Source organism: Pectobacterium jejuense, from assembly GCF_026800125.1.
Lineage (GTDB): Bacteria > Pseudomonadota > Gammaproteobacteria > Enterobacterales > Enterobacteriaceae > Pectobacterium > Pectobacterium jejuense.
The window spans coordinates 1-57,671 of the sequence record NZ_JAPQKX010000011.1; the positions used below are offsets into that span (position 1 = coordinate 1).

53 protein-coding genes and 1 tRNA gene (1 of these 54 running past the window's edge) are annotated in these 57,671 nt (G+C 52.8%); 34 read left to right on the forward strand and 20 right to left on the reverse strand.

Annotated features, from left to right (window positions below):
• Nucleotides 1–143: 143 nt before the first annotated feature.
• A tRNA-Met gene (locus NXT09_RS18360) sits at nucleotides 144–220 on the reverse strand.
• 271 nt (nucleotides 221–491) lie between these two features.
• On the opposite strand from NXT09_RS18360, the gene mltA reads away from it, so the two are divergent.
• Entirely contained in the window at nucleotides 492–1,622 is a 1,131-nt protein-coding gene (gene mltA, locus NXT09_RS18365) for a murein transglycosylase A (protein WP_205552962.1), read from the forward strand.
• 88 nt (nucleotides 1,623–1,710) lie between these two features.
• Here the strand turns inward: mltA and NXT09_RS18370 are convergent, their stop codons facing one another.
• From NXT09_RS18370 to NXT09_RS18400, 7 genes are all read right to left on the reverse strand, one after another.
• On the reverse strand, nucleotides 1,711–2,628 hold the full coding sequence (locus tag NXT09_RS18370; RefSeq protein ID WP_268580803.1) for a 4-hydroxy-tetrahydrodipicolinate synthase family protein: 918 nt from the start codon (nucleotides 2,626–2,628) through the stop codon (nucleotides 1,711–1,713).
• 43 nt (nucleotides 2,629–2,671) lie between these two features.
• Nucleotides 2,672–3,373: a TetR/AcrR family transcriptional regulator gene (locus tag NXT09_RS18375; protein ID WP_205552960.1), complete on the reverse strand. Its 702-nt coding sequence runs from the start codon at nucleotides 3,371–3,373 to the stop codon at nucleotides 2,672–2,674.
• A 91-nt stretch (nucleotides 3,374–3,464) separates the two neighbouring features.
• Nucleotides 3,465–4,751, reverse strand: a complete 1,287-nt coding sequence (locus NXT09_RS18380; RefSeq protein WP_268580804.1) for a M20 aminoacylase family protein — start codon at nucleotides 4,749–4,751, stop codon at nucleotides 3,465–3,467.
• Entirely contained in the window at nucleotides 4,744–6,465 is a 1,722-nt protein-coding gene (locus NXT09_RS18385) for an ABC transporter ATP-binding protein (protein WP_268580805.1), read from the reverse strand. The genes NXT09_RS18380 and NXT09_RS18385 overlap by 8 nt, the downstream gene beginning before the upstream one ends.
• Complete coding sequence (locus tag NXT09_RS18390) at nucleotides 6,462–7,397, reverse strand: ABC transporter permease (RefSeq protein ID WP_268580806.1); 936 nt, start codon at nucleotides 7,395–7,397, stop codon at nucleotides 6,462–6,464. The genes NXT09_RS18385 and NXT09_RS18390 overlap by 4 nt, the downstream gene beginning before the upstream one ends.
• 1 nt (nucleotide 7,398) lies before the next feature.
• Nucleotides 7,399–8,385, reverse strand: coding sequence for an ABC transporter permease (locus tag NXT09_RS18395; protein WP_268580807.1), 987 nt, complete (start codon nucleotides 8,383–8,385; stop codon nucleotides 7,399–7,401).
• 52 nt (nucleotides 8,386–8,437) lie between these two features.
• On the reverse strand, nucleotides 8,438–10,024 hold the full coding sequence (locus NXT09_RS18400; RefSeq protein ID WP_240584690.1) for an ABC transporter substrate-binding protein: 1,587 nt from the start codon (nucleotides 10,022–10,024) through the stop codon (nucleotides 8,438–8,440).
• A 414-nt stretch (nucleotides 10,025–10,438) separates the two neighbouring features.
• Here NXT09_RS18400 and NXT09_RS18405 point away from each other — a divergent pair, with 414 nt between their 5' ends.
• Together NXT09_RS18405 and tcdA are read left to right on the forward strand one after the other, a co-directional pair.
• On the forward strand, nucleotides 10,439–12,697 hold the full coding sequence (locus NXT09_RS18405; protein ID WP_268580808.1) for a molybdopterin-dependent oxidoreductase: 2,259 nt from the start codon (nucleotides 10,439–10,441) through the stop codon (nucleotides 12,695–12,697).
• Between the two features lie 68 nt (nucleotides 12,698–12,765).
• Nucleotides 12,766–13,584, forward strand: coding sequence for a tRNA cyclic N6-threonylcarbamoyladenosine(37) synthase TcdA (gene tcdA, locus NXT09_RS18410; protein WP_268580809.1), 819 nt, complete (start codon nucleotides 12,766–12,768; stop codon nucleotides 13,582–13,584).
• Between the two features lie 11 nt (nucleotides 13,585–13,595).
• Here the strand turns inward: tcdA and csdE are convergent, their stop codons facing one another.
• Nucleotides 13,596–14,051: a cysteine desulfurase sulfur acceptor subunit CsdE gene (gene csdE / locus NXT09_RS18415; RefSeq protein ID WP_268580810.1), complete on the reverse strand. Its 456-nt coding sequence runs from the start codon at nucleotides 14,049–14,051 to the stop codon at nucleotides 13,596–13,598.
• A gap of 3 nt (nucleotides 14,052–14,054) precedes the next feature.
• Nucleotides 14,055–15,260 (reverse strand): cysteine desulfurase CsdA, encoded by a 1,206-nt coding sequence (gene csdA, locus NXT09_RS18420; RefSeq protein ID WP_268580811.1) that lies wholly within the window; start codon nucleotides 15,258–15,260, stop codon nucleotides 14,055–14,057.
• Nucleotides 15,261–15,443: 183 nt separating this feature from the next.
• Between csdA and NXT09_RS18425 the strand changes: the two genes are divergently transcribed.
• The 4 genes from NXT09_RS18425 to rlmM all read left to right on the forward strand — a co-directional run bounded on the left by NXT09_RS18425 (nucleotide 15,444) and on the right by rlmM (nucleotide 18,687).
• Entirely contained in the window at nucleotides 15,444–15,665 is a 222-nt protein-coding gene (locus NXT09_RS18425) for a YgdI/YgdR family lipoprotein (protein ID WP_005975888.1), read from the forward strand.
• A gap of 507 nt (nucleotides 15,666–16,172) precedes the next feature.
• Nucleotides 16,173–17,096 carry a transcriptional regulator GcvA gene (locus NXT09_RS18430; protein WP_010296350.1) on the forward strand — a complete coding sequence of 308 codons (924 nt, stop codon included), beginning with the start codon at nucleotides 16,173–16,175 and terminating at the stop codon, nucleotides 17,094–17,096.
• A gap of 102 nt (nucleotides 17,097–17,198) precedes the next feature.
• Nucleotides 17,199–17,594: a DUF423 domain-containing protein gene (locus NXT09_RS18435; RefSeq protein ID WP_010296354.1), complete on the forward strand. Its 396-nt coding sequence runs from the start codon at nucleotides 17,199–17,201 to the stop codon at nucleotides 17,592–17,594.
• Nucleotides 17,587–18,687: a 23S rRNA (cytidine(2498)-2'-O)-methyltransferase RlmM gene (rlmM, locus tag NXT09_RS18440; protein WP_268580812.1), complete on the forward strand. Its 1,101-nt coding sequence runs from the start codon at nucleotides 17,587–17,589 to the stop codon at nucleotides 18,685–18,687. The genes NXT09_RS18435 and rlmM overlap by 8 nt, the downstream gene beginning before the upstream one ends.
• A gap of 53 nt (nucleotides 18,688–18,740) precedes the next feature.
• Here rlmM and xni read toward each other — a convergent pair whose 3' ends face one another.
• From xni to queF, 3 genes are all read right to left on the reverse strand, one after another.
• Nucleotides 18,741–19,523, reverse strand: coding sequence for a flap endonuclease Xni (xni, locus tag NXT09_RS18445; protein WP_268580813.1), 783 nt, complete (start codon nucleotides 19,521–19,523; stop codon nucleotides 18,741–18,743).
• A gap of 73 nt (nucleotides 19,524–19,596) precedes the next feature.
• Nucleotides 19,597–20,961, reverse strand: coding sequence for a nucleotide 5'-monophosphate nucleosidase PpnN (ppnN, locus tag NXT09_RS18450; protein ID WP_262273827.1), 1,365 nt, complete (start codon nucleotides 20,959–20,961; stop codon nucleotides 19,597–19,599).
• Between the two features lie 318 nt (nucleotides 20,962–21,279).
• Nucleotides 21,280–22,128 (reverse strand): NADPH-dependent 7-cyano-7-deazaguanine reductase QueF, encoded by an 849-nt coding sequence (queF, locus tag NXT09_RS18455; RefSeq protein WP_268580814.1) that lies wholly within the window; start codon nucleotides 22,126–22,128, stop codon nucleotides 21,280–21,282.
• Nucleotides 22,129–22,198: 70 nt separating this feature from the next.
• Here queF and syd point away from each other — a divergent pair, with 70 nt between their 5' ends.
• The 6 genes from syd (at nucleotide 22,199) to NXT09_RS18485 (ending at nucleotide 27,785) form a co-directional block, all read left to right on the forward strand.
• A complete protein-coding gene (syd, locus tag NXT09_RS18460) occupies nucleotides 22,199–22,747 on the forward strand; it encodes a SecY-interacting protein (protein WP_268580815.1) in 549 nt (182 codons plus the stop codon).
• Between the two features lie 905 nt (nucleotides 22,748–23,652).
• Entirely contained in the window at nucleotides 23,653–25,329 is a 1,677-nt protein-coding gene (locus NXT09_RS18465; RefSeq protein ID WP_268580889.1) for an amidohydrolase, read from the forward strand.
• A 278-nt stretch (nucleotides 25,330–25,607) separates the two neighbouring features.
• Nucleotides 25,608–26,054 carry a MarR family winged helix-turn-helix transcriptional regulator gene (locus NXT09_RS18470; protein ID WP_268580816.1) on the forward strand — a complete coding sequence of 149 codons (447 nt, stop codon included), beginning with the start codon at nucleotides 25,608–25,610 and terminating at the stop codon, nucleotides 26,052–26,054.
• A 91-nt stretch (nucleotides 26,055–26,145) separates the two neighbouring features.
• On the forward strand, nucleotides 26,146–26,496 hold the full coding sequence (locus NXT09_RS18475) for a YqcC family protein (RefSeq protein WP_268580817.1): 351 nt from the start codon (nucleotides 26,146–26,148) through the stop codon (nucleotides 26,494–26,496).
• Nucleotides 26,489–27,274, forward strand: coding sequence for a tRNA pseudouridine(65) synthase TruC (gene truC, locus NXT09_RS18480; RefSeq protein ID WP_095702031.1), 786 nt, complete (start codon nucleotides 26,489–26,491; stop codon nucleotides 27,272–27,274). Before NXT09_RS18475 ends, truC begins: the two co-directional genes overlap by 8 nt.
• A 55-nt stretch (nucleotides 27,275–27,329) precedes the next feature.
• On the forward strand, nucleotides 27,330–27,785 hold the full coding sequence (locus tag NXT09_RS18485; RefSeq protein WP_205552931.1) for a flavodoxin: 456 nt from the start codon (nucleotides 27,330–27,332) through the stop codon (nucleotides 27,783–27,785).
• A gap of 73 nt (nucleotides 27,786–27,858) precedes the next feature.
• On the opposite strand, the gene NXT09_RS18490 is transcribed toward NXT09_RS18485, so the two are convergent.
• The 4 genes from NXT09_RS18490 to map all read right to left on the reverse strand — a co-directional run bounded on the left by NXT09_RS18490 (nucleotide 27,859) and on the right by map (nucleotide 32,881).
• Entirely contained in the window at nucleotides 27,859–28,248 is a 390-nt protein-coding gene (locus NXT09_RS18490) for a DUF3461 family protein (protein ID WP_010284811.1), read from the reverse strand.
• Nucleotides 28,249–28,403: 155 nt separating this feature from the next.
• Nucleotides 28,404–29,231 (reverse strand): 2,3,4,5-tetrahydropyridine-2,6-dicarboxylate N-succinyltransferase, encoded by an 828-nt coding sequence (gene dapD / locus NXT09_RS18495; protein WP_010284812.1) that lies wholly within the window; start codon nucleotides 29,229–29,231, stop codon nucleotides 28,404–28,406.
• Nucleotides 29,232–29,259: 28 nt separating this feature from the next.
• Nucleotides 29,260–31,974, reverse strand: a complete 2,715-nt coding sequence (glnD, locus tag NXT09_RS18500) for a bifunctional uridylyltransferase/uridylyl-removing protein GlnD (RefSeq protein WP_370690967.1) — start codon at nucleotides 31,972–31,974, stop codon at nucleotides 29,260–29,262.
• Between the two features lie 112 nt (nucleotides 31,975–32,086).
• Nucleotides 32,087–32,881 carry a type I methionyl aminopeptidase gene (gene map / locus NXT09_RS18505; RefSeq protein ID WP_268580818.1) on the reverse strand — a complete coding sequence of 265 codons (795 nt, stop codon included), beginning with the start codon at nucleotides 32,879–32,881 and terminating at the stop codon, nucleotides 32,087–32,089.
• 344 nt (nucleotides 32,882–33,225) lie between these two features.
• Between map and rpsB the strand changes: the two genes are divergently transcribed.
• The 19 genes from rpsB (at nucleotide 33,226) to tilS (ending at nucleotide 54,957) form a co-directional block, all read left to right on the forward strand.
• The gene (gene rpsB / locus NXT09_RS18510) at nucleotides 33,226–33,951 is read left to right on the forward strand and encodes a 30S ribosomal protein S2 (protein WP_010284816.1); all 726 of its coding nucleotides are present in this window, start codon (nucleotides 33,226–33,228) and stop codon (nucleotides 33,949–33,951) included.
• 134 nt (nucleotides 33,952–34,085) lie between these two features.
• Nucleotides 34,086–34,937: a translation elongation factor Ts gene (tsf, locus tag NXT09_RS18515; RefSeq protein ID WP_010296401.1), complete on the forward strand. Its 852-nt coding sequence runs from the start codon at nucleotides 34,086–34,088 to the stop codon at nucleotides 34,935–34,937.
• A gap of 155 nt (nucleotides 34,938–35,092) precedes the next feature.
• The gene (pyrH, locus tag NXT09_RS18520; RefSeq protein WP_010284821.1) at nucleotides 35,093–35,818 is read left to right on the forward strand and encodes a UMP kinase; all 726 of its coding nucleotides are present in this window, start codon (nucleotides 35,093–35,095) and stop codon (nucleotides 35,816–35,818) included.
• Between the two features lie 261 nt (nucleotides 35,819–36,079).
• A complete protein-coding gene (frr, locus tag NXT09_RS18525) occupies nucleotides 36,080–36,637 on the forward strand; it encodes a ribosome recycling factor (protein WP_010296407.1) in 558 nt (185 codons plus the stop codon).
• Between the two features lie 244 nt (nucleotides 36,638–36,881).
• The gene (gene ispC, locus NXT09_RS18530) at nucleotides 36,882–38,078 is read left to right on the forward strand and encodes a 1-deoxy-D-xylulose-5-phosphate reductoisomerase (protein ID WP_268580819.1); all 1,197 of its coding nucleotides are present in this window, start codon (nucleotides 36,882–36,884) and stop codon (nucleotides 38,076–38,078) included.
• Between the two features lie 220 nt (nucleotides 38,079–38,298).
• Nucleotides 38,299–39,060: a (2E,6E)-farnesyl-diphosphate-specific ditrans,polycis-undecaprenyl-diphosphate synthase gene (ispU, locus tag NXT09_RS18535; RefSeq protein ID WP_014914449.1), complete on the forward strand. Its 762-nt coding sequence runs from the start codon at nucleotides 38,299–38,301 to the stop codon at nucleotides 39,058–39,060.
• A gap of 9 nt (nucleotides 39,061–39,069) precedes the next feature.
• Entirely contained in the window at nucleotides 39,070–39,927 is an 858-nt protein-coding gene (cdsA, locus tag NXT09_RS18540) for a phosphatidate cytidylyltransferase (RefSeq protein WP_180742182.1), read from the forward strand.
• A gap of 21 nt (nucleotides 39,928–39,948) precedes the next feature.
• A complete protein-coding gene (gene rseP, locus NXT09_RS18545; RefSeq protein ID WP_268580820.1) occupies nucleotides 39,949–41,304 on the forward strand; it encodes a sigma E protease regulator RseP in 1,356 nt (451 codons plus the stop codon).
• 35 nt (nucleotides 41,305–41,339) lie between these two features.
• Nucleotides 41,340–43,769 carry an outer membrane protein assembly factor BamA gene (gene bamA / locus NXT09_RS18550; protein WP_014914451.1) on the forward strand — a complete coding sequence of 810 codons (2,430 nt, stop codon included), beginning with the start codon at nucleotides 41,340–41,342 and terminating at the stop codon, nucleotides 43,767–43,769.
• 143 nt (nucleotides 43,770–43,912) lie between these two features.
• Complete coding sequence (gene skp, locus NXT09_RS18555) at nucleotides 43,913–44,410, forward strand: molecular chaperone Skp (protein WP_205552924.1); 498 nt, start codon at nucleotides 43,913–43,915, stop codon at nucleotides 44,408–44,410.
• A gap of 3 nt (nucleotides 44,411–44,413) precedes the next feature.
• Nucleotides 44,414–45,436, forward strand: coding sequence for a UDP-3-O-(3-hydroxymyristoyl)glucosamine N-acyltransferase (gene lpxD, locus NXT09_RS18560; RefSeq protein WP_268580821.1), 1,023 nt, complete (start codon nucleotides 44,414–44,416; stop codon nucleotides 45,434–45,436).
• Between the two features lie 83 nt (nucleotides 45,437–45,519).
• On the forward strand, nucleotides 45,520–45,993 hold the full coding sequence (fabZ, locus tag NXT09_RS18565; protein ID WP_172644777.1) for a 3-hydroxyacyl-ACP dehydratase FabZ: 474 nt from the start codon (nucleotides 45,520–45,522) through the stop codon (nucleotides 45,991–45,993).
• A 4-nt stretch (nucleotides 45,994–45,997) separates the two neighbouring features.
• Nucleotides 45,998–46,786: an acyl-ACP--UDP-N-acetylglucosamine O-acyltransferase gene (lpxA, locus tag NXT09_RS18570; RefSeq protein WP_010284845.1), complete on the forward strand. Its 789-nt coding sequence runs from the start codon at nucleotides 45,998–46,000 to the stop codon at nucleotides 46,784–46,786.
• A 3-nt stretch (nucleotides 46,787–46,789) separates the two neighbouring features.
• Nucleotides 46,790–47,941: a lipid-A-disaccharide synthase gene (gene lpxB / locus NXT09_RS18575; protein ID WP_268580822.1), complete on the forward strand. Its 1,152-nt coding sequence runs from the start codon at nucleotides 46,790–46,792 to the stop codon at nucleotides 47,939–47,941.
• 21 nt (nucleotides 47,942–47,962) lie between these two features.
• Nucleotides 47,963–48,559, forward strand: coding sequence for a ribonuclease HII (gene rnhB, locus NXT09_RS18580; RefSeq protein ID WP_268580823.1), 597 nt, complete (start codon nucleotides 47,963–47,965; stop codon nucleotides 48,557–48,559).
• A 103-nt stretch (nucleotides 48,560–48,662) separates the two neighbouring features.
• Nucleotides 48,663–52,145, forward strand: coding sequence for a DNA polymerase III subunit alpha (gene dnaE / locus NXT09_RS18585; RefSeq protein ID WP_205552917.1), 3,483 nt, complete (start codon nucleotides 48,663–48,665; stop codon nucleotides 52,143–52,145).
• Between the two features lie 12 nt (nucleotides 52,146–52,157).
• Nucleotides 52,158–53,117 carry an acetyl-CoA carboxylase carboxyl transferase subunit alpha gene (gene accA, locus NXT09_RS18590; RefSeq protein ID WP_010296434.1) on the forward strand — a complete coding sequence of 320 codons (960 nt, stop codon included), beginning with the start codon at nucleotides 52,158–52,160 and terminating at the stop codon, nucleotides 53,115–53,117.
• A gap of 126 nt (nucleotides 53,118–53,243) precedes the next feature.
• Nucleotides 53,244–53,633 carry a VOC family protein gene (locus tag NXT09_RS18595; protein WP_268580824.1) on the forward strand — a complete coding sequence of 130 codons (390 nt, stop codon included), beginning with the start codon at nucleotides 53,244–53,246 and terminating at the stop codon, nucleotides 53,631–53,633.
• Nucleotides 53,623–54,957 (forward strand): tRNA lysidine(34) synthetase TilS, encoded by a 1,335-nt coding sequence (tilS, locus tag NXT09_RS18600; protein WP_268580825.1) that lies wholly within the window; start codon nucleotides 53,623–53,625, stop codon nucleotides 54,955–54,957. Before NXT09_RS18595 ends, tilS begins: the two co-directional genes overlap by 11 nt.
• A 123-nt stretch (nucleotides 54,958–55,080) precedes the next feature.
• Here the strand turns inward: tilS and rof are convergent, their stop codons facing one another.
• On the reverse strand, nucleotides 55,081–55,341 hold the full coding sequence (rof, locus tag NXT09_RS18605; RefSeq protein ID WP_029367608.1) for a Rho-binding antiterminator: 261 nt from the start codon (nucleotides 55,339–55,341) through the stop codon (nucleotides 55,081–55,083).
• Nucleotides 55,328–55,528 carry a YaeP family protein gene (locus NXT09_RS18610; RefSeq protein ID WP_010285748.1) on the reverse strand — a complete coding sequence of 67 codons (201 nt, stop codon included), beginning with the start codon at nucleotides 55,526–55,528 and terminating at the stop codon, nucleotides 55,328–55,330. The genes rof and NXT09_RS18610 overlap by 14 nt, the downstream gene beginning before the upstream one ends.
• A gap of 240 nt (nucleotides 55,529–55,768) precedes the next feature.
• Between NXT09_RS18610 and NXT09_RS18615 the strand changes: the two genes are divergently transcribed.
• Both NXT09_RS18615 and nlpE read left to right on the forward strand, forming a co-directional pair.
• A complete protein-coding gene (locus NXT09_RS18615; protein WP_205552913.1) occupies nucleotides 55,769–56,323 on the forward strand; it encodes a YaeQ family protein in 555 nt (184 codons plus the stop codon).
• A gap of 73 nt (nucleotides 56,324–56,396) precedes the next feature.
• Nucleotides 56,397–57,092: an envelope stress response activation lipoprotein NlpE gene (nlpE, locus tag NXT09_RS18620; protein WP_080718567.1), complete on the forward strand. Its 696-nt coding sequence runs from the start codon at nucleotides 56,397–56,399 to the stop codon at nucleotides 57,090–57,092.
• 71 nt (nucleotides 57,093–57,163) lie between these two features.
• Here nlpE and mutS read toward each other — a convergent pair whose 3' ends face one another.
• A protein-coding gene (mutS, locus tag NXT09_RS18625) for a DNA mismatch repair protein MutS (protein ID WP_268580826.1) crosses the window boundary here: on the reverse strand, nucleotides 57,164–57,671 show its final stretch. It continues 2,057 nt past the right edge of the window; 508 of the gene's 2,565 nt are visible here — the last part of the coding sequence; its start codon lies off the right edge, out of view; it ends in the stop codon at nucleotides 57,164–57,166.

Here is a 57,671-nt window from a genome sequence, read left to right on the forward strand (position 1 = left end):
GCGGGGGCCGGATTCGAACCGACGACCTTCGGGTTATGAGCCCGACGAGCTACCAGGCTGCTCCACCCCGCGTCCGTACTAACTTATTTACTACTGACTATCTTTACTGCTTTCACTTTTCTTGATGGACGACTCACATCAATTGGTTGCGGGGGCCGGATTCGAACCGACGACCTTCGGGTTATGAGCCCGACGAGCTACCAGGCTGCTCCACCCCGCGTCCGTGGATGCGCACTATACTCTCCATGAGCATTGATGCAACCTATTTCTATAAAAAGCGCGGTATTGAGTGGTCAGGTGATTGATTTACCACCTGATAGGTTGTTTTGTGACCGCGAGGTGATGATAAGCAGAACTCCTGGATTTTGTTACGCCGCGTGCCGAACGGCATACGCGCGATCCGTGGATTTATATGCTGTCCCATTCCTTTCTCGATAGCCGTTTGTTATCGTTCGACGGTAAATTTTTTGATGTAAAAAGCGAGCGCAAAGATGAAGGGACGGTGGGGAAAATACGTGCTGACCGCAGTGGTCATTGCCATTCTGGCGGGGTGCCAATCCAGGCCAACCGATCGCGGGCAGCAATATAAAGATGGTCACCTCAACCAGCCTCTGGAATTGGTGAATGAACCTAATGCCAAAGGAAAACCGGTTAACGCACGGGATTTCATGACTCAGGTTTCCGAAATCCGGTCAGCGTCACCTAATCTGTATTCGCGCAATAATACGACCTTTCAGGCGATTGAAAGCTGGATGATGTCCGGTGCGGATACCCGCGAGCTGAGCAAGTTTGGTCTGAACGCCTGGCAGATGGAAGGTGTTGATAACTTTGGTAACGTGCAGTTTACCGGTTACTACACGCCGGTGTTGCAGGCGCGCCATACCCGTCAGGGCGAATTCCGCCATCCTTTATATGCCATGCCGTCAAAGGGCAAAAAGAACCGCCGACTGCCAGATCGTGCCGGTATTTATTCAGGCGCGCTGGATGAGCGGCTGGTTCTCGCCTGGACCAATTCGCTGGTCGATAACTTCATGATGGAAGTGCAGGGCAGCGCCTATATTGATTTTGGCGATGGGCGCCCGCTGACGTTCTTCGGCTATGCGGGCAAAAACGGCCATGCCTACCGCAGTATCGGTAAGGTGCTGATCGATCGTGGTGAAGTTGCGCGTGAAGACATGTCGATGCAGGCCATCCGCAAGTGGGCGGAGCAGCACACCGAATATGAAGTGCGTGAACTGTTTGAACAGAATCCTTCCTTTGTGTTCTTTAAGCCAATGATGTCTGCGCCCGTCAAAGGGGCAAGCGCCGTGCCGTTGGTGGCAAAAGCCTCCGTCGCTTCTGACCGTTCGCTGATCCCGGCAGGCACGGCTCTGTTAATGGAAGTGCCGCTGCTGGATAACGTTGGCAAATTCACTGGCAAGTATGAAATGCGCCTGATGATTGCGCTGGATGTCGGTGGGGCGATTAAAGGCCAGCACTTCGATATGTATCAGGGAATTGGGCCGGATGCGGGCCACTCGGCGGGTTTCTATAACCACTATGGCCGGGTCTGGGTTTTGAAGAACGCGCAAAGCAGCCCGACGAACGGCTCAGGATCGCTGTTAGTCAACAATCCACAGTAGTCATTCTTTCGTCTGAAATCTCAGAAGTGGTGTCTAGATGAGCCACTTCTGAGATGAAACATCTTGCTCTCCACGCACCAGAACAGAATCAGCGGTTAAAGCCGTATTTGCTGCTCAATCCTAATTCGTTCACGATACGAACGCCTGAATCCAACGCTTCGCCCTGCAAACCCCGCAGCGGACGGCGCAGGCTGCCTGCCGGTAATCCGACTGCCTTCATCAACGATTTCACCGCCACGGGATTGATGGCCGAGTAGGTGTAGTGCAGCAGCGGCAGCAAATGCTGATACGCCTTACGGAAATGCTCTGCATCTTCGCCGTTTTTCCACGGACGAGAAATTTCGGCCAGTTCTGCCGGTGCAATATTGCCCGTCATGTTGGCTGTTCCATGTCCTCCCAACGACATCGTTGGTACCACCAGACCCAGATTAGGTGAATCGCAGCACATCACCGACACATCGGGATTGCCTGCCAGCACTTGTGCGACCTGACCCACGCGGGTGGTGGATTCTTTATGAATGACGTAGTTCGGGTGTTGGAAAATACGCAGCAGCGATGTCCAGTGCAGATCCGTTTTTACGCGCGGCGGGTTGTTATAAATCCCTAACGGCAAATCGGTCGTGTCTGCAATTTCCAGAAAGTAGCTTTCGATGTCGCTCTCGCTGGCACAGATATAGGCGGGGGCGGCGATAATGGCACCGTCTGCGCCGTTGTCATGTGCATAGCGAACATAGTCGATGGTGGTATCGGTATTGTTACCGGTACAGCCGTAGAACAGCTTCATTTTGCTGGTATTGTATTGCGCGGTTCGGCGGATGATCGCTTTTCTCTCATCTGGGGACAGCATGGATACTTCCCCGGTTGAGCCCATAATCAAAACGGCCGCCGTGCCGTTGTCTTCCTGGAATTTTAATAACGCCTCAAATGCGCCGAAATCCACGCTGCCATCGTCATTAAAAGGCGTAATGAGGGCAACGAATGACCCTTCAATTTTTTCTCTGCTCATGTCTGTTTCCTGTCAATGTAAACGTGTTGCGAATAACGAAAAGTCAGGACTGAAGTGATGTCTCAGTCAGTGGTTTGGCGGTAAAGCCCGCCTCGACAAAACGTAATAGGTGCGACAGCACGCGCTCATCATCGCGGTTGTCACACAGCCCTTTGGAGAGCAATGCCAGACGGCCAGAACGCGGGTCGGCATCGGTTAACACGTGCATGGCGGCACCACGGGCAAATTCATAACGCCAGATAACTTCCGCGCGTGACAACGCCGGTAACGCACGAGAAAAGGCATCGATAAAACGGTGAGCGACGTGATCAAACTGGGCAGAAAGCAGGGCAGTGACTTCCAGACCCGGTGTTGCCCGCAGGTGCTGTAACAGGCGAACGACAATGCGTCCGCCGTCGGGCGTGCGAGCCGTTTTAACCAGCGGGCGCAACAGCGCATCCAGCAGATCGGCAACGGGTAGCTCATTACCATGATTGGCCTTTTCCACTTCATCCAGCAGACGCGTTCTTTCGTCATTTAACGGGCCGAGAACGTTGTCCAATACGGCACGCAGTAATCCTTCTTTCGAACCAAAGTAATAATTCACCGAAGCCACATTCACGTTGGTCGCTTCCGTTATTTCGCGAATTGTCGTTAGCTCACTGCCTTTGCAGGCGAAGATCGTGATGGCTTCACGCAGGATGCGCTGTTTAATATCAGCCTCTTTTTCTTTGCTTTGATCTTTGGTTTTCAATAACGCCACCATGATTCATCCTTTTTGCTCACGCTTGCCGTCGGATGCACCGACGTCATGCGTTGTTATATTGAGGCCGTGGGGAAATGCGCTGTCGCTCCCGTCAGGTCCGTTTCCTGATAACGCCAGTTCTTGATAACTCAGGTCCTTGATAAACAAGCTCTTGATAAACCAACGTTGCCCAATAGCGGATCCCTAATGGGATCAGCGCATCATTAAAGTCGTAGTGCGGGGTATGCAGGTGGTGCACGTTGGCCGCATTTTTGTCGCTGTTTCCCAGCATCATGAATGCGCCGGGGCGCTGCTCCAGCATGTAGGCAAAATCTTCTGCACCCAGCAGCGGCGTCATCGCGGTGTCAACCTGTTCGAGTCCGACCACCTGCGCAGCGGCATTAACGGCTAACTGTGTGGCGTGCGTATCGTTAACCAGCGCGGGATATTGCCGTTCATAATGCACATCGGCCGTTGCACCAAAGCCTTGTGCGGTGCTGTGTGCCAGCGCTAGCAGGCGCGTTTCCAACAGGTGGCGAACACTCGGCGAGTAGCTGCGTCCGGTGCCTTTAAGAATGACGTGGTCGGGGATAACGTTTGGGGCATGGCTGTCACCGCCCTGAATATGGCCGATGCTGAGCACCGCCGCGTCCATCGCAGGGACGTTGCGGCTGACGATGGTTTGTAGGCCAAGCATAAATTGTGCAGCGGGCAGCGTCGGGTCGATAGAGAGATGCACACCTGAACCGCCGTGTCCGCCTGTGCCGTGAAACGTGACCTGCCAGGTGTCGCTGGCCGCCAGCATCGGCCCGCTGCGAATCGCGAATTGACCCACCTCGATACCGGGCTTGTTATGCAGGCCAAACAGTCGGTTGCAGGGGAACGTGGTCAGCAGGCCGTCATTGAGCATGGCAAGTCCTCCACCTAATCCTTCTTCCGCGGGCTGGAAAATAAAATGTACCGTGCCAGCAAAGTTGGGGTGCTGAGACAAATAGCGTGCGGCGCCCAGCAGCATGGTGGTGTGTCCATCATGTCCGCAGGCATGCATTTTCCCTGCATGCACCGAGGCATAGGGCAAGTCCGTTTTCTCATTGATATACAGCGCATCCATATCTGCCCGCAGGCCGATGCTGTCTTCACCGAGATAACGGCCACGTAGGGTGGCGACCACGCCTGTTCCACCGATGCCCGTTGTGACGGCAAGCCCCCACGCTGTCAGCTTTTCTGCCACCAGTTGCGCGGTGGCAACCTCTTCAAAACCGATTTCTGGGTGTTGATGAATATGGTGACGAATCGCAATCAGCTCAGGTAAAAAATCCTGAATGACCGATTCCATCGCCGTTTGGTCAATAGCGGTTGCTGTCGATGTATTCATCATGCGTTCTCTGTTCTTATCCATGCGCCTGTCTGCTCAACTGCTGTGGAGGCACAGGCGCATCACGCTGCCCGCCGCTGGGGACGGCATCGATCAGTTTGCGGGTGTACGGGTGCTGTGGCTGGTGCCAGATGCTGTGGTGATCGCCACTTTCCACGCAGCGCCCGTTTTGCATGACCATGACCCGGTCGGCGATATAACGCACCACCGCGAGATCGTGGGAAATAAACAGCAGCGACAGGCCCATTTCGTTTTTTAACTCAACCAACAGATTGAGGATTTGCGCCTGAATAGAGACATCGAGTGCGGACACCGGCTCGTCGCAAATTACCAGCGAAGGACGTACCACCAGCGCACGAGCAATGCCGATACGCTGGCGCTGCCCGCCGGAAAATTCATGCGGATAGCGCCTCAGGCTGCTTTGCGGCAGACCGACACGATCGATGATATTTTTGATCGCCTGCTGTCGCTGTGCACGATCGCCTAGGCCATGCACAATCAGCGGCGTTTCAAGAATATGCTGAATGCTGTGGCGTGGATTCAGTGAAGCGTAAGGATCCTGAAAGATCATCTGCACCCGCTGGCGCAGCGCTTTCAGCCGTGATTCTTTTAGCGTGGTGATGTCTTGCCCATCGAACACGATCTGCCCGTGTGAAGGCGGTAGCAGGCGCAGAATGGTTTTGGACAGGGTGGATTTACCACAGCCGGATTCGCCCACCAGACCGAGGGTTTCTCCGGGTAAAATAGTCAGTGACACATCGTCAACGGCTAGCACCTTTCCTTGCGCTGTTGAGTAGCGGGTATGAATATTTTTCAGCGAAAGCAGCGGCTGCTGGTTCGTATCCGTGGCACGGTGAATCAAGGTAGGCGGCGTCAGCAGCGTAAAGCCTTCGTCCGTTGGCGCGTGATGGATTTCCGCCAGCCGATGGGTGCGGTAGTGTCTGTCCTGATCCATGTGCAGCGATGTCGCTAACAACCCGCGCGTGTAGCTGTGTTTGGGGGAGAAGCGGTGTGTGGATGATTGAAACAGGTCAGCTGCCTGTGCTTCTTCTACCTTTTGCCCGGCATACATCACCGCCACGCGGTCAGCCCATTGCGCCACCAGTCCAAGATCGTGGGTAATCAGCAGCAGGCTCATCGAGAATTCACGCCGCAGATTATCCAGCAGCGCCAGAATCTGTGCCTGGATGGTGACGTCCAGCGCCGTGGTTGGCTCATCGGCAATCAGCATGCGCGGTCGGCACGCTACTGCCATGGCGATCATTACACGCTGACGCTGCCCGCCAGAAAGGTTATGTGGATAGTCATCCACCCGGCGCGCTGGTTCAGGGATCTTGACCAGATCCAGTAGCTCGATGGCGCGCGTTCGTGCCTGTGCGGGCGTCAGCGCCTCATGCAAGCGCAGCGTTTCGCTAATCTGTTGCCCGATGGAAAGTACCGGATTGAGCGAGGTCATCGGTTCCTGAAAAATCATCGACAGCGCATTGCCACGCAGCTGGCGCATCTGTCGATCTGGCAGGGTCAGCAGATCCTGTCCATCAAACAGGATGCGGCCGCTGATTTTTCCCGGTTCGGCGACCAGTCGCATCAGGGATAGCGCCGTCGCGGATTTACCACAGCCGGATTCACCGACCAGCGCCAGCGTTTCTCCGGCGTTAATCGTCAGGTTTAGCCCTCGAACGGCCTGATGGCCGGGAAAATCAACGCGTAAATCTTGAATATCGACCAGCGGCTTCATGCGCTTCTCCCCCGTAACCGTGGATTCAGGGCATCGTTCAACGCGTCGCCAACCAGATTCAGTGACAGCACGGTTAAGACCAGTGCGGTGCCGGGCAGGGCGGTAAGAAACCAGGCGGTACGCAGCGATTCCCGGCCCGCGCCGATCATGCTGCCCCAGCTCACACGGTTCGGATCGCCAAAGCCTAAGAAGGAGAGGGCGGATTCAATCAAAATGGCCGAAGCAACCATGACCGACGTGGTGACGATGATCGACGGCAGCGCGTTCGGCAGCATTTCCTGAAAGATAATACGCAGGCTGGAAAATCCCTGACTGCGTGCGGCTAACACAAAATCGCTTTCACGCAGCGAGCGAAACTCGGCACGCACCAGACGTGCAATCGTTGGCCAAGAGGCAATACCTATAGCCAGTGAAATCAGCGTAACTGACGGTGAGCCGATGGCAACCAGCACCACGACCAGCAAAAAGGTCGGGAAGGTCTGGAACAGTTCGGTGATATGCACCAGCAGGTCATCAACCCGACCGCCAAAATAGCCCGCCAGCGCACCGACGACGGTGCCAATTAACAGGCTGACGATGACCGCCGAGAAGCCGATCTGCAAAGAAACCTGTGAACCGTGGATGATTCCGGCGGCGACATCCCGACCCATTGAATCGGTTCCTAGCGGGAAATCAGGGTTTTCGCCCGGCCACAAGAAAGGCTGAGCAACCATATCCAGCGGATCGCCGGGATACAGCAACGGTGCGAAAGCGGCCATCAGAAATACCGTCATCAGCAACAGCAGGCCTGCCATCCCCGCGGGGTTTCGGATAAATGCACGCACCTCCGGCGACAGGCGAAAAGGCGTTTTTAACGGGTGAGTTGCTGCTGAGCTAACGCCGTCCGCTGCGGCTTTCTTCGGTGTGAGATTGTCAGGAGAAAGGTGATTCATATCAGCGTGCCTTAATTCGGGGATCGAGCCAGGATTGCAGTAAGTCCACCAGCACGTTAGCCAAAATGACTAAGAAGGCGGAAAGCAGCAGGACGCCTAACAAGACGTTGAAGTCACGCGCCATCACCGCTTCTAGCGCCAGACGGCCCAGTCCCGGCCAGCTAAAGACCGTCTCGACCACGGCCGCGCCGCCCAGCAGATTGCCGAAGTGCATACCCGCAACGGTCGTGATAGGCAGCAGCGCACAGCGCAGAATGTGCCTGACGGTAACCCACACCGGCGACAGCCCTTTGGCATGTGCAGTACGCACGAAATCCTGCTGGGCAATTTCCAACATGGCCGCGCGAGTCAGGCGGGCGTAAATGGCGATAAAAAAGCTGCTCAGCGCCACTACCGGCAGAATGGCATGCTGCAACATATCCTTTAAATACGCCCAGCCAGTGAGGTTTGCGCCGATGGTGATATTGCCGCCGCTTGGCAGCCAATCAAGATGTACGGAAAACAGAATCAGCGTCATCAGGCCGATCCAGAATCCGGGCGTGGAGTAGAGCAGCAGCGCGATCAGCGAGAGCAGGCGATCGGGCCATTTACCCACCCACACTGCCATGATCGTTCCCAGCGTTATGCCGATGATGATGGCGAAGATCTGTGACAGCAGCATCAGGAACAGAGTGCCCGGCAGCCGCGACAGGATCAGATCCATCACAGGCGCGTTATAGCGAGGTGAAAAACCGAGGCTGAACTGCGCCAAATTGCCCAAATAGGCAGAAAGCTGTTGCAATATGGGTTGATCGAGACCGAACTGAGCGCGCAGGTGTGCCATCGTCGCTTCGGTTGCATTGCCTGATTCGCCAGCCAGTACATCAACGGCGTCTCCCGGCACCAGTTGCAACAGGAAAAACACCAGAATGACAATGCCAATCGCCGTTGGCAGCGCATGGAGCAGAGTGCGCCAGAGTACGCGCCCGATTCGTTCTACTTTATTCATCACATACCTTCATGAAGTTCCCCTGCCCGGGCAGGGGAATGCTGTCTTGCGATTACTGATCCAGCCACACGTCAGCCAGGCTGCCGTTGACACCCTGAATATCCGTGACGACGTTATGTACGCGCTTGTTGTAAATCGTCTGGCGCTTAATTTGGAGCAGGTTCAAATCGGGAATATCCGTGGCGATGATGCGCTGGAATTGCTTGTACAGTTCCACGCGTTTTTCAGGATCGGTTTCCACCGAGGCCTGCTCAAGCAGACGGTCTACCTCTGGGTTGCTGTAATGTGAGCCATTGCCGAAAGGCACGCCCGGTTGATAGGTTTTTGACCAGTACAGGCGCTGTACGCCCACGGCGGGATCGAACAGGTTCGAGATGGAACCGTTGTTGAAGTCAAAGTCGCGGTCGGTATAAACGCGCTTAACGAAGGTGGCGAAATCCTGCGAGCGAATGGTGACGTCAATCCCCACTTTGGCCAGTGCGGATTTGAGGTATTCCGCTACGCGTTTGAAGCTATCGCCATAGGGCATGAAATCATGCACCAGCTTGAAGCGAATGCCGTTTGCCTGACGCGGGAAGCCCGCTTCATCCAACAGTTTGTTCGCTTTGGCAATATCGAAGCCATAAGGAGACGGCGTTGCATCATGGAACTGTGCCAGTTCTGGCGTAATCGGCGTCGGTGAACTTACTGCATAGCCGTACCACACCACGTTTTTCAACACATCAATATTGATACTGTGCGCAATAGCCTGACGAACTTTCAGGTTCTTCAGGTAAGGGTTATCCAGATTGAACTCGATGCGGGTTTGCGTCGGGCTGTAACCGTAGCCGTTGGTTTCAATGCCCAGCTTGGGGTTTTTCTTGATGCGTTCAATTTCACTTAGCGGAACGGGAGAGTCGCTTCCCAGATCCAGCGCGCCAGTTTCAAGCGCAATCGTGCGAGTGGCGGCATCGGGAATAATCTTCACTACCAGTTTATCGACGTAAGGCTTGGGGCTGTCCCAGTAGTTCGGGTTACGTTCATACAGGATATGGCTGCCGCGAACCCATTCTTTGAAGACGAACGGGCCGGTGCCAATCGGTGCGGTATTGTGAGGATTCGACAGAATGTCTGTGCCTTCGTATAAGTGTTTCGGCACGATAGGTGCTTCGTTGGCGGAGAACGCGCTCAGCAGATAAGGTGCAGGTTTTGACAGCTCTAGGATCGCGGTATACGGATCGGGGGTTTTTACTTCGGTGACGTTGGCAAACGTGCCCTGACCGCGTGAATTGTATTTTTTGACGGTCAGGATGGAAAACGCGACGTCCGCAGAGGTGAAGTCTTGCCCATCATGCCATTTCACGCCTTTACGCAAATGGAACGTATATTGTTTTCCATCCGGGCTTACTGACCAACTGGTCGCTAACTGCGGGGTTGGCTTCATATCGAAATCGTAATTCAACAGACCTTCAATCACCTTGGCGTTGACCTTCATCACTGCGCCACTGGTGCTAACCAGACTGGTTAATACGGGCGGCTCAGGTTCGGCCAAAAAGTTCAGTGTGCCGCCGCGCTTGGGCGTCGGCGTTTCTGCCTGTGCGGCAAGGCCGAAGAGCGAAGACGTCAGAATCAACGCTGACAAGAATAGATTTTTTTTCATATTTCCCATCCGTATGCAGAGGGCAGCGTTGTGCGCTCCGCCTTTATTTTTTTAATGGCATGTTTTGAATGATGTGTTTTGGGTGACAAAAAACCGTTCTCTTCAGGAGGAAGAGAAATCAGGCTGAATTAAGTCAACATCGGGGCAGTAATGAAATAACGTCATTACCGTTGCTGTGTGGCGTAATGGGTTTCATGCTGCGTTCCTGGTTTGAATAACGAAAAAATAATAAAACGGCCTGAACCTACTCTTTATTTTCTGGTTAAACCCTAGCCCAACGTATGTTTTAAACGAACGTTTAAATATGGATAAGTAATGTCACATTACGCATAAGCTATTCACTCTTCTTGCTGTTGGGAGCACGGATAATTCAGGTTATTATCCAGCCTGCTAATTAATTATTCTGAGGTTGTCATGGCGATTAAACGTTATCCACATCTTGCGCACTGGGGCGCGTTTACCGCTGTGGTTGAAGACGGCAAGCTGATCCGCTGCGAGCCGTTTGCTGACGATCCAGCACCGTCCTCCATGCTCGATTCCATCGTGCCGCTGGTGTATTCCGACCGACGTATCCGTCGGCCTTCGGTGCGCCGTTCCTGGCTTCAGAAACGCGAAAACAGCGACAGAACGCTGCGTGGCCGGGAAGATTTTGTTGAAGTGGATTGGGATGTGGCGCTCGATCTGGTCGCGCAGGAGAATCGCCGTATTCGCGATCGCTACGGTGCGGATGGCATATTTGCCGGTTCCTACGGCTGGTCGTCTGCCGGGCGCTATCACCATGCGCGTTCTCAGGTTCGACGCTTCTATTTCTCCGGCGGCGGCGCGGTCGATCAGCAGGGTAATTACAGCTGGGGGGCGGCGCAGTTCTTCCTACCGTACGTGATTGGCACCTTTCACCCGCTGACGGGCAAGGTGACCGAATGGCGCAGTGTCGCCGAGCACTGTGATATTTTCCTCGCGTTTGGCGGTCTGGCGTTGAAAAACGCACAGGTGGCATCCGGCGGTGCCGGACACCACACGCTTAAGCCCGCGCTGGAAGCGCTGGTGGCGAAAGGGATTCCGGTCATTAACATCAGCCCGATGCGCGATGACTGCCCTGAATTTGTGAATGCCGAGTGGATTCCTATCCGCCCGAATACCGATGTCGCCCTGATGCTGGCGCTGGGTTATGAAATTCAGCGCTTGGGTGCTGACGATAAGGATTTCCTGCAACGCTACTGCGTTGGCTACGAGCAACTGAGTGACTATTTGCACGGTCGCGGCGACGGCGTGGTGAAAACCCCCGAATGGGCCAGCGGTATCACGGGCATTCCTGCCGAACGCATCCGACGTCTGGCACAGCAGCTGATCGGCGTACGCAGCTTCCTTACCTGCTCTTACTCCGTGCAACGTGCCCATCGTGGCGAACAGCCTTACTGGATGATGATTGCGCTGTCTTCCATGCTGGGGCAGGTGGGGTTACCGGGTGGTGGGTTCTCCTTCGGCCACGGTTCGATGAACAGCGTCGGCAACGAGCGTATTTCAACGCCTGCGCCAGCTTCTCCATCAACCCCGAACGCGGGGAAAGCGATCCCCGTGGCGCGTATCGCCGATATGCTACTGCATCCGGGAACGCCTTATACCTTTCAGGGCGAAACCCATACTTATCCCGATATTCATCTGATTCACTGGGCGGGCGGTAACCCGTTCCATCATCACCAGCAGTTGAACCGTCTGGTGGACGGCTGGCGCAAGCCGGATACGGTGATTGTGCAGGATATCGTCTGGACGCCAGCGGCGCAGATGGCGGATATCGTGCTGCCCGTCACCACCACGCTGGAGCGTAATGACATCGGCGGCTCATCCCGCGATCGCTTTATCTTTGCCATGCATCAGGCGATTGCGCCGCAGCATCAGGCGCGTAATGACGTGGATATTTTCAGCGAACTGGCCGAGCGTCTGGGTTATGGCGACGCGTTCACGCAAAATCGCAGTGAGCAGCAGTGGCTGGAACATCTTTATGATGAATGCCGTTCAAGGCAGCGAGATGCCGCTGACCGCTGGCCGTCATTTGAGGATTTCTGGCAGCAGGGACATGTAGAAATCCCGATGGATGAGAAGCCATTTGTGTTCTTTGAGGATTTCCGCCGCGATCCGCAGCAGCATGCGCTAAGTACGCCAAGCGGTAAAATTGAACTGTTTAGCTCTGCCATCGCCAGCTATGGCTATGCGGATTTTGCGCCGCATCCTGAGTGGCAGCCTCCCGTTGAATGGCTGGGAGCCAAAAGCACGGAAGAGTGGCCGCTGCATTTTATTTCCATTCAGCCTTCCGACCGTTTGCACAGCCAACTGGCCGCTACGCCGCAGGTCGCCGCAAATAAAACCGCAGGAAAAGAGACGCTTTACATGCATCCGCAGGACGCTGCTGCGCGGGATATCGTCGATCGTTCGCAGGTGGAAGTCAGGAACGCGCGTGGCCGTATTCTGGCGGGCGTACAGATTACCGACGGCGTCACGCCGGGCGTGGTGATTATGTCGACCGGTGCCTGGTTCGAGCCCGGCTTCGGCCAGAAAACGTGGCATCCGATTGAACAATCAGGCAATGCGAACGTACTGACGCTGGATATCGGCACGTCGCCGCTGACGCAGGGACCGAACGCCATGAGCTGTCTGGTGGATGTCGTGCGGGTTTAGCGCTATCCTGAGCCGCTTTTTCTCGCGATTTTATTTTCCTGTGATTTTGTTTTCGTAAGGTTGGTTGAATGAGTACGCAATTATCCGAAGCCTATTTGCAACGCTTCGGCGGCACCGCGCGGTTATATGGTCAACAGGCGCTGGCGCTGTTTTCTCAGGCTCACGTTTGCGTGATTGGCATTGGTGGCGTCGGTTCCTGGGCGGCTGAGGCGTTGGCACGTACCGGTATCGGCGCGATCACGCTGATCGATATGGATGATGTGTGTGTCAGTAACACCAACCGCCAGATCCACGCGCTGCGTCAGCATACCGGACAGTCGAAGACGGAAGTGATGGCTGAACGTATTCTGGCGATCAACCCGGAGTGTCGCGTCACCTGCGTGGATGATTTCATTAGCGCGGAAAACGTGGCCGAGCTGCTCGATCAAAACTTCAGCTATGTGATTGACGCCATCGACAGCGTGCGTCCGAAGGCGGCACTGCTCTCCTACTGTCGCCGCTATAAGATCCCGGTGGTGACAACTGGCGGTGCAGGCGGGCAGATCGATCCGACCCGGATTGAGGTGGTCGATCTGGCTAAAACGATTCAGGATCCGCTGGCAGCCAAGCTGCGCGAGCGGTTAAAGCACGATTTTAACGTGGTGAAGAACAGCAAAGGAAAGCTGGGCATCGACTGTGTGTTTTCCAGCGAACCGCTGGTTTATCCGCAGCCTGACGGTTCCGTCTGTGCGTCGCGCAGCACGGCTGATGGGGTGATGCGTATGGATTGTGCGTCAGGCTTTGGCGCTGCGACGATGGTCACCGCAACCTTTGGGTTTGTTGCGGTCTCTCATGCGCTGAAGAAGATGATAGCGAAAAAGGAAAGAGCGTCTGCGGCACAGAAATAGTGCGAATCCCGCTATTTGTCCGCGGCCTCTTGTTCGGCAATCTCCTTGATTCTGGCGGCCAGCGCCGCCAGTCCGCTTGAACGCGAAGCGCTGAGCTGAGCGCGAAGCCCCAGCTTATCGAACAGCGCCAGCGGATCGTGCTGTAATAGCGCTTCTGGCGTTTCTCCTTCTACGGCAGTTAACAACACTGCCAGTAATCCCCGCACAATGCGCCCGTCGCTGTCGCCGTAGAAATGCAGCCCGCCGTCTTCCTGACGTTGATAACCCAGCCAGACGCGATTTTCACAGCCGGATAATGAAATCTCCTCGGTTTTCAGCTCCTCGGGCAATGTTGGTAATGCCTTTGCCAGCAAAATGAGCTGCCGATAGCGATCTTCCCATGCACGGCAGGCATCGAAGCGCGCCAGCAGGTCGGCGACAGTGGTGTGGTGGCCAAAAGGATGCGTGGTGTCAGTTATCTGGGTCATGGTTTAGTCGATCAGTAATTCAAGGGCGTTGCCCACTGCGGCGATCAGCGCAGCAACATCTTGTTGGTTGTTATAAGGGGCAAACGAGGCGCGCAGCGTGCCGCTGACACCGAGTGCGTCCATCAGCGGCTGCGCACAGTGATGTCCGGCGCGCAGTGCGATGCCGCTTTCGGCTAGCAGCGTCACCAGATCGCTGTGGTGGACATCGGCAATATCAAAGGACAATACGCTGGAATGCGGGCTACGGAAGCTGCGAAAGCCGGGGAACTGCGCTAAATACGTTTCGGCGAGCTGCGCCAACTGCTGGCTATGCTGCTCTGCGGCATGCCAATCCAGCGTGGTCAGCCAGTCTAGTGCCGCAGACAGGCCCAGCACGCCAGCGATGTGTGGGGTTCCCGCTTCAAAGCGCTGTGGAATCGCCTGTGGTTTGAAGCCATCAAAGGACACCTGCGTCATCATCTTCCCGCCGCCTTGCCACGGCATCATGCTTTCCAGCAAGGCGGTTTTGCCGTACAGCACGCCGAGCCCGGTTGGGGCATAAAGTTTGTGCCCGGAAAATGCGTAGAAATCGATATCCAGCGCCTGTACATCGGGCGGGCAGTGAACGATGCCCTGCGCGCCGTCAACCATCACGACTGCACCATAACTATGAGCCAGCGCAATCGCACGCGCCAGATCGGGCTGGCCGCCCGTCACGTTTGACATCTGTCCCAGCGCCAGAAGGCGGGTTTTTGGCGTGATCAGCGTGGCGAGCTGTTCGATATCCGGTAACCAGTCCGCGCCTATCGGTAACTTCACGATATTCGCGCCCGTTTGCTGCGCCACCATCAGCCACGGAATGAGGTTAGCGTGATGTTCTGCTTCGCTCACGACGATCTCATCGCCCGGTTGAAGGCGAGGGCGGGCATAGCTCTGTGCGACCAGATTGATCGCTTCCGTTGTGCCTCTGGTCCAGACAATGGAACGCGGATCGTCTGCATGAAGCAAAGCGGCAACTTGCTCTCGAGTGCTTTCAAAGCGCTGGGTCAACGCCTGCGCGCCGCGATGCTGGCTGCGATGCACCGTACCACTCTCGCTGCCATAGAACGCCTGCACTGCATCAATAACGTGCTGCGGCTTCAGTGCGGTCGCGGCGCTATCAAGATAGACAGTTGAATGCTGGAGAGCGGGGAACTGTTGGCGAAAGGTGGCCGGGTTAAACGGTGTCATGAGCATCCTCTTTTGGAGGGCAGATCCTGTCCCATTTTGTCGAGAGAGACAAGTTTAGGACTATGCCTAATGCGATTTTATGGAAAAAAAAGCAACTATTGCTACGCTTTAAAGTGTTAATTTTCAGGATTTCCTGATGCATAAAGTTAACTAAAAAATATTTAAATTCATTGAGGGTTAACTATGAAGAATAAAATTTCTATTTTTGCCGCTATCGTGATGGCGTTTTCTCTGGCAGCCTGTTCCAGTAATTACGTCATGCATACCAATGACGGTCGTACCATCGTCGCAGAGGGGAAACCGAAGGTTGATGATGAGACGGGTATGATCAGCTATACCGATGCCTACGGTCAGCAGCAGCAAATTAACCGTGATAATGTGAAAGAAATGGCGAAAGGGAAATAGTACCGTTTGCCCATCATCACACGTTGCCTGTCATGGCATTCAGGTGTGAAACGTAAGCAAAAAAAAGCACCGCAATTTGCGGTGCTACACAAAAAATCACTTTGGACAGACAGGGTAAATGTACAGGAAGTGAATAGGGTAGACTCGCTACCACATCTGCAAAAGGCAGACAAACAAATAGCAAACACAACATCACAACCACAAGCCAAAAGCACCTCAGGTCACCCCTCCGCACTTTTCGTTCCGGCCCAGGAAGTTGCGCTAATATAGGTATTTGCTGGTACATCCTCAACGGACAAATTATAATGTCTCGGATTACAAAAACTAATAGTTGTACCCGTCATCTTTTCGTTGTGGAGAGGTTGGTCGCTGTCGATTGTTTTGATCGTGTAGACAGCGGATCGGCTGGGGCGATTTCCAATTGTCGCCTTTCTGCACCTTAAGCGTTATTGGGTACGAATGTGCCTGATAAATCGCTGATTTAGCGTAAACCAAAAGATTTCATTCATGTCAAAACGTCTCCCTCCGCTCAACGCATTGCGCGTTTTTGATGCGGCGGCTCGCCATTTAAGTTTTACCAAAGCGGCAGAAGAACTGTTTGTTACGCAGGCTGCCGTCAGCCACCAGATTAAGTCACTGGAAGATTTCCTGGGGCTTAAATTATTCCGCCGTCGTAATCGCTCCCTGCTACTGACGGAAGAGGGGCAAAGTTACTATCTTGATATCAAAGAGATCTTCTCCTCTTTGAATGAAGCAACCCGTAAGCTGCAATCCCGTAGCGCCAAAGGCGCGTTAACGGTAAGCCTGCTGCCGAGCTTTGCCATTCATTGGCTGGTGCCGCGTCTTTCGAGTTTTAACTCCGACTATCCAGGGATTGATGTGCGAATTCAGGCGGTGGATCGTGATGAAGATCGTCTGGCGGATGATGTGGATGTCGCGATTTTCTACGGTCGGGGAAACTGGCCGGGGTTGCGGGTTGAAAAGCTGTATGCCGAATATCTGCTGCCGGTCTGCTCGCCAGTGTTGCTGACGGGGAACCACCCGTTAAAAACGCCGGACGATCTGGTTGCGCATACGCTGCTGCACGATGCATCGCGTCGTGACTGGCTGTCCTATACGCGCCAGCTTGGCGTGCAGATTAACGTGCAGCAAGGGCCGATTTTCAGCCACAGCGCGATGGTGTTGCAGGCGGCGATTCACGGGCAGGGCGTAGCGCTGGCGAATAATGTAATGGCGCAAACGGAAATTGAAGCCGGGAGACTGGTGTGCCCGTTTAACGATGTTCTGGTCAGTCGGAATGCTTTTTATCTGGTATGTCATGACAGTCAGGCAGAACTGGGTAAAATAGCCGCCTTTCGCCATTGGATTCTGGCGCGGGCAGCCAGCGAACAGGAAAAGTTTCGCTTCCGCTATGACAACGGCACGCGCTGAAACCGTGTCGCGGGCTGTCGAAGATTGATGACCGAATAACTCACGTAGATAACCCATGCCGGTCGCTACGATGATAGGCAACAACGATTATAGGTAAATACGATGAATAGTCGTTTCATGCTGGTGTTTGCTGCTATCAGTGGCTTCACTTTTGTCGCGCTGGGCGCGTTTGGCTCTCACGTTCTCAGCAAAACGCTGGGCGCAACGGAGCTGGGCTGGCTACATACCGGCCTTGAATATCAGGCATTTCACACGTTGGCGATTCTTGCGCTAGCGGTTGCGATGCAACAGCGAACCAATCTGTGGTTTTACTGGAGCAGCGTTTTTCTGGCGTTGGGAACGGTACTCTTCAGCGGAAGTTTGTACTGTCTGGCGCTTTCTCACCTGAAACTGTGGGTTTATGTAACGCCGATTGGCGGAGCCTGTTTTCTGGTGGGGTGGATATTAATATTGATTGGCGCACTGCGTCTGAAGAGAAAGGCTAAACGCCATGAATAAAGTCATTTTGTATTGCCGCCCTGGGTTTGAGAAAGAGTGTGCGGCGGAAATAACGGAAAAAGCCTCGCAGCATAATGCTTTCGGCTTCGCGCGGGTAAAAGAGAACAGCGGCTACGTTGTGTTTGAATGCTATCAGCATGAAGATGCCGAACGTCTGGTCAAAACGCTGCCGTTTCATGAGCTGATTTTTGCTCGTCAGATGTTCGTGAGTGGTGAACTGCTGCGCGACCTGCCGCCAGAAGATCGCATCACGCCAATCGTTGGTATGCTGACGGGAGCCATTGAACGTGCAGGAGAGCTGCGGGTTGAAGTTCCCGACACCAATGAAAGCAAAGAGCTGATGAAGTTCTGCCGCAAATTTACCGTGCCGCTGCGTGCTGCATTACGTGAGCACAAAATTCTGCTGGGTTATGAAAAAGCGGATCGTCCGGTGCTGCATGTGCTGTTTATTGCGCCAGGCTGCTGCTATGCCGGTTACTCTTATAGCAATAACAATTCACCGTTTTATATGGGGATTCCACGCCTCAAGTTCCCTTCTGATGCACCAAGCCGTTCGACACTGAAGCTGGAAGAAGCGTTTCACGTTTTTATTCCTGCCGACGAGTGGGATGAGCGTTTGGGCAGCGGCATGTACGCGGTGGATTTAGGTGCCTGCCCCGGCGGTTGGACTTACCAACTGGTGAAACGCAGCATGATGGTTTATGCGGTAGACAACGGCCCAATGGCACCGAGCCTGATGGACACCGGACAGGTGATGCACCATCAGGCGGATGGCTTCCGCTTCGAAGTACCGCGTAATAACGTGTATTGGCTAGTGTGCGATATGGTGGAAAAGCCGGCGAAAGTCACCAGCCTGATGAGTGATTGGCTGATCAAGGGCTGGTGTCGTGAAGCGATATTCAACCTGAAGTTGCCGATGAAGAAGCGCTATGAAGAAGTGTCGCAGAATCTAGCCGTGCTGCGTGAGCGCCTAAGCGAAAATGGCATTAATGCTGAAGTGCATGCCAAGCATTTGTACCATGACCGTGAAGAAATCACCGTGCATGTTCGTCGTTTCTGGAGCGCGGTGCCCGGCCGTCGCGACGAGCGATAGTCTCGAGCTGGTGCGTATCTGAGGTCACTCAGATACACATCCGTATTCATTCGCTAGTGAGAATGCGGCTGAGCGCTATTCTGCACTGGTAATCTTAACTGCTGTAGATTGCCATTAAGCGTTAAATCGGTACGCAGCGTTGCAACCTGACGACTGATCAGCGCTATGTCTTTATGCTGTTCCAGCTTCTTACGCCACTTCTCCGGTACGGCATCCAACTGCTGATATAACGCCTCTAGGCTCCCCGCCTGTTGCAAGAGCTGTGCGGCACTTTTAGGACCGATCCCTGCGACGCCCGCAATCTTACTGCTGCTAATGCCTGCCAGCCCCCAATAGTCCGTAAGCTGCTGCGGTGACACACCAAATTCCTGTTCGATAAACGGCAGATCCAGCCAGCGTTTCTGAAAGTAATCCCTGATCTGAATGTGTGGTGCCAGTAGCTGGCAATACCCTTTGTCGGTCGACACGATCGTTGCCTGATGACCCGCGGATGACAGCTTGACGGCCAGCGTAGCCGCCAGATCGTCGGCTTCATTGCCGGGACTATGCCAGCTTGCTACGCCAACGGCGGCAAACGCCGCTTTAATCTGTGGGAGTTCCTGCTTCAGGTTCTCCGGCATTGGCGTGCGTCCTGCCTTGTAGTCCGGCAAGAGTTGGTGACGCCAGCTGGTATCGCGATCTTCATCATCAAAGACAGCGACAGCATGCGTAGGCTGGCTGTTTTGTATGAGTTGATGCAGCGCATGTTGGCATGCCGTGATACAGGGCGAACCTTGTACCGCATGAATGCGACGTATCAGATTGAGCGCGTCAACAATCAGCAAATGGACGGGCATCGCGTAATTCCTGATGTGATAAGAGGGGGGGAAGCTGAGCTTCCCCACATAGGTACGACCGAGCGGTAAATCGTTAGGAACAGATTTCGTAGCAGGGAATATAGGCGCTGCCGGGCAGCTTCATGCGCTGCTGGGCGACAAAACCCTGTAGCAGCGTATCCATGCTTTTCATCATCTGCGGGTCGCCGTGAATTTTGTACGGCCCACGTTGCTCAATCGCCTGAATACCGACTTCCTTCACATTACCAGCCACAATGCCAGAGAACGCCCGACGCAGCGCGGCAGCCAGCTCTTCGGCGGGCTGATTCGGATGCAGGTTGAGGTCGGCCATATTTTCATGTGTCGGCTCAAACGGCAGTTGCAGGTCGGGTGCGATGCGCAGTGACCAGTTAAAGCTGTAGGCATCGCCCGTGTGGCGGCGGCTTTCTTTCACCTGCGGCATCGCTTTCTTCATCTGACGGGCAACTTCTGCGGCGTCATTAATGATGATCGAGTAGTAACGACGCGCCTGACGGCCCAGCGTGCTAACAATGAATTCGTCCAGCACGCGGAAATAGTCTGCACTTTCCTCCGGTCCGGTCAGGATAATCGGCAGCACCTGCTCGCTATTCTCCGGGTTCATCATGATGCCCAGCAGATAGAGGAACTCTTCCGCCGTTCCGACCCCGCCGGGGAAAATAATGATGCCGTGTCCAATACGGACAAAGGCTTCCAGACGCTTTTCGATATCCGGCATGATGATTAGTTCATTGACCAGCGGATTCGGCGGTTCGGCCGCAATGATGGACGGTTCGGTCATGCCGATGAAACGTCCTTCTTTATAACGCTGCTGCGCGTGACCGACGGCGGCACCCTTCATCGGGGCTTCCATCGCGCCTGGACCGCAGCCCGTGCAGATATTCAGTTCACGCAGACCGAGCTGACTGCCTACCTTGCGGCCATACTGGTATTCGATTTCATTAATCGAATGGCCGCCCCAGCAGACCACCATGTTTGGCTCTTCTCCGACGTGGAGCGCCCTGGCATTACGCAGGATAGAGAACACCAGATTGGTGATGTGTGCAGAGTTTTCCAGATTCAGGTTCTGATAGCGACCCGCGCTGGCGATTTGGCCGTTGACGAACAGAATGTCGCGCAATACGGCGAACAGGTTAGCCTGTAAGGCTCGAATGATGCTGCCGTCAACGAAGGCGTCTTCCGGCGGATTCACCAGTTCCAGTTTGACACCGCGTTCGCGGCGCAGCACGTTGATATCAAAATCTTCATAACGAGACAGCAGCTCTTTGCTGTTATCTGTCTGGCTACCGGAATTCAGTACGGCGAGGGAACAGTTGCGAAACAAACGGTAGAGATCGCTGCTGGCTGTGCTTTTCAGCATGTCCACTTCCAACTGCGATAACAAATCCATCGATCCCAATGGGCTGATATGTGTAATCAATTTTGCTCCTTGAAACGCAATATAATTCGCGATGCCATGCTGGCTGCCGAGAGCACGTTCCGTTGTTACACGCTCGACGTTTCAGCAGCACGGCACGAATGTCATTCATTTAAGACACCACGCGGAACGCGCATGCGTTAAATACCGCGAGTCTAAATGAAACCTACTTGAGCACCGTTCAGACGTTATGGATCTTCTGTTGTCTGGCACACCACCTTAACGCGCTGCCATCATTTTTTCCAATGTTGGCAGAAGTCTGCTGCCTAACTTGCGTGACGCTACGCATATTACCGTGCAAGCCTGCGACTTATCGGTCGGTTACTGGCGCGGCAGGCGGCCATTTGGTGCGTTAAACGGGGTGTTACTGCGCCACGGGTTGATGTCCAGCCCACCGCGGCGGGTATAGCGTGCATACACGCTAAGTTTTTCCGGCTGGTAGTAGCGCATGATGTCGTTAAAAATTCGTTCCACACACTGTTCGTGAAATTCGTTATGATGACGAAACGAGACAATGTAGCGCAGCAGCGCTTCACGGTTGATGCGCTTGCCGCAGTAGTGAATTTGTACCGAGCCCCAGTCGGGTTGATGGGTGATCAAACAGTTGGATTTCAGCAGGTGGCTGACCAGCGTTTCTTCAACGACTGGAGCGTCCTGTTCGTTGGTCGCGAGATAGTCGGCGTTGAAGTCGTAGCTGTCGATCTGAATGTCTTGATCGTCGATGCAATCGCCCGTGAATCCCGCTATCGGCTGGCCTTCAAGCTCGCTGAGTTTGAACAGCGTGATGCTGACATCCCCCTGAGCGCAGTGCGCCAGATCCTTGGCTAACGTTGCTCGAACGCTTTCCCAACTGTCGAATGCCGTCTGATTAAAGCTGTTCAGATACAGCTTAAAACTTTTTGATTCAATCAGATTCAGGCTTTCCGCATTGAGATGCATTTCACCCACGGCTACCTGAGGCACGCCGCGGTTGTTCAACCAGGAAAGCTCATAGAGCGTCCAGATATCCGCGCCATGAAAAGGCAGGCTGTCAGGATAAATGCCGAGTGGATCGCGGTTCAGGCTACGTGGCACGGGTTGCAGAAGTGCGGCATCATAGCGGTCATGATAGGGAGTGGGTTTGCCCAGTGTCAGCCCGCTCAGGGCCTGATGCTTGTCATAGACGGACATGCTGTTACCTTGATGTGATAAGCGTGATGGCGAATAGTGTAACCTGACTAAAAGAGTGATGAGAAAAATTATGGAACATGAGGTTGTTTCAGCACTGGCGGCGTTTACCCAGCTCTATGTTGCCTGTTGGCAGCAGGAAAAAGGACATTTGCCTGCCAGTGAAGCCCTTTACGGCATACCTTCCCCGTGTATTGTCGAAAATCATGACGATACGGTTTACTGGTCGCCACAGCCTTTTGTGCCTTCAGCCGCATTGGATGGTGTAGAACGTGCTCTGGAAATCAGCCTACATCCTGATGTTCATGCTTTTTACACCGCGCAGTATGCCGGGGATATGGCAGCACAGTTTGATTCGCTATCGTGCCAGCTGTTGCAGGTATGGAGCGAAGAGGATTTCACCCGGATGCAGGAGAATCTGATTGGTCATTTATTAACGCAAAAACGCCTTAAGCTCACGCCGACGCTGTTTTTAGCAACGACCGATTCAGAGCTGACAATGGTGTCGCTGTGTAATGTTTCCGGGGAAATCATCCTGGAAGAATTCGGCACCAAAAAACGTCAGACCTTAGCGCCAACGTTGTCGATGTTTCTTTCTGGCCTTAATCCATTAGCGGTCTAATGGTTAATCGAATTTCACTTTCTGCTTTGTGAGAGATCTCTTACATTCTCTGTAAGAAATGTCTTATCTTTAATGTTGAAAATATGTTTCATTTTTATTTTTCCATTATTAATTAGTTAATTATAACAAAAATCTGCAGTATCACTGAAGGGGTGTTGAGAAACACTGTCAATTACCCCTTGCTGAAAGCTGACAATTAATACATCTTATTACTTAAGTTAGTAACCGGTTACAGTGTGTGTAACCGTTACTATGGGTAACAAAATAACGTTACTGCACTCGGGTTGTTTTCAGGAAGAAACATTGTTTCAGGAAGAGGCATTGTTTTAGGAAGAAACGCTGTTTTAAGGATAAACACTGTTTTAGGAAGGAACAGTAGCTTCAGGAAGAAGCGTTGTTTTCAGGAAGAAGAACCGTTTTCAGGAAGAAACATGGTTTCAGGATGAAATCAGGGACACCTCCAGGAAGGAGACCGAGAGCCGATTAGGAATATCGGTGGGGCAGGAGCCTAAAGGGATTGAATCACGGAAGATACAGGATGGAAACGTCAGGACGAAAGTGGGACGCCAGCAAGGATTGTGGGTTAGGACGACCAAAAAGGAAAAGTTTTCACGGATGAGCAGGGATGCAAATGTGTAGCGGGATAGCTATAAAACGAACCGGGGGTACTGAGCAATCAGTACCCCCAATTTTTTGCCTGTATTATTTTTTCCTGTATTACAAACACCTTTCCCCTGAGCGCAGAGATGTAGCGCCCGCGAAGCAGAAATACGCAAAACGTGATACCTAAGTCATCGCTGAATATTGACGTTTAGACTGCGTGCAGAATTTGCAATTAGTCTGAAAATTTACTAAATTAATTTTTTAGTAAATTATCGGACTATTTAGCAAAGGAAAATGCAGTGATGAAATTCAATGTAAAAATGCTGTCAGTCACACTCGGTCTGTTCACCAGCCACGCCTTCGCACACACCGTCTATGAAAATGCACGGATTTATACCGTTAACGATCGGCAGCCAACGGCGTCCGTTCTGGTGGTGGATCAGGGCAAAATTGTCTACGTCGGTGGAAGTGATGGTGCAAAGCCATTCAAAGCAACGGCTACCGAGGTGGTTGATGTAGAAGGAAAAACGCTATTGCCTGGCTTTATTGAAAGTCACGCTCATCCTGCAACGGTAGCCGTGATGGAAGCGGGTGATTTTGTGTATGTTAACGGCGCAGCAACCCTGCCGCAGATTCTTAGCCAATTAAAAGCGTATTTAGCCGCACACCCGAAAGCTCACTATTTGTTGGCGCAAGGATTTAATGTTGCCTCGCTGGGGTTGCCGCAAGGAACGTTGCCGACTGCCGCTGATTTAGACGCGGTGTCTGAGAGCGTTCCGATCGTGGTCTATGACAGCGGTATGCACGCAGGGTGGGCGAATAGTGCAGCGTTGAACGTCGCCCGCGTCAATGCGAACACGCCCGATCCTATTCCGGGTAAGCATTATTTTGAGCGCGATAACAAAGGCAATCCTACCGGTTTTATGCACGAAAGTGCGATGCACAATGTTGTCGATGCGCAGCAATTTAACACGGTCGAGAACGTTGCTGAGAAACTTCAACCGATCTTAAAGACCTACCACTCGCTGGGTTTTACGGCGATTACCGACGTCGGCGATACGTTTAGTTCGACAGTGGCTGCCATTGCCCGCTTAAACGATCAGGGGAAGTTGAAGGTCTATTATCAGCGCGGTTATTTTTATGATGCGGCTAAATCGACTGAACAAAATATTGCCAGCCTTAAAGCCCTGCGTGAGAAATATCATCAGGGTAATTTGTCGATGAATCTGTATAAATTATTTATGGATGGCACGATTGAAATGGATTCAGGGGCGATGTACCTGCCTTATCCCAACGGTAATGTCGTCGAGCCATTTTTAAGCCAGCAACAGATTAACGACAATGTCGCTGCGGCGTTGAAAGCGGGTTTCTCTGTGCATGTACACGCGATAGGCGATAAAGCACAGCAGTCGATTTTAGACGCCTTTGAGGCTAACAAAAAAATTAACCCGCAGTTGGCTCGCGTGATTGCCCACAACCAGGTGTTTGAGCCGCAGGGTGTGCAGAAGTTTGCCGCCATGAAGGACAATTTATTCCTGCAAACGACGCCAAACTGGGCGGTGATGTATGAAAAAGATGAAACCAAGGGCAAAATTGGCCATGACGCTTATCATCACCAATTCCTGCTCGGACAAGTGGCACGCGAGGGTGTCGCGGTAACGTTCGGCTCTGATTATCCTGCGAATACCTTTGATGCGGTGAACCCGTTCAGTCAAATGTATCATGCCATCAAACGCGGTCAGCCAAATGCTGGCTATCTCCCCCCAACCGAGGCGGCAATGACGTTCAGCCAAAGCTTGCAGGCTTACACGATTAATGGCGCGAAGCAGCTTGGTATTAGCGATGTCACAGGCAGTCTTGAGAAAGGGAAAAATGCCGACTTTATTATCGTGGATACCGATATTGGCAATGCGGATCTGGAAAAACTGAAAGAGACCAAAGTGTTGGCGACCTATTTCAAAGGGGAAAAAGTGTACTAACGTACATCGTACTCAATACCGTTCTTATCCAATATAGTGCGGCGGCATGGAAAGCCGTCGCCGAATGACTTCCCCGGAAACTTGCAAGCGTCAGTGATTGGGGAAGTGGCAACGCTGAGTTGAGCGGCTGCCGTTCCCAATAGCGCAAAGCCTATGGATGGGTCAGGTAATTCTATCAATGCCTCTGTCACCCGAAATATGTTGGGTAGATAATGCAGTGCGTGGATTTTATTATCCTGGCGATTTTAAGCGATTAGCCCATTTGTAGGATATTTCATATGCATCGATTAGATGAGTTAGGCAGACAACTCAATCACCTTGATAACTTGTTTCAGCAGTGGATGAAGAAGTTAGGTTTTAATCAAAACGCCTTTGCGGTGCTGCACTCTTTGGCGGTATCCCCAGATGGAAAATGTACGCAAAAATACATTTGTGAGCGATGGAGCCTGCCTAAACAAACCGTGTTTAGCATCTGCAAGTTATTCAAAGAACAAGGGCTGATTGATATCACCGAAAGCGAACATGACAAGCGGGAAAAGATCCTGACGCTGACTGATCTGGGGAAAAAGCGCACTCAACCGATTTTGACGCAATCGCAGATATTAAGTGAGCGCGCTTTTGGGGCGCTGGGCCAGGAACGAACGCAGCAACTTTTCTCCAATTTAGAGGGATTTTGCACGCTGTTTGAGCAAGAGATGGCGAATGTACCTGGGGTGAGTGAGTAGCCGAGTTGTCTTTTCACTGGCGATTGGGTCAGGCTGATATCAGTGCTATGCTTTGCCGCCATTACTGTTGGCGTCAAGGGCGAGAAACCGCATGAGTAGAGAGAACCAGGTTCGTCAGTCATTATTCGATATTGAGCGCGCGTTGAGGGAAAGCCCTTTCTGGCAGGTTGTCCCGCCGGAAGAGGAGGCGTTTAACAGCACGGAGCCCTTCAGCCTCGATACCATGAAACCCGAAGAGTGGTTGCAGTGGGTCTTTTTGCCGCGTATGCATGCCTTATTGGACAGCGAGCTCGCATTGCCTGCTGAGCTGGTTTTACTGCCTTATTTTGAAGAAGCGCTGGAAGGCACGCCAGAAGAGACGGCGGCGGTTCTATTGCGTATCGGGCAGCTTGATGAGCTGTTCCGCCCGGATGCACAGGATGGCGCAACGCACGATGCTTGAGATTATTTATCAGGATGAGCATCTGGTCGCCGTCAATAAACCCAGCGGCTGGTTAGTCCATCGTAGCTGGCTGGATCGCAAAGAAAAAGTCGTGGTGATGCAGACCGTGCGCGATCAGATCGGGCAGCATGTGTATACCGTTCATCGTCTCGACAGGCCGACATCCGGCGTGTTGCTGCTCGCGCTGTCCAGTGAGGTCGCGCGTGCGTTATCCCAGCAGTTTGAATCACATCAGATGCAGAAAATGTATCATGCCGTTGTGCGGGGCTATGTGCTGGATGATGGTGTGATCGATTATGCGCTCACCGAAGAGTTGGACAAGATCGCCGACAAATTTACCAATCCTGATAAGGCACCGCAGCCCGCCGTCACGCATTACCGTTCTTTGGCGCAGGTCGAGATGCCAGTTGCCATCGGCCGTTACCCAACGGCACGCTACAGTCTGATGGAGTTGAAGCCACAGACCGGGCGCAAACACCAACTCCGCCGTCATATGTCACATATCCACCATCCGATTATCGGCGATACTGCGCACGGCGACTTGCGACACAATCGCGGTATGGAATCGCACTTCTCCTGCGGCAGGCTCATGCTGCACGCCAGCGAGTTGCAGCTGAATCATCCGGTGAGCGGGCAACCATTGACGTTGCAGGCGCGTTGGGATGCGCCGTGGCAGGGTGTGATGACACAGTTTGGTTGGCAGGGGATTCTCCCTGAGTTTGAAGGGGTTGAGTTTCCTGCCGACTCAGGTCAGGATAGCGAGCATTCCGTCGGGTAATATCTGGCGTATTACTTTTAATTAAATATATCGAATTAAAAAGGGAGTCAGAAGCATGGCGCAGATTGGTATTTTTGTTGGTACGGTCTACGGGAATGCATTGCTGGTGGCCGAAGAAGCCGAAAATATCCTCAGGGATCGTGGTCATGACGTTAAGGTCTTTGAAGATGCGACGCTGGAGTCTTGGCTGGACTACCGCGAGCATACGGTGTTAGTTGTCACGTCGACGACGGGGCAAGGCCAGTTGCCTGATTCTATTGTTCCGCTTTACGCCGCACTGCGTGAGAAAGGCGGTTACCAGCCCGCGCTGCGCTATGGCGTGATTGCGCTGGGTGACAGCAGTTACCCGAACTTCTGCGCGGGCGGTCATCTGTTCGATGCGTTACTGCAGGAAATCGGAGCTAAGCGCCTAGGTGATGTTTTGGACGTTGATGCCGTCGAGCACCCTGAGCCGGAAGTGATTTCATGCCCGTGGGTTGAAGCATGGGCTGATTTGGTTGACGCGCAGTAATGCCGTGCTGAAATGACAAACGGGAGCCTGTTGTGCTCCCGTTTTCGTTTGCGGTCTGTTGAGCTCATCGCGCTTAGCGATTCTTGGTCAGCTTCTCTAAATCCGCTTCGATTTCGGTAATTTTGTTGGAAACCACGCTTTCCAGATGACGCAGATCGTCAAGGATTTTGCGTTTTAGATCGACTTCAACCTGTTCCTGCTGGCAGATCTTGTCTAATTCATCAATCACGTAGCGCAGATTTGGGCTGATCTCGTTGATCTCTTTGTAGCCCTGTCCAGAATTGTCTGCCACGATGGTTTTGCGCTGGCGCGGATACTTGAACTTCACGCTTTTAGCGAAAAACTCGCCCTTATCTTTACGAAAATAGATCTTCAGGATGTCGTTGTTTGCTTCCTGACGCAGGCTATAGCGATCGATATCATCGGGATTGGTAATGCCCAGGCTTTTTAGATTGTCATACATAGCGTCACCTTCTCGGTTTTTAGATAGTCCTGATTATCATGCCAGCGAGAACCTACGCTGTTTATACCCGCCATACCGAAGTATTTAGGGAACATATAAATAACTTATCGTTCGAGCATAAAAAAACGGCGGGTGATTAACCCGCCGTTTCTAGTTTAGTCGATGGAGCGTAATAACTCATTGATTCCCACTTTAGCGCGGGTTTTCGCATCCACTTTCTTCACAATGATTGCACAGTACAGGCTGTGGCTGCCATCTTTGGACGGCAGGTTGCCGGAAACCACAACGGAGCCAGCTGGGACGCGACCATAGTGAATTTCACCGGTTTCACGATCGTAAATACGGGTGCTTTGGCTGATGAACACGCCCATGGAGATGACGGAGCCTTCCTCAACAACAACGCCTTCCACGACTTCAGAACGCGCACCGATGAAGCAGTTATCTTCGATGATGGTTGGGTTAGCCTGTAACGGCTCCAGAACGCCACCGATGCCGACGCCGCCGGACAGGTGAACATTTTTACCGATCTGCGCACAAGAACCGACGGTTACCCACGTATCGACCATGGTGCCTTCATCAACGTAAGCGCCGATGTTGACGTAAGACGGCATCAGCACAGTGTTGCGCGCGATATAAGCACCGCGACGCACGCTGGCTGGCGGTGCAACGCGCACGCCTTCACGCTGGAAACGCGCTTCATCATAGTCAGCGAATTTCATTGGTACTTTGTCGAAAAAGCGTGTTTCTCCGCCTTCGATAAGTTGGTTATCGTTAATACGGAAAGAGAGCAGCACGGCTTTCTTCAGCCACTGATGGGTAACCCACTGGCCGTCGATTTTCTCTGCAACGCGCAGCGCGCCGCTATCCAGCAGGTTGATAGCCTGATTGACGGCTTCACGCGTGACGGTGTCTGTGTTTGCCGGAGTGATTTCAGCGCGGCGCTCGAAAGCCGTCTCAATGATGTTCTGTAATTGTTGGTGCATCCTGATTTCTCTTTCCTGATTGTAAAAATTAACTCAATGGTACTTTATCGTTTGGGTTAAGGGCTTCTGTCAACCGTTCTTGCAATTTAAGGCGTAAATCCGGCTTTAATGCCCGTCTGTCGCTGTCGGCCAGAATGAAAAGATCCTCTACCCGCTCGCCGATTGTGGAAATGCGTGCGCCGTGCAGCGACAGGTTGAGATCGGCAAAAATCTCACCGATACGTGCCAGCAGCCCCGGTTGGTCAAGCGCGCTGAGCTCCATGTAGCTGCGTCTGTCCGTGTGCGTCGGCAGGAAATTGACTTCCGTTGGTACGCTGAAGTGCCGCAGCTTGGGCGACGGTCGGCGTACGCGCGGATGTTGATAGCTCCGGTGTGTCAGCGCCTGTTCCAGCGCGTGGCGTATCATTTCATGCCGATCTTGCGCCAACGGACTGCCGTCCGGTTCCAGCACGATGAACGTATCCATCGCCATGCCGTCGCGGCTGGTAAAAATCTGCGCATCGTGCACGCTTAGGTTGCGTCTATCCAGTTCACCGGCGACCGCTGCGAAAAGATAAGGCCTGTCCGGGCTCCAGATAAAAATCTCTGTACCGCCACGGCTGGCCTGATGGCTGATCAGCACCAGCGGTTTGTTGACATCATGCTCCAGCAAGTGGCGCGCGTGCCAGGCAAGCTGGTTTGGCGAATGGCGCAGGAAATAATCGGCCCGGCAGCGGCTCCAGATGTGGTGCAGCGCTTCTTCATCAATATTGTCCATACGCAGCAGCGCCAGCGCCTGCAAACGGTGATGCCGGACGCGTTCTCGTAAATCTGGCGTATTTTGCATGCCGCGGCGCAGCTGTTTTTCCGTCGCGAAATAGAGTTCACGCAACAGGCTCTGTTTCCAGCTGTTCCACAGCGTTTCATTGGTGGCACAGATATCCGCAACCGTCAGGCTGACCAGATAGCGCAGTCGGGTTTCGCTCTGCACTTCCGTAGCAAATTGCTGAATGACGGTGGGATCCTGAATGTCACGACGCTGTGCGGTGACGGACATCAGCAGGTGGCAGCGCACCAGCCAGGAAACCAGCTGAGCTTCACGCGAATTCAGTCCGTGCAGCGCCGCAAACTCCAGCACATCCTGCGCGCCCAGTTCAGAGTGATCGCCCCCACGGCCTTTGGCGATATCGTGGAACAGCGCGGCCAGCAGCAATAACTCGGGCTGCGGCAGGCGAGGGTAGAGCTCGACGCACAGCGGATGCTGTGGCCGCGTATCCTCGTCGGCGAAGCTTTCCAGCTTGAGCAGAACGCGGATCGTGTGCTCATCCACTGTATAAGCGTGAAACAGATCGAACTGCATCTGACCGACGATGTTTCCCCACAGCGGCATATATGCCCACAGCACACTATGGCGATGCATTGGCAGCAGCGCGCGGCTTACTGCATGCGGGTGGCGCAGAATATTCATAAACAGCTGGCGCGCTTCTGGGATGGTGCAAAGCGGGCTGGCGAGATGGCGACGAGCATGGCGCAGTTGGCGCAACGTGGTGGAGTAAATGCCGCTGATGTCGCGGTTGCGTACCATCAGGTAGAACATGCGCATGATGGCTTCCGGCTTTTTGATAAACAGGTTTTCATCGCGCAGATCCAGCAGATTGCCGCGTAGCTGAAATTCATCATCAATCGGGCGGGGCTTTTCACTCGCGTCCAGCGCCAGAATTGCTTCGTCAAAGAGCTGCAACAGCATCTGGTTCAACTCGCTGACGCGACGCGTCATACGGTAGAAATCCTTCATCATGCGTTCGACTGGCGTGTTGCCTTCGCCCTGATATTGCAGCAGCTGTGCGACGTTCAACTGCCTGTCGAACAGCAGCCGGTTGTCGTAACGCGGCAGGATCAAATGCAGGGCGAAGCGGATGCGCCACAAAAAGCTTTGGCACTCATTCAGCTCTTTACGCTCGGCCTCGGTTAGAAAACCGAAACCTACCATTTCATTGAGCGACGTCGCGCCGAAGTGGCGTCTCGCGACCCACAGCAGCGTGTGAATGTCGCGTAGCCCGCCCGGGCTGCTCTTGATGTCGGGTTCCAGATTATAGCTGGTGCTGTGGTAGCGCTGATGGCGTTCCTGCTGTTCGGCGATTTTTGCCGGGAAAAACGTGTCTGACGGCCAAAATTCATCACTGAATACGTTTTTTTGCAGCGAGAGAAATAGGGCGACGTCGCCGCATATCATGCGGGATTCGATCAGGTTGGTGGCGACGGAAATATCGGCGCATCCTTCCTGTAAGCACTCTTCCAACGTTCTGACGCTGTGGCCAACTTCCAGCTTCAAATCCCACAGTAGGGTGATGAATTGGCCTACGCGCTGGGAATGTTCTTCACTCAGCGCGGTCTGGCTTAATACCAGCACGTCGATATCGGAAAGCGGGTGCAGCTCACCGCGGCCATATCCGCCTACGGCGACCAGCGACGTTTGCGCGATATTTTCAAAGCCGTAGAAATACCATAGCCGCTGCAACAGGCGATCGATGAACAAGGTTCTGGCATCAATCAGCTTCTCTGCGCTGACGCCGGAACGGAATTCTGAACCCAGCCAAAGCTGAAACAGTTCCAACTGCTGTTTTAACGTCTGGCAATTCAGCATGTCATCCGCGTAAGTCAACGGTGAAGCGGGCAACTGAGCTGGTGTAATGGTGTCTATGGGGCTGTTTGATGAGGCAGCGTCAGGTGGTGTACTGTCTGGCGAAAAGCGGTTATCTGTCATAGCGCAGCCCATAAAAAAACGCAGAGCGCGTTTTTCAACGTCGCTTGCGACGGCCCGTAGGGGGCGTGCTTTCTGCACGCCATAAAAAAGCCGGCATCTGCCGGCTTAGTGTTTACTGTTCATGCGTGATGATGTTGGGGATGGTGTCATCCTTTCGCAACGTCATTATTTCGCAGCCGTTATCGGTTACCACAATAGTATGCTCGTACTGTGCCGACAAGCTGCGATCTTTGGTTTTTACCGTCCAGCCGTCTTTCATCGTACGAATACGGTAATCACCAGCATTAAGCATCGGCTCGATCGTGAATGCCATACCCGCTTGCAGCACTACGCCACCGTCATCAGCATCGTAGTGCAGAACCTGTGGTTCTTCGTGGAAGCCCTTGCCGATGCCGTGACCGCAATACTCACGTACCACAGAGAAGTTATTCCCTTCCGCAAACTGCTGGATCGCTTTGCCCAACGTGCGCAGGCGAATGCCCGGCTTAACCATTTTCAGTGCCAGATAGAGGCTTTCCTGCGTGATGCGGCAGAGGCGCTCACCCAGAATGGTAGATTTGCCGACGATAAACATTTTTGACGTATCGCCGTGGAAATCGTCTTTGATCACGGTGACGTCGATGTTGACGATATCGCCGTCTTTCAAAATGCGTTCTTCGCTAGGAATACCGTGGCACACCACTTCGTTGATGGAGATGCAGACGGATTTCGGGAAGCCGTGGTAGCCCAGACAAGCAGAAATGGCCTGCTGCTTGTTGGTGATGTGATCGTGACAGATTCTGTCTAATTCAGCAGTGCTCACGCCAGGTACCACGTGGGGTTCGATGATTTCCAGGACTTCGGCAGCCAGACGGCCAGCTACGCGCATTTTTTCGATGTCTTCAGGAGTTTTAATTGAAATTGCCATTGATGATTGTCCGCAGGTGCCTGTTAAGCACAAAAATTAAGAGCGATAACTAATAACTTATGTTACCAGCCATGCCGTTGGCTTGCCAAACTATCATTCTGATTTGTGGACGATTGAATAACAAATGTTGGTGTCGCTGGGGGATTTATGGTATAAAGCGCGCCGATGATCCGGCTGGATATCGGTTATACGGTATTCAACCACATCGACTAAACTCACTTTGTGTAAATAACACACACATGTCGGCACGTTCGCCGGGGTGCTCCTGAGGTGTTTCACCGGATGGGGTCGGCGCAATGGGACATGTGGAGGCATAACCCCATACTTAATTAATAGAGGTAATCATGGCAACTGTTTCCATGCGCGATATGCTCAAGGCTGGCGTACACTTTGGTCACCAGACCCGTTACTGGAACCCGAAAATGAAGCCATTCATCTTCGGTGCACGTAACAAAGTTCACATCATCAACCTTGAAAAAACTGTACCAATGTTCAACGACGCTCTGGCTGAGCTGAGCAAAATTGCTTCTCGCAAAGGCAAAATTCTGTTCGTTGGTACTAAGCGCGCAGCAAGCGAAGCGGTAAAAGATGCAGCCAACAACTGCGATCAGTTCTTCGTGAACCATCGTTGGTTGGGCGGTATGCTGACTAACTGGAAAACCGTTCGTCAGTCCATCAAACGTTTGAAAGATCTGGAAACTCAATCTCAAGACGGCACGTTCGACAAGCTGACCAAAAAAGAGGCGCTGATGCGCACTCGTGAACTGGACAAGCTGGAAAACAGCCTGGGCGGTATCAAAGATATGGGCGGTCTGCCAGACGCGCTGTTCGTTATCGACGCCGATCACGAGCACATCGCAATCAAAGAAGCTAACAACCTGGGTATTCCGGTATTCGCAGTGGTTGATACCAACTCCGATCCAGATGGCGTTGACTACATCATCCCTGGTAACGATGACGCAATCCGTGCAGTTAGCCTGTACCTGAGCGCTGTTGCTACTGCTGTCCGCGAAGGCCGTTCTCAAGATCTGGCTGTGCAGGCAGAAGAAGGCTTAGTAGAAGCTGAATAATAAGTCTGGCTCGTTGAGCCCTTATTAACCAGGTAGTACTAGTTTGGTTAGGGGCCTTTTTATGGCCCCTTTTTCACTTTTAAAGCTGTTTGGTTGTGACGACCAGGCAGAACAAATCTTCCGAGGATTTTAGAATGGCTGAAATTACCGCATCCCTGGTAAAAGAGCTGCGTGAGCGTACCGCTGCGGGCATGATGGAATGTAAGAAAGCGCTGGTTGAAGCTAACGGCGACATCGAGCTGGCAATCGAAAACATGCGTAAATCTGGCGCAATTAAAGCTGCGAAGAAAGCAGGTAACGTTGCTGCTGATGGCGTGATCAAAACTAAGATTGACGGTAACTACGCTGTGATCCTGGAAGTTAACTGCCAGACCGACTTCGTTGCTAAAGACGGTGGTTTCCAGGCATTTGCTGACAAAGTGCTGGACGCTGCAGTTGCAGGCAAAATCACTGACGTTGACGTGTTGAAAGCACAGTTCGAAGAAGAGCGTGTTGCACTGGTTGCGAAAATCGGTGAGAACATCAACATCCGTCGCGTTTCCGCTCTGGAAGGCGAAGTTCTGGGTAACTACCAACACGGTGCGCGCATCGGTGTTCTGGTTGCCGCTAAAGGCGCTGACGAAGAGCTGGTTAAACACCTGGCTATGCACGTTGCAGCAAGCAAACCAGAATTCGTTAAGCCAGAAGACGTGTCTGCTGAAGTGGTAGAGAAAGAGTACCAGGTTCAGTTGGAAATCGCGATGCAGTCTGGCAAGCCGAAAGAAATCGCAGAGAAAATGGTTGAAGGCCGTATGAAGAAATTCACCGGTGAAGTTTCTCTGACGGGTCAGCCTTTCGTTATGGATCCAGCTAAGTCTGTTGGTCAACTGCTGAAAGAGCACAACGCTGACGTGACTAACTTCATCCGTTTCGAAGTGGGTGAAGGTATTGAGAAAGTTGAGACTGACTTTGCTGCTGAAGTTGCAGCAATGAGTAAGCAGTCTTAATAGCAAAAAAAAGAGCCGCCAGTTGGCGGTTCCTTTTTATCCAGCCCAAAGAGTTTTAGTTCGCTTGGTTTCCTGCATTCAGATAGGAGCCGAGTGGAACAGTTTTGATTTTTACAACCCCCCAATACGACGACAGCCTGTAGGATAAGAACACCATGGCAACCAATGCAAAACCCGTCTATCAACGAATCCTGCTGAAGCTCAGTGGCGAAGCTTTACAGGGAACTGAAGGTTTTGGTATCGATGCGAGCATTCTGGATCGCATGGCTCAGGAAGTGAAAGAACTGGTTGAGTTAGGCATTCAGGTCGGTGTGGTTATCGGCGGTGGTAACCTGTTTCGTGGCGCGGGTCTGGCTAAAGCGGGTATGAACCGCGTTGTGGGCGACCACATGGGAATGCTGGCGACTGTCATGAATGGTCTGGCAATGCGTGATGCGTTGCACCGTGCCTATGTGAACGCTCGCCTGATGTCTGCTATTCCGCTGAATGGCGTCTGTGACAACTACAGCTGGGCAGAGGCGATTAGCCTGCTGCGTAATAACCGCGTAGTGATCTTCTCAGCCGGAACAGGCAACCCTTTCTTCACCACGGATTCTGCGGCTTGTCTGCGCGGCATTGAGATTGAAGCGGATGTCGTATTGAAAGCGACAAAAGTCGATGGCGTCTATTCTGCCGATCCCGTCAAAGATCCTTCAGCGACGATGTATGAAACGCTAACCTATCAAGACGTGTTAGAACGTGAGCTGAAAGTCATGGATCTTGCTGCGTTCACGCTGGCACGCGACCATAATTTACCAATCCGTGTTTTCAACATGAACAAGCCTGGCGCACTGCGTCGCGTTGTCATGGGTGAAAAAGAAGGGACGTTGATTAGTCAGTAATAACGGCTCACGCCAATTATGGGGTACTATACCCGTTATACTTCAAGCTGCATGTGTGTTGGCTTCCCTTACTCACCCCAGTCACTTACTTGAGTAAGCTTCTGGGGATTCATGCGGTTGCCGCCTTCACGCAACTCGAATTATTTAGGGTATAGATTCCTTGGCGTTATGCCATACGCCAGCCGCGCGCTGGCATTAATTATTCACCGGGTCATGTACTGACATGGCCTGCCAGGCAACCAGTTTTCAAGGGTTCACAACGTGACTAATGAAATCAGAAAAGATGCTGAAACGCGCATGGACAAATGTGTTGAAGCGTTTAAAAATCAGATCAGCAAAATCCGTACCGGCCGTGCATCGCCTAGCATTCTCGATGGCATCCAGGTTGAATACTATGGCAGCGCAACGCCACTGCGTCAGGTTGCGAACGTTGTCGTAGAAGATTCCCGCACGCTGGCGATTTCGGTATTCGATCGTTCACTTGGCCCGGCCGTTGAGAAAGCGATCATGGCTTCCGACCTCGGCCTGAACCCATCTTCTGCTGGCACCGTAATCCGTGTTCCGTTGCCACCGCTGACGGAAGAGCGCCGTAAAGACCTGATCAAAGTGGTTCGTGGCGAAGCAGAGCAGGGTCGTATCTCCGTACGTAACGTGCGCCGTGATGCTAACGACAAACTGAAAGCGCTGCTGAAAGATAAAGCGATTAGCGAAGATGAAGAACGTCGCGCTCAGGACGACGTGCAGAAACTGACTGACAACTTCATTAAGAAAGTGGACGTCGCTCTGGCAGAGAAAGAAGCGGAGCTGATGGAGTTCTAATCAGCCTGTTAAATAGTGCGTCGCAGGGAATCTGTGGGCTTGCCCTCTTTTTCCGGCGGCGCTTTATTTTATGGTTATACAAGGAATGGGTGAAGGCTAGCCCCTCTGGGTAGTAAACAATTTTTTTGCTGTGTATATGCCTGCGACTGTCGTGACTGTGATCGATAGCAGAGATATATCATGGTAATCGCCTCAGACTCGTGTACCTTCCTGTCATCAAATCCGGTTATTCAGAGCATTTTTAATGAAGCAACTGACAATTCTTGGTTCCACTGGCTCTATTGGCGTCAGTTCGCTGGCCGTCATTAAAGCCAATCCCGATAAATTTGCCGTACGCGCGTTATCCGCCGGGTACAACGTCAAGTTGATGCTGGAGCAGTGCCTCACTTTCCAACCCGCCTATGCCTCAATGGCTGATGAAGCCTCAGCAACTGCTCTGCGCCAGCAGTTGGCGGAATATGGTTGTAAAACGGAAGTGCTGGCTGGCGAGCAGGCCGCGTGTGACCTTGCTGCATTGGATGGCGTCGATCAGGTCATGGCCGCGATTGTGGGTGCGGCTGGGTTATTACCAACACTCGCGGCCATTCATGCCGGAAAACAGGTGTTGTTGGCGAACAAAGAATCACTGGTGACCTGCGGACGTCTCTTTATGGACGCTGTGGCGCAAAGTGGCGCACAGCTTTTACCGATTGATAGCGAACATAATGCGATTTTTCAGAGTTTACCTGAGCAAATTCAGCGTCAATTAGGCTACGCTTCATTGTCGCAGCATGGGGTCGAACGTATTGTTCTGACCGGTTCCGGTGGGCCGTTTCGTGAAACTCCGGTGTCGGCGCTGGCGGGCATGACGCCAGATCAGGCGTGTGCACATCCAAACTGGTCAATGGGGCGCAAAATTTCGGTTGATTCAGCCACGATGATGAACAAAGGGCTGGAGTATATCGAAGCGCGCTGGTTGTTTAATGCTTCTGCCGAACAGATGGAAGTCATTATTCATCCGCAGTCCGTGATTCACTCGATGGTGCGTTACCGTGATGGCAGCGTTCTGGCGCAGTTGGGATCGCCTGACATGCGTACGCCGATTGCCCATGCAATGGCTTATCCCGAACGTGTGGCATCGGGTGTAAAAGCGTTAGATTTCTGCCAGATTGGCGCGCTGACATTTTTGGCACCGGACTATGCGCGTTATCCTTGTTTACAGCTCGCTATTGATGCCTGTAATCATGGTCAGTCGGCCACCACGGCATTAAACGCCGCAAATGAAATTGCGGTAGCGGCATTTTTGCAGTCGCAGATCTGTTTTACGGATATTGCGGCGGTAAATCGTCATGTTATTGAACAACTTACATTACCAGAACCCACCAGCGTTGATGATGTTCTGTTTATCGACCGCTGGGCCAGACAGGTCGCAACACAGACCCTGACACATTATGCGCGATAGCTGGATAACGCACGCGCGATAGCTGGATAGCGCCGTGGCACAATTTGTTCATGTGCGGTGGAGGTGGTATAGTCTGCGCCACTCAATGGTTGATTATGCGAAAGTTGTTTAATCGACCGTGAAGCTAAGCCGTGATCGTTCACGGCTTTTTTTGCGCTAACGGGGTCTGATGTTACGGAAGGACTGTTGTATTTCTTGCTTGAGGAAATAAGTACGCGTTATGCCGTCCGATAATCAAAAAAATACTAACGATCTGCCACCCGCCGGGCCGCGGCATGTTGCCATTATCATGGATGGCAATGGTCGCTGGGCAAAAAGCCGAGGGAAAATGCGGATTTTTGGCCATCAGGCTGGTGTAAAAGCTGTGCGGCGTTCGGTCAGTTTTGCAGTAAGCCAAGGGCTGGACGCACTGACACTTTACGCATTTAGCAGTGAAAACTGGAACCGTCCGGCGCAGGAAGTTTCCGCACTCATGGAACTGTTTGTTAGAGCGCTGGACAGCGAAGTGAAAAGCCTGCACAAGCACAATGTTCGCTTGCGGGTCATTGGCGATATCGGCCGCTTCAGTCCGCGTTTACAAGAGCGAATCCGCCGTTCAGAAGCACTGACAGAAAAGAATCAGGGGCTCACACTGAATATTGCCGCGAATTATGGCGGCCGTTGGGATATTATTCAGGGAGTACGGCAACTTGCAGAGCAGGTGCAGGAAGGCATTCTGCGCCCTGATAGCATTAATGAAGCGTCATTATGTCAGTACATCTGTCTGCATGATCTGGCTCCGGTTGATTTGGTGATCAGAACCGGTGGAGAACACCGCATCAGTAATTTTCTTCTGTGGCAAATTGCTTATGCTGAACTTTACTTTACTGATGTCCTCTGGCCTGATTTCGATGAACAAGTCTTTGAAGGTGCGCTGAATGCTTTTGCACAACGCGAGCGCCGCTTCGGGGGAACAACACCTATCGATGCTGATGCATCCTAGGGGGAACTTTTGCTGAAGTATCGCCTGATTACTGCTTTTATTTTGATCCCGATTGTTATTGCAGCGCTTTTCTTGCTGCCTCCTCTGGGATTCACGCTTGTTACGCTGGCTGTCTGTATGCTGGCGGCATGGGAATGGGGTCAGTTGGCAGGGTTTGCCTCTTATGGTCAACGCCTGTGGCTCGCGATCCTGTGTGGTTTCTTGCTGGCGCTGATGCTGTTATCACTCCCGGCCTACCATTATTCCGTCCATATTCCACAAATCAGTATCGCGCTCTGGTCATCACTGGTGTGGTGGGGTGTCGCGCTGCTGTTGGTGCTGTTCTATCCGGCTTCCGCCTCATTCTGGCGTCATTCGCGTACATTGCGACTGGTGTTCGGTATCATGACGATCGTGCCGTTTTTCTGGGGCATGGTCGCGCTTCGCCATTACAATTACGCGATTAACCCATTTGCAGGCGCTTGGTGGCTGCTGTACGTCATGCTGCTGGTGTGGGGCGCGGACAGCGGTGCCTACATGTTCGGTAAACTGTTTGGTAAGCGTAAGCTCGCGCCAAAAGTCTCACCGGGCAAAACCTGGGAAGGCTTTCTCGGTGGCCTGGCAACCTCCGCGCTCATTTCCGTGCTGTTTAGCCTGTATGCGCCATTAACGATAGCGCCATCGACGTTGTTGATTTGTTCTATCGCCGCTGCGCTGGCCTCGGTACTGGGTGATTTGACGGAAAGTATGTTCAAACGCGAGGCGGGCATCAAAGACAGTAGCCATTTGATTCCGGGGCACGGTGGCGTGCTCGATCGTATCGACAGCCTGACTGCTGCGGTTCCTGTGTTCTCTTGCCTGATGCTGCTGCTGTTTAAAGTGGCTTAGAATAAAGCGGTAGAGCTATTTATGCTGAGTTTTCTCTGGAATCTTGCCGCGTTTATCATCGCACTGGGTGTGCTGGTCACTGTCCATGAATTTGGGCATTTCTGGGTAGCGCGCCGCTGTGGTGTGAAGGTCGAACGCTTCTCCGTCGGTTTCGGACGCGCGCTATGGCGTCGTCGCGATCGCACCGGTACTGAATTCGTGATTGCGCTGATCCCGCTTGGCGGCTACGTGAAGATGCTGGATGAGCGTGTCGATACGGTCGCGCCAGAATTCCGTCACCAGTCATTTAACAGTAAAACGGTCTGGCAGCGTGCGGCTATCGTTAGCGCGGGTCCGATTGCCAATTTCCTGTTTGCCATTGTGGCGTACTGGCTGGTGTTTATTCTCGGCGTACCGGGCGTGCGTCCGGTAGTGGGTGAAATACTGCCCAACTCCATAGCGGCGCAGGCGGAAATGTCGGCGGGAACGGAACTAAAGTCCGTTGACGGTATCGAAACGCCTGATTGGGATACTGCGCGTCTGGCCCTGATCGGTAAAATCGGCGATAGCGATGTTGTGATCGGAACCGCACCTTTAGGCTCTGACCGTGTCGTTCAGAAAACGCTGGATTTACGCGAGTGGCAGTTTGAGCCTGATAAGCAAGATCCTGCCGCCTCGCTCGGGATTATTCCGCGTGGCCCGCAAATTGAGCCGGTACTGCATCAGGTGCAGGCAGGGTCGGCGGCGGAAAAAGCAGGTTTGCAAGTCGGAGATAGGATCGTTAAAGTCGACGGGCAGGCGCTAGCGCAATGGCGTGATTTTGTTATCGCCGTGCGTGACAACCCCGGGCAATCTATTGCTCTGGAGGTGGAGCGCAACGGCTCAACAGTTCCGTTGACGTTAACGCCAGACAGCAAATCTGTGGGAAATGGCAGAGTTGAAGGGCTGGCAGGCGTTATGCCGAGTGTGACGCCGCTGCCTGAAGAATACAGGACTGTGCGCCAGTATGGGCCGTTCAGTGCGATCTACCAGGCAACAGATAAAACCTGGCAACTGATGAAATTGACCGTCAGTATGTTAGGGAAACTGGTTATGGGGGATGTTAAGCTGAACAACCTGAGTGGTCCCATTTCGATTGCTCAGGGCGCAGGAATGTCAGCAGATTATGGATTGATTTATTACCTGATGTTTTTGGCCTTAATCAGCGTCAATTTGGGGATCATCAATCTGTTCCCTCTGCCGGTATTGGATGGTGGACACCTGCTCTTTCTTGCGGTTGAAAAGTTGAAGGGCAGGCCGGTTTCTGAGCGTGTGCAGGACGTTAGCTATCGCATTGGTACAGTGTTGCTGATGTTGTTAATGGGACTCGCACTTTTCAATGATTTCTCTCGTCTCTAGGCGCGGGATTAGGTTAGGAAAAACGCATAACAACGATGGCGATCAAAAAGTTGCTCATAGCGTCGCTGCTGTTTAGCAGCGCAACCGTATACGGTGCAGACGGGTTCGTAGTGAAGGACATTCATTTCGAGGGCCTGCAAAGGGTTGCCGTCGGGGCGGCATTACTCAGTATGCCAGTCCGCGTTGGTGATACCATCGGTGACGATGATATCGGTAACACCATCCGTGCCTTGTTTGCGACCGGAAATTTTGAAGACGTTCGTGTGCTGCGCGATGGCGAAACGCTGATTGTGCAGGTGAAAGAACGTCCAACCATCGCCAGCGTCACGTTTTCCGGCAATAAGTCAGTCAAAGACGACATGCTGAAAGAAAACCTGGAGGCCTCTGGCGTGCGCGTCGGTGAAGCGTTAGACCGCACTGCGCTCACCAGCATCGAAAAAGGACTGGAAGATTTCTACTACAGCGTGGGCAAGTACAGTGCGTCGGTTAAAGCCGTTGTCACGCCACTCCCGCGTAACCGCGTAGACCTGAAACTGGTCTTCACGGAAGGCGTTTCCGCCAAGATCCAGCAGATTAATATTGTCGGTAACAAAGCGTTCAGCTCTGACGAATTGATCTCTCGTTTCCAACTGCGTGATGAAGTGCCGTGGTGGAACGTGGTTGGCGATCGTAAATATCAGAAACAAAAACTGTCTGGCGATCTGGAAACCCTACGGAGTTTCTATCTGGATCGCGGCTATGCGCGTTTCAACATCGATTCCACACAGGTGAGCCTGACGCCAGATAAAAAAGGCATCTACATCACCATCAATATGACGGAAGGCGAGCAGTACAAGCTGTCCGGCGTAGCGGTGAAAGGCAATCTGGCTGGTCACTCTGCGGAAATCGAAGGATTGACGAAGATTGAACCGGGTGAACTCTACAACGGGACGAAAGTGACCCGGATGGAAGAGGACATCAAGAAGCTGCTGGGTCGTTATGGCTATGCCTATCCGCGCGTGGTCACGCAGCCGGAAATTAATGACGCTGACAAAACGGTGAAATTAAACATCAACGTTGATGCCGGTAACCGTTTCTATGTGCGTCATATCCGCTTTGACGGTAACGATACGTCTAAAGACTCCGTTCTGCGCCGTGAAATGCGTCAGATGGAAGGTGCTTGGTTAGGCAACGATCTGGTTGAACAGGGCAAAGAGCGTTTAAACCGACTGGGATACTTTGAAAGCGTTGATGTAGAAACGCAGCGCGTTCCCGGCGTGGCCGATCAGGTTGATGTAACGTATAAAGTTAAAGAGCGTAATACGGGCACATTCAACTTTGGTGTCGGTTTCGGTACAGAAAGCGGTGTGAGCTTCCAGGCTGGGGTCCAGCAGGACAACTGGCTGGGAACGGGTAACTCCGTTGGTATCAGCGGGACGAAAAACGACTACCAGACGTATGTTGAGCTGTCACTGACCGATCCGTACTTTACCGTCGATGGCGTTAGCCTCGGTGGCCGCATATTCTATAACAAATTTGAGGCGTCAGACGCCGATCTGTCCGACTACACCAACGTGAGCTATGGCGTTGGCAGCACCTTGGGCTTCCCGATTAACGAGAATAACTCACTGCGTGTCGGTCTGGATTATGTGCATAACGATCTGTCGGATATGAGACCGCAGGTGGCGATGTGGCGTTATCTGGATTCCGTGGGCGTTAATCCATCCGTGGTTCAGGAAGGGAATAAATCTAGCGCTGACTTCAAAGCGAACGATTTCTTCCTGAATACCGGATGGTCGTATAACAATCTGGATCGCGGCTACTTCCCGACGAAAGGAACACGTGCGTCTGCGAATGCCAAGATCGCGGTACCGGGCTCAGACAACGAATACTACAAACTGACGTTTGATTCGGCTAGCTACTATCCGCTGAGCGACAGCGGTAACTGGGTCGTGATGGGCCGTACTCGCGCAGGCTTTGCGGATGGTATCGGTAGCAAAGAAGTGCCGTTCTACGACAACTTCTATGCAGGTGGTTCCAGTACGGTACGTGGCTTCCAATCGAATACGATTGGTCCTAAAGCAGCGTACTACAGGTGTGCTGCGGGTGCGACGTCTTATTCCAATTGTCCGATTGATTCGACCAATTTGGATGATGCCGTTGGCGGTAACGCGATGGCGGTATTGAGTGCGGAACTGATCGTGCCAACACCGTTTATCAGTGATAAATACGCGAGCTCCGTACGTACGTCCTTCTTTGTTGATGGTGGTACGGTATGGGATACCAACTGGAAAAATACACCTGCAACGATTGCCGCAGGCGTGCCGGATTACAGCAAGGCGAGCAACTTCCGTGTTTCCAGCGGTATCGCGTTGCAATGGATGTCTCCGCTTGGGCCATTGGTCTTCTCCTATGCCCAGCCGGTTAAAAAGTACGATGGAGACAAGTCGGAACAATTCCAGTTTAACATTGGCAAAACCTGGTAGTGTGACGTCAATAGGTCGTATGCAGGGAATGTCGCATCGTTGTTCATGGATATGAATGGTTGAACATAAGACGTTCATACTATGACGCGATGCTCATAATTAAAGTGTTAAGACACAAATTAGGTTAGGTTGAGGAGTTTATAGTGAAAAAGTGGTTATGTGCCGCAGGCCTCGGTTTAGCATTGGCTGCTTCAGCCAGCGTTCAGGCTGCTGACAAAATTGCCGTTGTTAACGTTTCCAGCATTTTCCAACAGCTGCCGCAGCGTGAAACCGTTGGTAAACAGTTGGAAAACGAATTCAAAGGTCGTGCTTCTGAACTGCAATCGATGGAAAACGATTTACAGGGCAAGATGCAGAAGCTGCAACGTGATGGTTCTACCATGAAAGCGAGCGAGCGCAGCAAAATGGAGAAGGACGTCATGGCGCAGCGCGAGCAGTTCTCTACTAAAGCGCAGGCTTTTGATCAGGACAACCGCCGCCGCCAGAATGAAGAACGCAACAAAATCCTGAGCCGTATTCAGGATGCGGTGAAAGCCGTTGCAACCAAAGAAGGTTATGATGTTGTGATTGACGCTAACGCTGTTGCGTATGTCGCCAATGCTAAAGACATTACTGCCGATGTGCTGAAACAGGTTAAATAATACATGTATTCAATTCGACTGGACGCGTTAGCTCAACAGTTGGATGCACAATTACACGGTGATGGCGATATCGTCATCACCGGTGTTGCTTCTATGCATTCAGCAAAAACTGGGCAAATTACGTTTCTTTCCGACAGTCGTTACCGTGAGCAACTGGCCGGGACGCAAGCGTCAGCGGTCGTGCTGACGGAAGCGGATTTACCTTACTGTCAGGTTGCAGCGCTGGTAGTGAAGAATCCCTATCTTACCTATGCGCGTATGGCGCAACTGCTGGATACGACACCGCAGCCGGCAAGCGATATTGCGCCGAGTGCGGTTATTGCTCCAGATGCGACGCTGGGCCAGAACGTGTCCGTTGGTGCAAATGCCGTCATCGAATCTGGCGCACAGCTGGGTGATGGCGTTGTCATTGGCCCTGGATGCTTTATCGGCAAAGATGCCCGCATTGGTGCCGGTACTCGTTTATGGGCAAATGTAACGATTTATCACCGCGTTGAGCTGGGTGAGCAGTGCCTGATCCAGTCGGGAACCGTGATCGGTTCTGACGGCTTTGGCTATGCCAACGATCGCGGCAACTGGGTGAAGATCCCGCAGTTGGGCACGGTCAGAATTGGCGATCGGGTTGAGATCGGTGCGAGCACAACCATCGATCGTGGTGCGTTGGATGATACGGTCATTGGTAATGGTGTTATCATTGATAACCAATGTCAGATTGCGCACAACGTTGTGATTGGCGACAATACCGCGGTAGCGGGTGGCGTCATTATGGCGGGGAGCTTGAAAATTGGTCGTTATTGTATGATCGGTGGTGCCAGCGTGATTAACGGGCACATGGAGATCTGCGATAAAGTGACGGTAACGGGAATGGGGATGGTCATGCGACCAATTACAGAACCTGGGGTATACTCTTCGGGCATTCCTTTGCAACCCAATAAAGTGTGGCGCAAAACTGCAGCGCTGGTGATGAATATTGATGAGATAAGCAAACGGTTGAAAGCCGTTGAACGAAAAGTCGATAACGTTTAATCACTCGCGTTTTATTTGCGGCCTGCCTGAAGACACCTAATTTAGGGTCTGCGCAGGCCGTGTTGTTGATGGCATCAGTTTTTATGGACAGGAAGAGTATTTTGACTACTGACACTCATACTCTGCATATTGAAGAGATTTTAGAATTATTACCGCACCGTTTCCCGTTTTTACTGGTTGATCGGGTACTGGATTTTGAAGAAGGGAAGTTTCTGCGGGCGGTGAAAAACGTCTCTTTCAACGAACCCTTCTTCCAGGGCCATTTCCCGGGCAAACCGATTTTTCCCGGCGTGCTGATTCTGGAAGCTATGGCTCAAGCTACTGGTATTCTTGCGTTTAAAAGCGTAGGTAAACTGGAGCCGGGTGAGCTGTACTATTTCGCCGCTGTAGACGAAGCGCGCTTTAAGCGTCCCGTGCAGCCAGGCGATCAAATGATCCTTGAAGTTGAATTCATCAAAGAGCGTCGCGGCGTTGCGCGCTTTAAAGGTGTTGCCAAAGTTGATGGCGAAGTGGCCTGTGAAGCGTCAATGATGTGTGCTCGCCGTCGGGAGTCCTGATAACGTGATTGATCAAACCGCCTTTATTCACCCTAGTTCGATTGTTGAAGACGGTGCCATTATTGGTGCTGGCGTTCATATTGGCCCGTTCTGCTATATCGGTTCTCAGGTTGAGATCGGTGCGGGGACGGTGCTGAAATCACATGTCGTCGTCAATGGCGTCACTAAAATTGGTCGCGACAACGAAATCTATCAGTTCACGTCAATTGGTGAAGTGAACCAGGATCTCAAATATGCCGGGGAACCGACCCGCGTTGAGATTGGCGATCGTAACCGCATCCGTGAAAGCGTCACGATTCATCGTGGCACGACACAGGGCGGCGGGTTGACTAAAGTCGGTAGCGATAACCTGTTGATGATCAACACGCATATCGCACATGACTGCGTAGTGGGCAATCGTTGTATTCTGGCGAATAACGCGACGCTGGGTGGCCACGTTTCCGTCGATGATTTTGCGATTATCGGTGGGATGACGGCGGTGCACCAGTTCTGCATCATCGGTGCCCACGTCATGGTTGGCGGATGTTCCGGTGTGGCGCAAGACGTGCCGCCGTATGTGATCGCGCAGGGTAACCACGCCACGCCGTTTGGCCTGAATATTGAAGGCCTGAAGCGTCGTGGATTCGAAAAAGACACCCTGCACGCGATTCGTAACGCGTACAAGCTCCTCTACCGCAGCGGTAGAACACTGGACGAAGTGAAACCGGAAATTGAAGCGCTGGCGGCTGAACACCCAGCTGTGCAGGCGTTTACCGATTTCTTTGCCCGTTCTACTCGCGGCATCATTCGTTAATCCATGTCATCACGTCCTTTGACTATTGGGCTGGTCGCCGGAGAAACTTCCGGCGACATCCTTGGCGCAGGCCTGATCCGGGCGCTAAAAGAAAAGGTGCCTGATGCGCGGTTTGTCGGCGTTGCCGGGCCACGTATGCAGGCCGAAGGCTGTGAAGCCTGGTACGAGATGGAAGAGTTGGCCGTCATGGGCATTGTTGAGGTGCTTGGACGACTTCCCCGCCTGCTGAAAATTCGGCGGGATTTAACCCAGCGCTTTAGCGAGCTTCAACCCGATGTTTTCGTGGGCATTGATGCGCCTGATTTCAATATCACGCTAGAGGGCAACCTCAAAAAGCGCGGTATCAATACCATTCACTACGTCAGCCCTTCCGTATGGGCATGGCGTCAAAAACGCGTTTTCAAAATAGGTAAAGCGACCAATCTGGTGCTGGCTTTTTTGCCTTTTGAAAAAGCGTTTTACGATCGTTTCAACGTACCTTGTCGCTTTATCGGTCATACGATGGCCGATGCGATGCCGCTGCACCCTGATAAGCTGGCTGCGCGTGCGACGCTGGGTATTGCGCCCGATGTGCCTTGTCTGGCGCTGCTGCCGGGAAGTCGCGGTGCCGAAGTTGAAATGCTTAGCGAAGATTTTCTCAATACGGCGGTGTTACTACGCCAGCATTTTCCCGATCTGGAAATTGTGGTTCCGCTGGTCAACAGCAAGCGCCGTGAACAGTTCGAGCGGATAAAAAGTAGCGTGGCGCCCGATCTACGCGTACATCTGCTGGATGGGCAAGCGCGAGAAGCCATGATTGCCAGTGATGCGGCGCTATTGGCATCGGGTACGGCAGCGCTGGAATGTATGCTGGCTAAATGTCCGATGGTCGTAGGGTATCGCATGAAGCCCTTTACCTTCTGGCTGGCTCAGCGTCTGGTCAAAACGCCGTGGGTGTCTCTGCCGAATTTGCTGGCGGGGCGTGAGCTGGTAGCCGAAAAGCTACAAACTGACTGTACGCCGGATAAACTGGCCGCTGCGCTGCTGCCGTTGTTTGCAAATACGGAGAAAATGGCTGAGTTACGCGCGACGTTTGTGGATTTGCATCAACAGATCCGCTGTAACGCTGATGAGCAAGCGGCTCAGGCGGTACTGGAATTAGTAAAGCCGTGTTAATAAAACCATGTTAATAAGACCATGAGTGAAATATTTGTCTATCCGCAGGCGAGCTGTATCGCTGGCGTTGATGAAGTGGGCCGGGGCCCTCTGGTTGGTGCGGTCGTGACGGCTGCGGTGATTCTTGACCCGACTAGGCCAATTGTCGGGCTGGCGGACTCCAAAAAGCTGAGTGAAAAACGTCGACTGTCGCTCTATGATGAAATCAAAGAGAAGGCATTGGCGTGGAGCCTTGGCCGTGCGGAACCGGAAGAGATTGACCAACTGAATATCCTGCATGCTACCATGCTGGCAATGCAGCGTGCGGTTGCCGGGTTGGCTGTCGTGCCTGATTTTGTTCTCATTGACGGCAACCGTTGCCCGGCTTTGCCGATGTCCGCTCAGGCGGTCGTTAAAGGGGATAGCCGCGTGGCAGAAATCAGCGCGGCCTCGATTATGGCGAAAGTGACTCGCGATCGTGAGATGGTCGAGTTGGATCAACGCTTCCCCGCTTATGGTTTTGCCCAACACAAAGGCTATCCAACGGCTTTTCATCTGGAGAAACTGACCGCACTGGGTGCCACTGAGTTTCACCGTCGGAGCTTCGCGCCAGTCAAACGTGCACTAGGGTTGACTTAAAACATAGGTCTGGCGTAAACATCATCATTAACTCTCGGTATGGCGTGGGCACGTAAGTGTGCCGTTGCCATGCTGACTAATCGATAAATTCTGGGATCTGGAGATGGCCGAACCACGTTTTGTTCACCTGCGTGTTCATAGTGACTATTCCATGATCGATGGGCTGGCCAAAGTCGGTCCGCTGGTAAAAAAAGCGGCGGCACTCGGCATGCCAGCGCTGGCGATTACTGATTTTACCAACCTGTGTGGGCTGGTTAAATTCTATGGCGGCGCGCATGGCGCGGGAATCAAGCCCATTATCGGTGCAGATTTCTGTGTCGAAAGCGACGAGTTGGGTGATGAGCTCGCGCATCTTACCGTCCTGGCCATGAATAATGCTGGCTACCAGAATCTTACGCTGCTGATTTCCCACGCTTACCAACGCGGTTATGGCGCTGCCGGGCCGACAATTGACCGGGATTGGCTTGTTGAGCATCAGGAAGGGCTGATTTTACTGTCTGGCGGCCGCCGGGGTGATGTCGGTCGATTTTTGCTGCGTGGTAACCAGGCGCAGGCCGAACAGTGTCTGGCCTTCTATCAGGAACACTTCCCACAGCGTTACTATCTGGAACTGATCCGCACGTCCCGCCCCGATGAAGAAAGCTATTTGCACGCCGCCGTTGAACTGGCGACGAAGCACGGCGTGCCCGTGGTGGCAACCAATGAAGTGTGTTTTATCAGCACCGATGATTTTGACGCTCACGAAATCCGCGTTGCCATTCACGATGGCTACACGCTTGATGACCCCAAACGCCCACGTAATTACAGCCCTCAACAGTACATGCGTACCGAAGAGGAAATGTGCGAGCTGTTTGCGGATATCCCTGAAGCACTGGCGAACAGCGTTGAAATTGCCAAGCGCTGTAACGTAACGATTCGTCTGGGTGAATATTTCCTGCCGCAGTTCCCAACGGGCGACATGAGTACGGAAGATTTTCTGGTTCAGTGCTCGAAAAAGGGGCTGGAGGAGCGTCTCGAATTCCTGTTCCCCGATCCGGAAGTGCGCGCTGAGCGTCGGCCTGAATATGATGAGCGTCTGGATATTGAGCTGGGCGTTATCAACCAGATGGGGTTCCCCGGCTACTTCCTGATCGTAATGGAATTTATTCAGTGGTCGAAGGATAACGACGTGCCAGTTGGGCCAGGACGTGGTTCTGGTGCGGGTTCGTTAGTGGCCTACGCGCTGAAAATCACCGATCTAGATCCGCTGGAATTCGACCTGCTGTTCGAACGCTTCCTCAATCCTGAACGTGTTTCCATGCCAGACTTTGACGTCGATTTCTGTATGGAAAAGCGCGACAAGGTTATCGATCACGTTGCGGAAATGTACGGGCGTGATGCGGTATCGCAGATTATCACCTTCGGTACGATGGCGGCGAAAGCGGTGATTCGTGACGTAGGCCGCGTGCTTGGGCACCCTTATGGGTTTGTCGATCGTATTTCAAAGCTGGTGCCGCCCGATCCGGGTATGACGCTCGAAAAAGCGTTTGCTGCTGAACCGCAGTTGCCGGAAATTTATGAAGCCGATGAGGAAGTTAAGGCCCTCATCGATATGGCGCGTAAGCTCGAAGGCGTAACGCGTAACGCGGGTAAACATGCGGGTGGGGTGGTGATATCCCCCACCAAGATTACCGATTTCGCACCCCTGTATTGCGATGCGGAAGGGAACCATCCGGTTACCCAGTTCGATAAGAACGACGTGGAATATGCCGGGCTGGTGAAGTTCGACTTCCTTGGCCTGCGTACGCTGACCATCATCGACTGGGCGCTGGGGATGATTAACGCCCGTCGCGCGAAGCAAGGGCTGGAACCGATTGATATTGCGGCGATTCCGCTCGAAGATAAGAAAAGCTTCGACATGCTGCAACGCTCGGAAACCACAGCGGTATTCCAGCTTGAATCGCGCGGCATGAAAGACCTGATCAAACGCCTTAAGCCCGACTGCTTTGAAGATATGATCGCACTGGTGGCGCTGTTCCGCCCCGGCCCACTGCAATCCGGCATGGTAGATAACTTCATAGACCGTAAGCATGGTCGTGAAGCGATCTCGTATCCTGATATCGAATGGCAGCATGAGTCACTCAAGCCTGTGCTGGAGCCGACCTACGGCATTATCCTGTATCAGGAACAGGTCATGCAGATTGCGCAGGTTCTGGCGGGCTATACGCTGGGCGGCGCGGATATGCTGCGTCGTGCGATGGGGAAAAAGAACCCGGTCGAAATGGCGAAGCAGCGCGGTGGCTTCGAAGATGGTGCCAAATCTCGCGGCGTGAACGGCGAGCTGGCGGTGAAGATTTTCGATCTGGTGGAAAAATTCGCCGGTTATGGCTTTAATAAATCTCACTCCGCGGCGTATGCGCTGGTGTCTTACCAAACGCTATGGCTGAAGGCGCACTATCCGGCAGAGTTCATGGCGGCCGTAATGACGGCCGATATGGACAACACGGATAAAGTGGTCGGTCTGGTTGATGAATGCTGGCGGATGGGGTTAAAAATCCTGCCTCCGGACATCAACAGCGGGCTGTATCACTTCCACGTTAACGATGATGGCGAGATTGTTTACGGCATCGGTGCGATTAAAGGCGTGGGTGAAGGCCCGATCGAAGCGATTATCGAAGCGCGTAATCAGGGCGGCTATTTTAGAGAGCTGTTTGATCTCTGTGCGCGTACCGACATTAAAAAGCTGAACCGCCGCGTGCTGGAAAAGCTGATTATGTCTGGGGCATTCGACCGTCTGGGACCACATCGTGCCGCGTTGATGAATTCATTGCCTGATGCGCTGAAGGCCGCCGATCAGCATGCGAAAGCGGAAGCTATCGGTCAGGTGGATATGTTCGGCGTGTTGGCCGATGCGCCTGAACAGGTTGAGCAATCCTACAGTACGGTGCCACCGTGGCCGGAGCAGGTGGTGCTGGATGGTGAACGGGAAACGCTGGGGCTATATCTGACCGGCCACCCGATCACGCAATATATTAAGGAAATTGAACGCTATGCCGGTGGCGTGCGTTTGAAAGATATGCACCCGACGGATCGGGGTAAAATGACCACTGCCGTTGGGCTGGTGTTGGCGGCTCGCGTCATGGTCACCAAGCGGGGTAACCGTATTGGTGTCTGTACATTGGACGATCGTTCCGGTCGTCTTGAGATAATGCTGTTTACCGATGCATTGGAAAAATATCAGCATTTACTTGAGAAAGACCGTATCCTTATCGCCAGTGGACAGGTCAGCTTTGATGACTTCAGCGGCGGGCTTAAAATGACCGTCCGAGAGTTAATGGATATCAGTGAAGCGCGGGAAAAATACGCGCGCGGGCTTGCTATCTCGCTGACTGACAGGCAAATTGATGACCAGCTATTAAACCGTCTCCGCCAATCGTTGGAACCCCATCGATCGGGGACGATCCCAGTGCATCTCTATTACCAGCGTGAAGATGCGCGCGCCCGACTACGTTTCGGCGCAGCATGGCGTGTAACGCCTGCCGATGCGCTACTGAACGAGCTGCGCACATTAGTGGGTAATGAGCAGGTGGAACTGGAATTTGACTAATATAGGAATACTATGAGTCTGAATTTTCTTGATTTTGAGCAGCCGATTGCAGAGTTGGAAGCGAAAATTGACTCGCTGACCGCAGTCAGCCGTCAAGACGAAAAATTAGATATTAATCTGGACGAAGAAGTCCAGCGCCTGCGTGAGAAGAGCGTTGAACTGACGCGCAAAATCTTCGCCGATTTGGGTGCCTGGCAGGTTGCGCAATTAGCGCGCCATCCACAACGTCCTTATACGCTTGATTATATTAAGCATATCTTTACCGACTTTGATGAATTGGCTGGCGATCGTGCCTATGCCGATGATAAAGCCATTGTTGGCGGGATTGCCCGTTTGGATGGGCGTCCGGTGATGATCATTGGTCATCAGAAGGGACGCGAAACCAAAGAAAAGATTCGCCGTAATTTCGGCATGCCTGCACCGGAAGGCTATCGCAAAGCGCTGCGCCTGATGGAAATGGCCGATCGCTTCAAGATGCCGATCATCACCTTCATCGACACGCCGGGAGCTTATCCGGGCGTGGGCGCAGAAGAACGCGGTCAGTCTGAGGCTATCGCGCGCAACCTGCGTGAAATGTCGACGCTGCGTGTGCCAATCATCTGTACCGTTATCGGTGAAGGTGGTTCCGGTGGTGCATTGGCTATCGGCGTGGGCGACAAGGTCAACATGCTGCAGTACAGCACCTACTCGGTGATTTCACCGGAAGGCTGTGCGTCTATCCTGTGGAAGAGCGCAGATAAAGCGCCGTTGGCAGCAGAAGCCATGGGCATCATTGCGCCGCGTCTGAAAGAGCTGAAGCTGATCGATACCGTGATTCCTGAGCCGTTGGGTTCGGCGCACCGTAACGTCCCAGCGATGGCAGAATCTCTGAAAGCACAGCTGCTGGCCGACCTGCTCGATCTCGACGGCCTGACAGAAGAAGAGCTGTTGAACCGCCGTTATCAGCGTTTGATGAACTATGGTTACTGTTAAGTACAGTGGTTATTGCTGATAAGGTGATTGTCTGATTGATGTGTTATTAATCAGGTGATTCTGGCGTTACTTTGAAAATCCGTTGTCAGAAATGACAGCGGATTTTTTGCTATGAGGGTTTGAAGCATGTTGAAGCTGCTCGATGTCCACCACATTGCGGTTATTGCCTCTGACTATGAACGCAGCAAGGCGTTTTACTGTGATGTGCTAGGGTTTACGTTGAATAACGAGGTCTACCGCGAAGCGCGGCAGTCGTGGAAAGGGGATCTCTCGCTGAATGGGTGTTATACCATTGAGCTATTTTCTTTCCCTCATCCACCTGCGCGCGTGAGCCGCCCGGAAGCCTGCGGCCTGCGCCACCTGGCCTTTGCGGTGGCTGACATTGAACAAGCCGTCGTCTCGCTGGAACAGGCTGGCGTTATCTGTGAACCTGTCCGGATCGATCCTGAAACGCAGCAGCGCTTCACTTTTTTCTCCGATCCTGACGGCTTGCCTTTAGAACTGTATGAGATCTGATACCGTGGACCGCACCGAACCTGATGATCGATTGCTCCAGACGATCGCGACGCAAACAGCCGGATGCGGGTCGATCCTGCTGGCCTACAGCGGCGGTCTGGATTCTAGCGTGCTATTGCATCTGCTGGTGGTTCTGCGTCAGCGTTCTGGGCTACCCATTCGTGCGGCTTATATTCATCATGGTTTAAATCCGCTGGCCGATATCTGGGCTGAACATTGTCGTCAGCAGTGTGAACGCTGGCAGGTGCCCTTTGCCTCGCTGTCGGTGACGGTTGAAGCGCAGAACGGCGGTATCGAAGCTGCGGCCAGAACGGCACGTTATCAGGCTTTGCAAGCGCATCTGCAAGAGGGTGAAACCTTGCTGACAGCGCAGCATCTGGATGATCAGAGCGAAACTTTTTTACTGGCGCTTAAACGCGGCAGCGGGCCTGCTGGGTTATCTGCGATGGCGGCGCAAAGTACGCTGGGTCATCATCGACTGTTGCGTCCGCTGTTAGGTATTTCTCGCTTGCAGTTGGAAGCGTATGCGCAGCGGCATCAGCTTGACTGGATTGAAGACGACAGCAATCAGGATGAACGTTTTGACCGCAATTTTCTACGCCATCAGATCTTACCGCGATTGACGCAGCGCTGGCCGCATTTCTCCTCCGCCGTAGCGCGTAGCGCCGAGCTTTGTGCCGAACAGGAACAGCTGCTAGATGAGTTGCTGGAGGAGTCATTGCAGGCGTTATGCCAGCCGGATGGTGCGCTGAGTATTGCCGGTCTGGTGCCGCTAAGTCCGGTGCGTCGTTTTGCACTCCTGCGTCGCTGGCTGGCGCAGCAAGGGGCGATGATGCCCGCGCGTGAACAGCTACAGCGACTCTGGGATGAAGTCGCAATGAGCCGGCAGGATGCGGAACCGGTATTGCAACTGAATCAGATGCAGGTTCGCCGTTTTCGTCAGCACCTCTATCTGCTGCCGCTGATGTCGTCACTAAAAGACCCGATTATCCCGTGGCCGTCGCCGTCATGCCCGTTATCGCTACCCGATAATCTGGGCACGCTGTCACTGGCTGATAGCGGTATGGCGGTTCGTGCGCCGGAAAATGGTGAGTCGGTGAGTATCCGTTTTTCGACCAGTGGAACCGTGCATATTGTCGGCAGAGCCCACGGACGACAAATCAAGAAACTCTGGCAGGAGCTGGGCGTTCCGCCCTGGTGGCGCGACCGCACGCCGCTGGTGTTCTACAACGAGCAACTGATTGCGGCAGTGGGACGATTCGTCACGCGAGAAGGGCAGGCGAGAGAAAACCAGCCTGTATGGCGCATTGTTTGGGAAAAATAAGCTAGGGAAAAAAGCTGAGGGAAAAGCCCGAGGCAAAAGCGCTGAAATAAAAACGGACAACCTGCGTTGTCCGTTTGGGAAGCATTGATTCAGCGTTTGCCGCTGAATGAAAGGAGAAGTCTGTCAGGATTCGCTGACGACGACCTTCCCGATTTCAGGATGACTGAAACTGACGATGTGGTCGAGACGCAGCTCGCGCGTTGTGCCTGAGGCTTCAATCACCAGATATTCGACCTGCTTACGTGAGATCATATCACTGGCTTTACCGGTCACAACTTCACCATTGCGTAGTTCCAGCGTCAGCGTCAAATTCTGCTGACAGGTGGCTTCCAGGCTGTCGTAATCATCACAGTTGATGGGTTGATATTCATTACTCATTGACATAATCACTCACCAATAAGTTAGCGGCGGCAAAAGCGGCCTGTTCCCTGACGGAGGATGGCAACGCATCATTCGCGGCAATGCCATCCAGGGTTTTTAAAACACAACCCAGCGAATCGGGTATATAGCCCAGATCGCCACTGGCGATCTCTGCGTATAAGCGACGTACTAATTCACAGTATTCTTGCACTATATCCTCCCTTAAAAGCTTAGCTCGGTAGATATTCATGCATCATCACTCGCTACGGTGCGCGATGTTGTAAGCCTACGAAGATAAACTCTATTTATCAAACCGACTATAGCATAGGCACTAACAGGATATCAGTAGTCCTTAGAGGCCTAATCTATCGGTTACGTGGCAGATATCACCTTTACTGTGAGGATGGCGCTAACTCAAGTAAACTAGGAGGGAATAAAGACGAGGTTACTGATGGCATTAAAAGCAACGGTTTACAAAGCAGCAATCAATATTGCCGATATGGATCGGAATTTTTTTCACGACGCGAACCTGACGATAGCGCAGCATCCGTCTGAAACCGAGCAGCGCATGATGCTGCGGCTTTTAGCGTGGATTTGCCATGCTGATGAAAACCTGCGCTTTACCAAAGGGCTCAGCGCAGATGACGAACCGGAAATCTGGCGACGTAACGATACGATGGAGCTGGAACTGTGGATTGAGCTAGGCCTACCGGATGAAAAACGGCTCAAGAAAGCCTGTAACCAGTCCCGTTCCGTGGTGTTGTACGCCTATAGCGAGCGTGCGGCACAGGTTTGGTGGAGTACAATATCGGGCAAGGTTTCTGGGTACAAGAATCTGGCTATCCGTTTTCTGGATGATAATCAGCTGGCTCAGCTTGCCGGACTGGTTCAACGCACCATGGCATTGCAGGCAACGATACAGGAAGGCACGATCTGGTTGTCTGACGATAAGAATAGTCTGGAAATAGCATTTTCTGAGTGGAAAATTCCTCAGACTCAGGGATGATAATAGATTGGATATATTCCAGATCGTTGAGTCAAAACGATAAAAACAGGGCAGAGACGGCGGGAAAATAATGATGAAAAAACTGGCTATCGGTGTGCTGTTGATTGCAGGGATTTCTGGGTTGATCGGGTGTCATACCCGCTCGCAAGTTCAGGAAGAGCCCCTTAAACCAATGGCGCAAAGTTATCGTGGCGTTTTACCCTGTGCGGACTGCGGGGGAATTGATACGTCACTGTTTTTGGAAAAAGACGGGACTTTTGTGCTGCGCGAACAGTATCAAACGACACGAGAGGGCAACAACACGTTTGCTTCCTATGGGCAATGGCGGCGCACTGCCGACAAGCTGGTGTTGACGGATAGTGCGGGCGAAAAACGTTACTTCCGCCCGGTTGATAACTCTCTTGAAATGCTTGATCGGGAAGGGTTACCCATCAATTCTTCTCTTCCTCGCCAACTGACGGCAACCGAACAGGCATTGCCGGATACACCGATGTCGATGAAGGGGATGTACCGCTATCTGGCGGATGCCGCGACGTTCTCTGACTGCGCAACGGGGAAAACGTTTGTAGTGGCGAGCAATGCCGTGCTGGAAAGGCTGTATCTTCGTACGACGGCGTCGGCAGGTGAACCGGTGCTGGTTTCCTTTACTGCGCATTTTGCCGTGATTCCATCAATGGAAGAAGGTCAGATGGTGAAAGCAGTGGTCCCTAACAGCAGCGATAACGCACGCATGAACGCGCGGGCAAACTGCGATACACAGATAGACTAACGCAGCGTTAAAAAGAAAAGGCACTGATTTCAGTGCCTTTTTTGTATCGATTTGCCTCGCTCTAACTCGTGTTAGAGCATTTTCTTTAGCTGATAAAGCCAATCCAACGCCTGGCGCGGCGTGAGCGCATCAGGATCGATGGCTTCCAGCGCTTCAATTGCCGGTGACGGTTCGTCATTGCTCAGCAGCGCCAGCTGCGCGCCATCGATATGGCTGGATGACGCATTATTCGATAGCGTTTCCAGCTCCTTCAGTTTCTGGCGTGCGCGCTTAATCACTTCTTTCGGTACGCCAGCCAGTGCGGCGACGGCAAGGCCATAACTTTTGCTGGCTGCGCCATCTTGTACGCTGTGCATGAAGGCGATGGTATCACCGTGTTCGCGCGCATCTAAATGCACATTCACCACGCCTTCCATTTTTTCCGGCAGAGTGGTCAGTTCAAAGTAGTGCGTTGCAAACAACGTCATTGCTTTAATGCGGTTCGCCAGATTTTCGGCACAGGCCCAGGCCAACGACAGGCCGTCATAGGTTGAGGTTCCGCGCCCGATTTCGTCCATCAATACCAGACTGTTTTCCGTG

Coding starts and splice junctions, on each gene's coding strand:
- mltA (WP_205552962.1), top strand. CDS start 492: ATGAAGGGACGGTGGGGAAAATACGTGCTGACCGCAGTGGTCATTGCC.
- NXT09_RS18370 (WP_268580803.1), bottom strand. CDS start 2,628: ATGAGCAGAGAAAAAATTGAAGGGTCATTCGTTGCCCTCATTACGCCT.
- NXT09_RS18375 (WP_205552960.1), bottom strand. CDS start 3,373: ATGGTGGCGTTATTGAAAACCAAAGATCAAAGCAAAGAAAAAGAGGCT.
- NXT09_RS18380 (WP_268580804.1), bottom strand. CDS start 4,751: ATGGATAAGAACAGAGAACGCATGATGAATACATCGACAGCAACCGCT.
- NXT09_RS18385 (WP_268580805.1), bottom strand. CDS start 6,465: ATGAAGCCGCTGGTCGATATTCAAGATTTACGCGTTGATTTTCCCGGC.
- NXT09_RS18390 (WP_268580806.1), bottom strand. CDS start 7,397: ATGAATCACCTTTCTCCTGACAATCTCACACCGAAGAAAGCCGCAGCG.
- NXT09_RS18395 (WP_268580807.1), bottom strand. CDS start 8,385: ATGAATAAAGTAGAACGAATCGGGCGCGTACTCTGGCGCACTCTGCTC.
- NXT09_RS18400 (WP_240584690.1), bottom strand. CDS start 10,024: ATGAAAAAAAATCTATTCTTGTCAGCGTTGATTCTGACGTCTTCGCTC.
- NXT09_RS18405 (WP_268580808.1), top strand. CDS start 10,439: ATGGCGATTAAACGTTATCCACATCTTGCGCACTGGGGCGCGTTTACC.
- tcdA (WP_268580809.1), top strand. CDS start 12,766: ATGAGTACGCAATTATCCGAAGCCTATTTGCAACGCTTCGGCGGCACC.
- csdE (WP_268580810.1), bottom strand. CDS start 14,051: ATGACCCAGATAACTGACACCACGCATCCTTTTGGCCACCACACCACT.
- csdA (WP_268580811.1), bottom strand. CDS start 15,260: ATGACACCGTTTAACCCGGCCACCTTTCGCCAACAGTTCCCCGCTCTC.
- NXT09_RS18425 (WP_005975888.1), top strand. CDS start 15,444: ATGAAGAATAAAATTTCTATTTTTGCCGCTATCGTGATGGCGTTTTCT.
- NXT09_RS18430 (WP_010296350.1), top strand. CDS start 16,173: ATGTCAAAACGTCTCCCTCCGCTCAACGCATTGCGCGTTTTTGATGCG.
- NXT09_RS18435 (WP_010296354.1), top strand. CDS start 17,199: ATGAATAGTCGTTTCATGCTGGTGTTTGCTGCTATCAGTGGCTTCACT.
- rlmM (WP_268580812.1), top strand. CDS start 17,587: ATGAATAAAGTCATTTTGTATTGCCGCCCTGGGTTTGAGAAAGAGTGT.
- xni (WP_268580813.1), bottom strand. CDS start 19,523: ATGCCCGTCCATTTGCTGATTGTTGACGCGCTCAATCTGATACGTCGC.
- queF (WP_268580814.1), bottom strand. CDS start 22,128: ATGTCCGTCTATGACAAGCATCAGGCCCTGAGCGGGCTGACACTGGGC.
- syd (WP_268580815.1), top strand. CDS start 22,199: ATGGAACATGAGGTTGTTTCAGCACTGGCGGCGTTTACCCAGCTCTAT.
- NXT09_RS18465 (WP_268580889.1), top strand. CDS start 23,653: ATGAAATTCAATGTAAAAATGCTGTCAGTCACACTCGGTCTGTTCACC.
- NXT09_RS18470 (WP_268580816.1), top strand. CDS start 25,608: ATGCATCGATTAGATGAGTTAGGCAGACAACTCAATCACCTTGATAAC.
- NXT09_RS18475 (WP_268580817.1), top strand. CDS start 26,146: ATGAGTAGAGAGAACCAGGTTCGTCAGTCATTATTCGATATTGAGCGC.
- truC (WP_095702031.1), top strand. CDS start 26,489: ATGCTTGAGATTATTTATCAGGATGAGCATCTGGTCGCCGTCAATAAA.
- NXT09_RS18485 (WP_205552931.1), top strand. CDS start 27,330: ATGGCGCAGATTGGTATTTTTGTTGGTACGGTCTACGGGAATGCATTG.
- NXT09_RS18490 (WP_010284811.1), bottom strand. CDS start 28,248: ATGTATGACAATCTAAAAAGCCTGGGCATTACCAATCCCGATGATATC.
- dapD (WP_010284812.1), bottom strand. CDS start 29,231: ATGCACCAACAATTACAGAACATCATTGAGACGGCTTTCGAGCGCCGC.
- glnD (WP_370690967.1), bottom strand. CDS start 31,974: ATGACAGATAACCGCTTTTCGCCAGACAGTACACCACCTGACGCTGCC.
- map (WP_268580818.1), bottom strand. CDS start 32,881: ATGGCAATTTCAATTAAAACTCCTGAAGACATCGAAAAAATGCGCGTA.
- rpsB (WP_010284816.1), top strand. CDS start 33,226: ATGGCAACTGTTTCCATGCGCGATATGCTCAAGGCTGGCGTACACTTT.
- tsf (WP_010296401.1), top strand. CDS start 34,086: ATGGCTGAAATTACCGCATCCCTGGTAAAAGAGCTGCGTGAGCGTACC.
- pyrH (WP_010284821.1), top strand. CDS start 35,093: ATGGCAACCAATGCAAAACCCGTCTATCAACGAATCCTGCTGAAGCTC.
- ispC (WP_268580819.1), top strand. CDS start 36,882: ATGAAGCAACTGACAATTCTTGGTTCCACTGGCTCTATTGGCGTCAGT.
- ispU (WP_014914449.1), top strand. CDS start 38,299: ATGCCGTCCGATAATCAAAAAAATACTAACGATCTGCCACCCGCCGGG.
- rseP (WP_268580820.1), top strand. CDS start 39,949: ATGCTGAGTTTTCTCTGGAATCTTGCCGCGTTTATCATCGCACTGGGT.
- bamA (WP_014914451.1), top strand. CDS start 41,340: ATGGCGATCAAAAAGTTGCTCATAGCGTCGCTGCTGTTTAGCAGCGCA.
- lpxD (WP_268580821.1), top strand. CDS start 44,414: ATGTATTCAATTCGACTGGACGCGTTAGCTCAACAGTTGGATGCACAA.
- fabZ (WP_172644777.1), top strand. CDS start 45,520: ATGGACAGGAAGAGTATTTTGACTACTGACACTCATACTCTGCATATT.
- lpxB (WP_268580822.1), top strand. CDS start 46,790: ATGTCATCACGTCCTTTGACTATTGGGCTGGTCGCCGGAGAAACTTCC.
- rnhB (WP_268580823.1), top strand. CDS start 47,963: ATGAGTGAAATATTTGTCTATCCGCAGGCGAGCTGTATCGCTGGCGTT.
- dnaE (WP_205552917.1), top strand. CDS start 48,663: ATGGCCGAACCACGTTTTGTTCACCTGCGTGTTCATAGTGACTATTCC.
- accA (WP_010296434.1), top strand. CDS start 52,158: ATGAGTCTGAATTTTCTTGATTTTGAGCAGCCGATTGCAGAGTTGGAA.
- NXT09_RS18595 (WP_268580824.1), top strand. CDS start 53,244: ATGTTGAAGCTGCTCGATGTCCACCACATTGCGGTTATTGCCTCTGAC.
- tilS (WP_268580825.1), top strand. CDS start 53,623: ATGAGATCTGATACCGTGGACCGCACCGAACCTGATGATCGATTGCTC.
- rof (WP_029367608.1), bottom strand. CDS start 55,341: ATGTCAATGAGTAATGAATATCAACCCATCAACTGTGATGATTACGAC.
- NXT09_RS18615 (WP_205552913.1), top strand. CDS start 55,769: ATGGCATTAAAAGCAACGGTTTACAAAGCAGCAATCAATATTGCCGAT.
- nlpE (WP_080718567.1), top strand. CDS start 56,397: ATGAAAAAACTGGCTATCGGTGTGCTGTTGATTGCAGGGATTTCTGGG.